Here is a 57671-nt window from a genome sequence, read left to right as displayed (position 1 = left end):
ATTTGACGCCGGAGGTCAGTTCCACCATATCCAAAGCGCGCATGTGAAGCTGGCGCGCTTCAGGATTCTTGGTAATTCGGGCCGTCATGGCATTGGTCCACAGATGTGTGCTGTAGCCGATCCATACCTCCTTGGCGGTGTCGGGGCTGGTGTCTGCCCACACCCATCCCATGCGCGCGCCTGTTTTGTACTTGTTCTTCTTGTCGTAGTCCTCCAGACCCGTGTATGTCAGCTCCTGATAATGGCCCTCACCATCGTGTTCATGGATGACGAGCGATTCGCCCTTGGGGCCTTTCATGAACACGTAGACGTATCCCGGGCGAAGCGCGCGCAAGGTATAGGAGGAAAGCTGCAGCCGCTGGAAGCTTGCCTCCAGCTTGAAGCCGGACTCGGCATACCGATATAGCGGTGCCCCATCCGCATTCGGAACAATCGCATATCGGATCGGAAGGATTGGGATGCGTGGGCAGCAGGCCGGCGCCGACGTCGCGCCGCCGGCCGTTGACTTTGACATGGATGGATTCCTCTGCGCGCTGTTTCAAGGCCGCCAATAGGAACGCGTCCATCGCGAACAGGAACAGCGACGGACGCGCATGAAATGCGCCTCCATTACTCCACACGTCCCTGCCGCTGGATATCAGACAAAAACTATTCTTCGGGGTGAACGATCTGATTGTTCAAAGGTTTGGGGGCTGCCATCGATGGCACTTGTCCGATCAGACGCGGGATAATGCCGGCTTTGGCTCGTTCGATGTATGGATGCAGCCCGGTCTTTGCCCGCTTTCTGCGTGGCATTCAGTCTGTCACCCCGGAGTAACATCCACGCGCATGACAAGGCGACGAGTTCTAGAGTCGATGGTGATGGCAGACGCTGCGCGCATGTGTGCGCTGGAGGCAGTGCGTGATCTTGATTTGACCGATTGCTGGATCGGCGCCGGGTTCGTGCGCAATCTGGTGTGGGATTCGTTGGCCGGGTTTGCGTCGCCGACACCGCTAAACGACATTGACGTCGTATGGTTTGGCGACGGTGCCGAAAGCTACGCTGATGATAGTCAGCTTGAAAGGCGACTGGGAAGTATTGCGCCGGGTTATCCGTGGTCCGTAAAGAACCAGGCGCATATGCACCGCCGCAATCACGACCGTCCCTACCTTTCGACAATCGACGCGCTGACGCAGTGGCCGGAAACTGCAACGGCCGTGGCAGTTCGCCTTGACCGCGACGGGCGTATCCAGGTCCTGGCGCCATACGGCCTGGATGATCTGTTTGCGGGAGTGATTCGGATGACGCCGCGCTTCAAGACTGAAAAGCGGTCAATACTGGACGAGCGTTGGCAAGCGAAGCAATGGCATCTGCGGTGGCCTTTCCTGCGCTACGCGTAAGGATGCACAAATCGGCCGTGGCGTGAGGCTGGATTGTTCGACACGCCGCTTCGGAGAACGCTACGCTGCGTGAGCCAGGCATTCCTGGCCCGCGCCGCCCAAGCGGCTGAGCGACGCCGGCATTGCGCCAGTGTTCGAACGATGGCGCGGCTGCGGCTGGGATTTCTGGGTCAGGCGGCGAACGGCCTTCAGTACTTCCTCCGGGCTGGCCGGTTTGCGCATCAACACGGCGCGGCCCGCGCACGCTTCCAGGATCTCGTGTTCCGGCCGGCCGCTCAGCACCAGCACCGGCGTTTCATGCAGATAGGCGTTGTCCCGCATGGCGGTCAGGAGGGCGGCGCCGTCCATGCCGGGCATGGACAGATCGGTGATGACCAGGTCGGGGCGCAGGGCGATCATCTGCTGCAGCGCGGTCAGGCCGTCGGTATGCGTCGTGACGTCATAGCCTTCGCTGGTCAGGAACTCGCTCATCAGGGCGACCAACGTGGGTTGGTCGTCCACCAAAAGAATCTTCGTCATTTTTTTCGGTGCCACGGGGGGCAGGAATTCGGTTGTCTGCGCGGCCGGCTGTCCCCGGGTTCAGGCGGGGTGGGCCGAGGGCGTGCCAGCCAAGGCGGCAGGCGCGCGAAAAGGCGGCCGGCAGATCGGGAAGCCGAATCCTAGGGCATGGCAGGGCCGCGTTGGTGTAGTAGTTGTATCCATACGCAACCCACCTGCGCACATACCTGTATAGTTCGCCAGTGCGCAAGAGTCTGCGGGCTTCTCCGTCCCTATAATTCTTCGCACTCTGCCCTAGCGCAATCCGCGCGCTTTCCCTGAATTGGTAAATCGATCTCATGCTGAAATCGCCGCAGCCGGCCAGTCGCCTGGCCTTTCCCCGCACTTTGATGGCCGGTTTCATCCTGGCCGCACTGGCCACGCTGGTCATCGCCTTCGTCAACGTACGCTCGGCGGACACCCGCGCGCGTGCCGTCCAGTCGATGGACCGCGCGACCGAGTCGCTGCGTCAGCTCAGCCTGTTCAATTCGGCCCTGAAAGACGCCGAGATCGGCCAAAGGGGTTACCTGCTGACGGGCGACCCGGCCTACCTGGAACCGTATGTGCGCTCCGTGCCGCTCATCGAGCAGCGCCTGGCCGTCGTGCAGGAGTTCTCGCAACAGGACGCCACGCAGCGCCGGATTGCCAATGACATCGCGGGCATCACGAAGCAAAAGCTTACCGAGTTGAACAACACCGTCGAGATGCGCCGAGCGGGCGACGTCGAAGGCGCGCTGGCGGTGGTGCGGACCGATTCGGGCAAGGAGGCGATGGACCGGCTGCGCGATCTTGTCGGCGACCTCTATACGTCACAGATGCGCCGGGTCGAGCAGGAGCGCGACGCCTGGAGCGATGCGGCCACGATTTCCACCTACTATTCCTGGGGCGGCGCCCTGGTGCTGCTGGTCCTGATCTTTGCCTCGGCGCTCATGACCATCCGCGAGTATCGCGTCAAGGCGCGCCAGGCCTGGGTGACAACGGGCCTGTCGGGCCTGAGCATGCGGCTGCGGGGCGACCAGCGGCTGGACGAGATCGGCCGGCGCGCCCTGGACTATCTGGCCGAATACCTGAACGCCAGCGTCGGCGCGGGTTATGTGGTCAACGGTGACGACCTCGAGCTGTTCGGCGGCTATGCGGTGCCGCCGGAAAGACTGCCCCAGAAGATTTCCACGGCGCAGGGCCTGGTCGGTCAGGCGGCCGTGTCGCGCAAGCTGCTGCACGTGCGCAACGTGCCCGCCGGCCACCTCGAAGTCTCGTCCGCCACGGGCCGCTCGAATCCGGTCGAACTGGTGATCGCACCCGCCATGCAATACGAGCGCGTGTACGCCGTGATCGAGCTGGGTTTCAACCATCCGGTCAGCGAGGGCGAACGCAGCCTGCTGGAAGGCGCGTCGGAAATGCTGGCGTCGGCTATCCGGGCCGGCATGGATCGGTCGCGGCTGGAATCGCTGCTGGCGGAAACGCAGCGCCAGTCCGAAGAGCTGCAGACCCAGCAGGAAGAACTGCGTGTCAGCAACGAGGAACTGGAGCAGCAGAGCCGCATCCTGCAGGAATCGCAGGCGCGCATGGAACTGCAGCAGACCGAGCTGGAGCAGACCAACCTGAATCTGGAATCGCAGACCGAGCAGTTGCTGCGGGTGCAGAGCGCGCTGACCGACAAGGCCCGTCTCTTGACGCAGGCCAGCCAATACAAGAGCGAGTTCCTGGCCAACATGAGCCACGAGCTGCGCACGCCGCTCAATTCGACGCTGATCCTGGCCAAGCTGCTGTCCGACAACAAGACGGGCAACCTGTCGGCCGAGCAGGTCAAGTACGCGCATACCATCCACGCTGCCGGTCGCGATCTGCTGGCGTTGATCAACGACATCCTGGACTTGGCCAAGATCGAGGCGGGCCAGGCGACGGTCGAGATCGAAGACGTCGCCGTCACCCCGGCGCTGCAGCGGCTGCTGGAACCGCTGCGGCCGCTGGCCCAGGAAAAGGGCCTGGCGCTGGAGCTGGACATTGCGCGCGACGTGCCGGACACCCTGCGGACCGATCCGCAGCGGCTGGGCCAGGTGCTCAAGAACCTGCTGTCCAACGCCATCAAGTTCACCGAGCAGGGGTTCGTCGCGCTGCGCGTCACGCGGGCGCCGGGCCGGATGCTGTCGTTTGCGGTGCACGACACCGGTATTGGCGTGGCTCCCGACCAGCACGAACTGATTTTCGAGGCCTTCCGCCAAGCCGATGGCAGCACGCACCGCAAGCATGGCGGCACGGGGCTGGGTCTGTCGATTTCGCGGGATCTGGCCAAGCTGCTGGGCGGCTCGCTGTCGCTGGTCAGCACACCGGGGCAGGGCAGCGTGTTCACGCTGCTGCTGCCGATGAACATGCTGGTCGTGTCGACCGCCCCGGCGCCGCGCGAGGGCGCGGAGGCGCCTACCACGCTGGCAGGCCCGGCTGGCGCCATCGCGGCCCCGCCCGCCGCGCGCACCGAGCCTGCCCAACCGGCGGCGCTGGCCCAGTCAGCCGAGCCAATTGAGCAGGAGCCGGGCGAGACCTTTGCCCGAACCATCCTCGTCATCGAGGACGACGAACGCTTTGCGGGCATCCTCGCCGATCTGGCGCACGAGATGGGATTTGGCTGCCTGGCCGCGCACACCGCGACGGAAGGCCTGGCGCTGGCGTCGCAGCGGCGCCCCGATGCCATCGTGCTGGACGTCAACCTGCCCGACTTTTCCGGTCTGGGCGTGCTGGATCAGCTCAAGCGCAATCCGAACACCCGCCACATTCCGGTGCACATCGTGTCGGTGGCCGATTACGCGCAAGAGGCGCTGGTGCGGGGGGCGGTGGGTTATGCGCTCAAGCCGGTCAAGCGCGAGGAACTGGTTCACGCGCTGCACCGCCTGGAAGCCAAGTTCACGCAGAACGTGCGGCGCGTGCTGGTCGTCGAGGACGATGACCGCCAACGCGACAGCGTGCGCGAACTGCTGGCGCGCGACGACGTCGAGATCGTGCTGGCGGCCAATGCCGGCGACGCGCTGGCGCTGCTGCGCGACACCACCTATGACTGCGTGGTGATGGACCTGAATCTGCCCGACATGAGCGGCTACGAACTCCTGCGCGAAATGGCAGAGCAGGAAAGCGTGTCGTTCCCGCCCGTGATCGTGTACACCGGCCGCGCGCTGTCGCGCGACGAAGAGCAGCAGCTGCGCCGCTTCTCCAAGTCGATCATCATCAAGGACGCGCGTTCGCCCGAGCGCCTGCTGGACGAAGTGACGCTGTTCCTGCACCAGGTGGAAGCCGAGTTGCCGCCGCAGCAGCGCCAGATGCTGGAGCTGGCGCGCAGCCGCGACACGACGCTGGAAGGCCGCACGGTGCTGGTGGTGGAAGACGACGTGCGCAACGTGTTTGCGCTGTCCAGCATCCTGGAACCCACCGGCCTGCACGTCGAGATCGCGCGTAACGGTCGCGAGGCGCTGGATGCGCTGGGCCGCGCCGGCGTCAACGGCCACCGTGCGGTGGACCTGGTGCTGATGGACATCATGATGCCGGAGATGGACGGCTATACGGCCATGCGCGAGATCCGCGCGCGGCCCGAGTGGCGCCGTCTGCCCATCATTGCCCTGACGGCCAAGGCCATGAAAGACGACCAGGAAAAATGCCTGGCCGCCGGCGCCAACGACTACATCGCCAAGCCGCTGGACGTCGAGCGCCTGCTGTCGCTGGTGCGCGTCTGGATGCGCAAGTAAGCCCGACCCGGCCACGACACAGCGATCACGCCCATGCCTAATCAAAACAAGGCGAACATCGAAGACATCGAGCAGCGATTGCTGCTCGATGCGATCTATCACCGCTACCACTACGACTTCCGGGAGTATGCGCAGGCCTCGCTGAAACGCCGCCTGCGCACCGCGCTGGGCGAGTTCGACTGCAAGACGCTGTCGCAGCTTCAGGACCGCGTGTTGCACGAGCCCGCCGTGTTCACCGGCTTGTTGCAGTACCTGACGGTGCAGGTCAGCGACATGTTCCGTGACCCCAGCTATTTCCTGGCGCTGCGCAACGAGGTGGTGCCGATCCTGCGCACCTATCCCTCGATCAAGGTGTGGGTGGCCGGGTGCAGCACGGGCGAGGAAGTCTATTCGCTGGCGATCCTGCTGCACGAGGAAGGGCTGCTGGACCGCGCGCTGATCTACGCCACCGACATCAATCCGCACGCACTGCGCGCGGCCGAGCAGGGCGTGTTCGACCTGGAGCGCGCAGCGGCGTTCACGGCCAACCATGCGCAGGCTGGCGGGCGCAACTCGCTGTCGCACTACTACACCGCGCGGTACGGCCGCGTGGTGTTCGACAAGACGCTGCGCGAGCACATGGTGTTCTCCGATCACAGCCTGTCGACCGACAGTGTGTTTGCAGAAGTGCATCTGGTGTCGTGCCGCAACGTGCTCATCTACTTCGAGCGCGATCTGCAGGACCGGGCGCTGGGCCTGTTTCACGATGCACTGGTTCATCGCGGATTCCTGGGCCTGGGGTCCAAGGAGTCGGTGCGATTCACGGCGCAGGCCGACGGCTTTGACGAATTCGTGATGGCCGACCGCATCTACCGTAAAAGGGCCGAGCTGTGACCACGCGCGGGCCGGATCTGTCCGTGGACGCTTCGGACGCCTGGGACGCAATCGTCATCGGCGGCTCGTCGGGCGCTATCGACGCCCTCAGCGTTCTGCTGCCGGCGCTACCCGCAGGCCTTCAGGCGAGCGTGATCGTGGTCCTGCATCTGCCGTCCGACCGCCGAAGCCTGTTGAGCGACATCTTCAGCTATCGCTGCGCCTTGCCCGTGCAGGAAGCGCAGGACCAGCAACCGATACAACCTGGGCACGTGTATTTCGGGCCGCCCGGCTACCACCTGCTGGTGGACCGGGGGCCGCGCCTGGCGCTGTCGATCGACCCGCCGGTGCATTTTTCACGGCCGTCCATCGATGTGCTGTTCCAGTCCGCCGCCGATTGCTATGGCGAGCGGCTGCTTGGCGTGCTGCTGTCCGGCGCGAATGAGGATGGGGCCGAAGGCCTGGCCGCCATCCATGCCGCCGGCGGCCACGCGCTGGTGCAGGCGCCGGCGTCGGCAGCGGTACCTACGATGCCCGACGCCGCCCTGACGCTGGTTCCGGCGGCAAGGGCGCTGACGCCCGACGAGATTGCCGCCGTGATCGCGCAGTTGCCCACAAGGCGGCTGCCCTGAAACCCAAACGCATTGACACCATGATCCCGACATCAGCCCCATCCCGCGACGACCGCATCAAGTGCCTGCTGGTCGACGACGTTCCGGAGAATCTGATTGCGCTCGAGGCGCTGCTGGCCAGCGACCGTGTCGAGGTGCTGAAGGCCCAGTCCGGCCCGCAGGCGCTGGAACTGCTGCTGCGCCACGGCGACGTTGCACTGGCCCTGCTGGACGTGCAGATGCCCGACATGAACGGCTTTGAACTGGCCGAGCTGATCCGCGGCAGCGAGCGCACGCGCCACATTCCGCTGATCTTCATCACCGCGGGCTCGCGCGAACAGAACTGGCAGTTTCGCGGCTACGAGAGCGGCGCGGTGGACTTTCTGTACAAGCCCGTCGACCCGTACATGCTGCGCACGAAGGCCAACGTGTTCTTCGAATTGCACGAGCGCAAGCGTGCACTGGCGCAGCAACTCGAAGAGCGCACCGAAGCGCTGCGGGTCAACGAAATGTTCATGGCCGTGCTGAGCCACGATCTGCGCACGCCCTTGCAGGCCATCATCATGGGCGCCACCGTGCTGCAGCGCCAGGGCGACGATGAACGTGTGTCGAGCCTGGCGCGGCGCATGCTGCAAAGCAGTGAGCGCATGTCGTGCCTGATCGAAGACCTGCTGGATGTGACGCGCATTCGCCAGGCGGGCGGGCTGACGCTGGCGCCCTCGGAACTGAACATGGGGGCGCTGGTCGAGCGCACGCTGGACGAGGTGCGTACGGGCTTTCCCGATCGCCAGGTGGCGTCGCACAGCCGTGGCGACGCGGCCGGCGCGTGGGACGGCCAGCGCATTTCGCAGGTGATCGCCAACCTGGTGGGCAACGCTTTGCACCATGGCAGCAAGACCGCACCGGTGCGGGTCGAGGTCAATGGCGAGGACGCCAACGAGGTTGTCGTCACCGTTTCCAATGGCGGCACCATTCCGCCGGAGCTGCTGCCCCATCTCTTCAACCCATTCCGAAGCGGCGCGCGGCGGCCCGGCGGTCACCACGGACTGGGTTTGGGCCTTTTCATTGCGCAGCAGATCGTGGTGTCGCATGGCGGCTGCATCAGCGCGGACTCGCGTGACGACGTGACGAGTTTCCGCGTGGCCCTGCCGCGGCGGGCGGCGTCGGCAGGCGCGGCGGTGATCGCGCGGCCGCGCGGCGACGCGACGCCCGCCTAAGGCGGCGCAGACTGTCCACCGCAGTCAGCGGTGGACAGGTCATCCGGTGTATCCACATCGGCGCATACGCCCGCATCATCGACCGCCAGCTCGGTCACACCATGACGGGCCAATACGGAACGTGCGCCCACATCTCCCGCCAGCGCCGCAAGCGCTGGCCAGATCGATCGCTGAAACGCGACCGGGTGGCCGCGCTGGCCCTGCCATGCCGGCGCGACGATGGGATGCTCCTTTGCCGCTTCTGCAACGCGCAGGAAGGTATCCGCGCGGATCCAGGGCATGTCGCCAAGCGCGACAAGGCAGGATTGCACGTCCGGGCTTGCGGTGCGCATGACGTGCCGAGCGGCGGCGGCCAGACTGTCGCCCATGCCACCGTTCGTGCCATCGGCGTAAGGGCCGATCGTGACCACCTCGCATCCGGCTTGCGCCAGGAGTGCCGCGACGCGGTCGTTGCCCGCGCGGACGACCGCCACGACGCTGGCCGCCACGGCCAGCAGGGACGACGCGGCCGCCATGACTACAGGTGTGCCGTCTGCAAGGGGCGCGAGCAGCTTGTCCTGGCCCGCGGCCGCGCTGGCAAAGCGCCGGCCGTGTCCGGCAGCTAGCAGGATGCCCACGCAGCGGATGCGCGCGGCGCTGTCCGGATTGGTTTCGAGATCGAACATTTTCTTGTCAAACGGGCGTGGCGGCCGGGCGGTTCCCGTCGCTATCATCGATTGACGACGATCTTATCGGGAAATTCACCCCGTTTTCACGCGAGACGCAGCGCGGCACCCGGTGTGCCGTTGACGGTGCCGCCAGGAACACGGTTTGCTGATAGCGCGCGCTGAAGGCGAGCTGCGGCCCGCCGAATGCTCAAAGGAGTTCCAGCCTTGGAAAATTCCATCGATATCAAGATTTCGCGGCGCAATCTGCTCAAGGCGGGCGCCGCTTCAGCCACCGCACTCGGGACAACAACCATGTCCGCAGCCCAAAGCGCCGCGCCGGCGCACAACCTGACCACCACGGTCACGCTGCAGGTGAACGGCCGCACGCATGAATTGGCGCTGGATGTGCGCACCAGCCTGCTGGACGCGCTGCGCGAGCACCTGCACATGACCGGCACCAAGAAGGGCTGCGATCATGGCCAGTGTGGCGCCTGTACGGTGCTGCTGGATGGCAGGCGGATCAATGCCTGTTTGACGCTGGCCGTCATGCACGACGGCCAGCAGATCACGACCATCGAAGGGCTGGGCACGCCGGGCGCGCTGCATCCGCTGCAGTCCGCGTTCGTCAAGCATGACGGTTACCAGTGCGGTTACTGCACGCCGGGGCAGATCTGCTCTGCGGTCGGCATGCTGGACGAGGCCGCAAGCGGGATGCCCAGCCATGTCACCGCCTCGTTGACCGAGCGCCCGTTGCTGACGCCCGAGGAGATCCGCGAACGCATGAGCGGCAACATCTGCCGTTGCGGGGCGTATTCCAACATTCTGGACGCCATCGAAGACGTCGCGGAGGGCAAGGCATGAGATCGTTCACGTACGAGCGTCCCGGCACCGATGCCGAAGCTGCTGCCAGCGCGGCACGCGAGCCGCGGGCGCGGTTCATTGCAGGCGGCACCAATCTGCTTGACCTGATGAAAATTGAAGTCGAAACGCCCGTCCACCTGGTCGATGTCAACGGCCTGGGTCTGGACCGCATCGAACCCACGGGCGACGGCGGGTTGCGCATCGGCGCCGTGGTGCGCAATGCGGACCTTGCCGCCCACGACGTGGTGCGGCGCGATTACGCGGTGCTGGCGCGCGCGCTGCTGGCTGGCGCGTCGGGGCAGATCCGCAACCGCGCCACGACCGCCGGCAATCTGCTGCAACGCACGCGCTGCCCGTATTTCTACGACACCAACCAACCCTGCAACAAGCGCGTGCCCGGCAGCGGCTGTTCCGCAATCGGCGGCGTGTCGCGCCAGTTGGCGGTGATCGGCGCCAGCGACGCCTGCATCGCCACGCATCCCAGCGACATGGCTGTGGCCATGCGCCTCCTGGACGCGAAGATCGAGACGGTGCGTCCCGACGCCACGCGGCGGGTGATTCCCATCGCCGATTTCTATCGCCCGCCGGACGGCACGCCGCATATCGAGACCCATCTGGCGGCCGGGGAACTGATCACCGCGGTGGTGCTGCCCAAACCGTTGGGCGGCAAACACCTCTACCGCAAGGTGCGTGATCGCGCGTCGTTCGCCTTCGCGCTGGTGGCGGTGGCCGCCGTCGTGCAAGACGATGGCACCGGCAGGGTGGCGCTGGGCGGCGTGGCGCCGCAGCCCTGGCGCAGCGAAGCGGCAGAAGCGCATTTGCCGGACGGCGCGGCGCGCGTGACCGATGCGCTGCTGTCCGGCGCCAAGCCGACGCCGGATAACGGTTTCAAGCTGACGCTGGCGCGCCGCGCGCTCGGTTCGGTCTTGATGGAAGCGAGGGCGTGAACTCATGAAATTCGATACTCCCGCGACACAGAACCCGATCGATCAGCTCAAGGTCGTGGGCCAGCCCGTCGATCGCATCGATGGACCGCTCAAGACCAGCGGCCAGGCCCCTTACGCGTACGAGCACCACGACATCGCGCCGAATCCCGCGGTCGGCTACGTGGTGGGCGCGGGGATTGCCAAGGGCGCCATCACGGCCATCGATACCGAGCTTGCGAGCCGGGCGCCGGGTGTACTGGCCATCGTGACCGCGCAGAATGCCGGCAAGCTGGGCAAGGGCAAGATGAACACGGCCACGCTGCTGGGCGGTCCGGACATTCAGCACTATCACCAGGCGATTGCGTTGGTGGTGGCCAACACGTTCGAGCAGGCCCGCGCGGCCGCCAAACTGGTTCGTGTGCAATACGCGCGGGGGCAAGGCGCGTTCGATCTGGCAGCGCAGAAGCGGGACCACGGCGCATCCGGCAAGCACATCCCGAAAACGGACGCGGGCGACTTCGACGCTGCGTTCGCCGCGGCGCCGGTCACGGTCGATCACACCTACACCACGCCCGACCAATCGCACGCGATGATGGAGCCGCACGCCTCGCTTGCAGTCTGGAAGGGCGACAAGCTCACGATATGGACGTCCAACCAGATGATCGCCTGGGGGCGGTCCGATGTGGCCCGGACGCTGGGCATTCCGAAGGAGAATGTGCGCCTGATCTCGCCCTACATCGGCGGCGGCTTCGGCGGCAAGCTGTTCGTGCGGGCGGACGCCTTGCTGGCTGCGCTGGGCGCCCGAGCGGCCGGCAGGCCGGTCAAGGTGGCGTTGCCGCGTCCGCTGATCATCAACAACACGACGCACCGGCCCGCCACGATCCAGCGCATTCGGCTGGGCGCTGGGCGCGACGGCAAGCTGACGGCGATCTCGCACGAGAGCTGGTCCGGCGACCTGCCGGACGGCCAGCCCGAAGAGGCCGTGCAGCAGACCAAGCTGCTGTACGCCGGCGCCAACCAGCGCACCGCGCTGAACCTGATGACGCTGGATCTGCCTGAAGGCAATGCGATGCGCGCACCCGGCGAGGCGCCCGGCATGATGGCGCTGGAAATTGCCATCGACGAGATGGCGCAGGCGCTGGACATGGACCCCGTGCAATTTCGCGTGCTCAACGACACGCAGGTGGATCCCACCGATCCGTCGCGGCCGTTCTCCCAGCGGCGTTTCGTCGAATGCCTGCAGACCGGCGCCCGGCATTTCGGCTGGGATAAACGCGACCCCAAGCCCGGCGCGCGGCGCGAAGGGCGTTGGCTCATCGGGCTGGGCGTGGCCAGCGCCTTTCGCAACAACCTGGTGACCAAGTCGGCCGCGCGCGTGCGGCTGGACGCGGCGGGGCGCGTCATCGTCGAAACCGACATGACCGACATCGGAACGGGCAGCTACACCATCATTGCGCAGACCGCCGCCGAGATGCTGGGCGTGCCGCTGTCCCGCGTGGTGGTGCGGCTAGGCGATTCGGCCTTTCCCGTATCCGCGGGCTCGGGCGGGCAGTGGGGCGCGAACAGTTCCACGGCGGGCGTGTATGCCGCCTGCGAAAAACTGCGGACGCTGATCGTGGAGCGATTGGGATTCGACGCGCAGGGCGCGGTATTCGCCAACGGCGCGGTCACGGATGCCAGCGGACGCAGCGCGCCCCTGACGCGCGCGGTGTCGGGCGGCGAGCTCATCGGTGAAGACGCCATCGAGTTCGGCGACCTGGACAAGAAATTCCAGCAGTCCACGTTCGGCGCGCACTTCGTGGAAGTGGCCGTGGACGCCGCCACCGGCGAGACCCGCGTGCGCCGCATGCTGGCGGTCTGCGCCGCAGGCCGCATACTCAATCCCAAAACGGCGCGCAGCCAGGTCATTGGCGCGATGACCATGGGCATGGGCGCGGCGTTGATGGAGGAGCTGGCGGTTGACCATCGCGCGGGATTCTTCGTGAATCACGACCTGGCAAGCTACGAGGTCCCCGTCCATGCCGACATTCCGCGTCAGGAGGTCATCTTTCTGGACGAAGACGATCCGGTGTCATCGCCCATGAAGGCCAAGGGCGTCGGAGAACTGGGCCTGTGCGGCGTGGCGGCGGCGATTGCCAATGCGGTGTACAACGCGACCGGCGTGCGCGTGCGGGATTATCCCGTGACACTGGACAAGCTGTTGGCGCAGATGCCGTCTGATGCGTGATGCGTTGCCGCCGTGCGCTATGCTGGCGCGATGACAAAACACGACTATCAAGACGCGCTGCGCCGCATCCTGGACGCGCACACGGCGGCCGCCTTGCGCACGCTGGCCGGCATGTTTGCGCGATTGCCCGAGAAGGCGCGCGAAATCCAGTTCGGCATCTTTCCCGACCAGGGCGGCGAGGGGACTTTTTCGGTGGTGATCGGCCTGGAAGGGCCGGATCTGTATGTGCTGAACAAGGCCATCGAAGGGTTCCGCGATCTCTTTGACGTCGTGCACGGCGAAAAGGGGTTGGAGCCGCCGGTGCCCATGTTCTCCAGCGAGCCGGCGTTCTGCGTGCAAGACGCGATCGCCGACGTGGCGGCCGATTGGGTTGAATCGTTGTGGGAGCAGGGCAGCCGTCTCGTATCGCCAGTGCCGGCGATGGTGTATGCCCAAGACGATTACGGTACGGATCTGCCGCGCGCATTGCCGGGGACATAAGCGGCTTTCGTTCAACCCAGATCAAACAGTCCGGCCGTTTTTCGCCGGCGTGACATCAAGCCTATTTAGAATGCCGGCGGGCGCAGACCGCCCGGCGCGCGGCCATGCCGCGCGTCTCGAATCATTAAAAGGCTTGATCACTCATGTACCGTCATTCCCGCTTGCGCAGCCGCATCGCGCAATCGCTCCATCGTCTTTGCGCGGTGTTGCCTGTTCTTCTGCTGGCGGCGCTGCTTGCGCCGGCCGCGCACGCGCAGTCTTCCGCGCCGCTTCAGTGCGGACTGTACGAGTACGACGGCGGAAGGGGCCAGATGCGGGTGCTGAGTTCCAACCTCATCCGCAAGAGTGCGCTGAACGGTCCCGAGCTGCTTTACTACAAAATCGAAAACGGCAAGCTGGGCTTCTATAACCTGGACCTCGGCCTGGACGATGAATACAAGCTTGCCCCGGACGGCAAGTCGATCGACGTGGGCTTTGAACAGGTCTACGTGCTGAAGACGCCCGCGCCGTGCGCCGCGCCCACGGAACTGCCGCAGACCAAGGTCTGGCCGCTGTGCTGGAAGGCGGGCATGATGGAATGCCTGGACGCGTACAACGAGACGTCCGTCAAGGAACTGGAAAGCATGTGCGCAAGCGGCCTGCCGTTCGTGTGCAAGAAACTGCCGGACGCCTGGCGCGAAGCCGGCGGGCTGGAACCCGGCGAAGGCGGCCAGCCCGCGCCGCTGGGCGAGGCGGCGCACAAGACGCTGCAGGCCGCGTGCCTGAAGGGCATCTCCGCCAGCACGTGCACGCTGGCGGCCGAAGAAGCCTGGACCGCGGGCCGATACCTGGATGCCCGGCCCATGCTGGAACATGCGTGCGCGGCGCCGATCGCCAGTCCCGATGCGTGCACGCTGGCCGACAGCCTGGCGCCGCTGACCACCGAGGCGTTGGCGCAGGCCGCGCCGGCACAACTGCCGCAGGGCACCTTCAAGCGTCCGATCGGCACGTTGCGCAAACTGGTCTTCGGGGCGGATGGCGTGGTCAAGGACGACGGATCGCTGACCATGAAGGCGCGCCGGGAAGGCGGCCTGATCAAGATGCAGCACAACCAGCGCGGGGACTTCGTCCTCAAGCCGCTGGGTGACCGCTTGCTGCTCGGGGTTGATTACTGGAATCGCCTGGCGCTATTCGTGCGCGCTGACAACTAAAGCCTGTCGTCATCCCGCCGGCAGGCGGCGTAGCTGCAGCTTGCCGGTGGCGAAGGCGAATTCGTACGCGTACACGGCGTCGATGGCGTAGGCATCGGGGCCGTGCGGTGCATCTTCCGCGACGATGCCGCGCAGCACAGTGCGCCCGTCGACGCGGTCCAGCACGGCGTAGGCCGTGTGGCCTTGGCGCAGACCGGCGTCGCGCAACCGGTCTGCGATGCGATACGTCTGCAACACGTTCATGCGCGGCTGCACATAGATGCCGTGGCGCGCCTTGAAGTGATTGTCGGCGCGCAGCGTGGCGATGGCCGTATAGCAGGCCTCGCGCAGGCTCGGTTGCCGCTCAGTCACGATATGCGGCGCGGGCAGGGCGGCGGCATCGACCATCCACCATGCGTCGGCCCCGTCTTCCAGGCTTTGCAGGACGGTTGCCGGCTCGCCGCCGATGAACTCGATCCGCCCGTGATAGCCCTTGTCGAGCACTGCCCGATACTCGGCGCGTTGCGCTGCGGGGAGCAGGCTGATCGTCGGTTCCGGGGCAAGACCGGCGTGCGCAATGCGGCCCAGCGCCCGCCACGCCGCGTCGTCCAGCATGGCGCCGTCCTGGCGCAACGCATCCATATCCGCAAAGACCGCCACCCTCCAGCGTGCGCTGCCGTAGATGGACGTCGCCTGCAACGAGAACGCGTCGCCCTGCAGACCCAGCGCCTGCAATTGCGCCAACGCCGCCTTTTGCCGCGCCATGTGCCGGTCTTTTTCCTGGCGCGCGGCGTCGATGCGGCCGGTCAGCGTGGCCAGCTCCTCGTCCGGTCCCAGCCGCACCATGAATTGCTCGGTGTCGATGCGGTCCTGCAGGTAGATGCCGTATATGCCGTTCCAGGGGGCCAGCGGCGCGGACGGTCGCAGCGGACGCATGCTGACGATGTGCAGGTCGGCGCCGTAGTGGTCCGTGATCGTGCGTTCGACGTCGCGTATCGGGCCTTTGCCGGTGCAGGCGCCCAGCAATGCGGTGAACAGGCACGCAATTGCCGTCAGCCGCTTTCTTGTGTTTGTCATCGGGACTTTGGTGGCCGGCGCCCGGGCGGGCGCCGCTCGGCTGCAAAGAGCGCGAGTGTAACGAACCGGGCCACGGTGGCACGGCTTTCGCTGCAGTGCGCGTTGATGGCGTACAAGCCGGTGGGATATCCAGTCCCCGCCCAGGGAAGCGAAACATTCGCAACAACGTTTTACGACGGGCCGGGCACCGCGCGCCCCGTAGTCTCGCCAAGACGCATCGTTCTGGCCTGCCACCATGTGTTTCAGCTGGCAAACCGGATGTTGCGATCCGGATGCAACCCGGTAGGATGCGCGCACATTGCTCCAGTCCATTTCCACCGAGGATCGATCCCATGTCCCTGCCGCGCCCGCGACTTGCTCTTTGTGCCCTGATGCTCGCCCTGACCCTGTCGGGCTGCGTCACGATCCCGGATTCGAACGGCGCGGGCACCGCAGACGACAAGCGTTATGGGCAACTGGTCGATCTGATCGGCGAGGCGATGAAGGACGGCATGGCGGTGGTGTTGGTTGCGGACCTGATGCCGCACGCCACGTTGAAGGACGCCATGAAGATGACGACGTGGACCGGCAATACCGTCTGGATGTTCGAGCCCGATCCGCGCATCACGTTCGGGCGCAAGTTCCAGAACAACTCGCTGCAACGCGACAAGGACACGACGTACCTGTTCAAGGCCTTCGAGGTCCACATCCTGCCGCCTGGCAAGTACCTGCTGACGGGCGGGGACGACTACAAACTCAATGCCAAGCTGGACGACATCGGCGCGCGCGCCGGCGCGGTGGGCTCGGGCCGTGGCGCCAACGGCACCACCTATCTGTCGCCGGAGCTGTATCGCGAGTTCTACAAAGAGACCAACTGGCACGAAGGCACGACGGGCAGCCAGACGCGAACCGAAAAGGTCTGCACGGCCGTGCACCGCGCATCCGGCGCCTGCGTGGCCTGGGGCGAACAGCAGGTCACCGAGACCACGCCCGGATCGCGTGCCGGCTACTACGAAGACACCACTTCGCGCGACATCCCCGCCATCAAGGTGCAGTCGCGCGTGGTGCCCAAGCTGGCGCTGGCCAGCTTCACGCTCAAGGGCGGCGACCTGGTGCTGAGCCAGCGCATGCACATGAGGACGCCCAGCTACAAGTTCAAGCAGTCCGCGTGCCGCGCAGTCGATCCGAAGATGATCGAATGCCCGCTGGAGGACTTCACGGTGTACACGTGGCCGGCGCCGATGGACTTCGCGCAGAAGTACTTCGCGCAGCGCACGAACCTGACCGACGCGCAGCGTGAGCTGCTGGCCAAGCTCAAGCCGATGCAGATCACGCCGTTGGGCAAGCAGGGCATGCAGGATCCGGTGTGGGGCGTGCCGCTGTCGCTGGGCAACCGGAAGTAGGCCGGATCGGTCCACAAGCTGCGGGCCGCTGGCCAAGTGCCGTGGCACCGCAGGGCATCCGTTTTCGCGCATAAGCGAATCGCGAAAATTTCATATTGAATGAGTTTGATTCTTAGTTATACTCGGACACATCTGTGCGGGCGGTCACGCCGTTCGTGCGGATCTCCGGTCTACGTACCAATGCAGCGGGCGTTTCGGCTTCGGCGGAATGTTTCGGTACGCCGGCGGGCCGGCGCATAAAGACAATAAAAACCAGCGTTGACAGCATCACCCAAGCGCATTCCTCGAGCGACGACGCATCGACAGGTCGACCCGACGAACGTCCGCCGCGCCCGCCGTCCTTCGTACAGAACCTGGAGCACTGCATGCCTGTCCCCACCCGTCGCCGCAAGCTTGCGATCGCCTTGTCCGCCGCCCTGGGCGCGCCCACCGCTTTCGGCCCCTCCGCCTTCGCGCAGTCGTCCGGCGCCAATCCGCCGGTGCCCCAATTGCCCGCCGTCACCGTGACGGGCGCCAGCGAGAACAAGCCGGATGAAATGCCGCCGGTCTACGCGGGCGGCCAGATCGCGCGCGGCGCGCGGTTGGGCATGCTGGGCAATGTGGACATGATGAGCACGCCATTCAACGTGACGGCGTACACGTCGGAACTGGTGTTGAACCAGCAGGCGCGCAGCCTGGCGGACGTGATGGCGAACGATCCCGGCGTCGTCAGTGCGGGGCCATGGTTCTTCGACAACTTCAATATCCGCGGCTTTGTCGTCAACCGCGCGGAGATCGGTTTCAACGGCCTGTACGGCATCGCCAATTCCGAAGGCGTGCAGCTTGAAGGCTTGGAGCGCATCGAAGTTCTCAAGGGGCCGAGCACGCTGCTCAACGGCAGCGCGCCGCGCGGCACGGCGGGCGGCGCGATCAACCTGGTGCCCAAGCGGGCGGACGACACGCCGCTGACGCGTTTTACGACCAGCTATGTGGGCGACGCCAACCTGGGCGCCAACGTGGACATCGGCCGGCGCTTCGGCCAGGACAACAAGTTTGGCGTGCGGCTGAACGCGGCCTATCGCGACGGAGTAGGGTCGGTCGACAACGAGAAGCCGCGCGCCTCGAACGTGACGCTGGGGCTGGACTACCGTGGTGACCGGCTGCGCGCCAGCGCGGATCTGGGCGCCAGCAACCAGAAGGTCAGCGGCGCGCGGAACAATTATTTCGTCACGACCGCGTTTCCGCCGTCGGCGCCGCGCGGCGACATCAATCCGTATCCGTCGTGGTCGTACCAGGACAAGGATTATGCGTTCGCCATGGTGCGCGCCGAGTACGACCTGACCCGCAACTGGAGCATCGGCGGCGCGTTCGGTCTGGCCGAGACGACGCGCAAGGCCAATTCGCCGTGGGGCGTCATCATCAACGACGCCGGCGACCTGGATTTCACGGCGTTCGGGCTGAAGGAACGCAACAAGACGCGCAGCGGCGAGTTGAACACGCGCATCCAGTTCGACACCGGCCCCATCAAGCACAGCGCCGTGCTGGCCGTGACCGACTACGACTCGAAGGTCAGCGGCTATCAGCCGCAGTCGTCGTGGAACGAGTTCAGCAACATCTATCACCCGACCAGCCTGTCGGAGCCCGACAACTTCAGCCTGAACGGCACGATGGTGCCGCAGAACGACATGACGTTGCGCAGCTACGCCATCACCGACACGCTGTCGATGCTGGACGAGCGCGTGCTGCTGACGCTGGGCATGCGCCATCAGAAGATCGACGTGAATTCCTATGTCTGGAATACCGGCGTGTGGCAGTCCAACTACACCCGCAGCGCCAACACGCCGGCGGTAGGCCTGGTCGTCAAGCCGACCGACAAGCTTTCCCTCTACACCAACTACGTCGAGGCGCTGGCGCAGGGCGCCGTGGCGCCGGCCACCGCGGTGAACGCGGGAGAGGTGTTCGAACCGTTCGTATCCAAGCAGTTTGAAGTGGGCGCCAAGATGGACTGGGGCACGTTCTTCACGTCGCTGAGCGCCTTCCAGATCAAGCGGCCCAGCGGGTTCCTGGGCGCGGACAACGTGTATCGCCTGGCGGGCGAGCAGCGCAATCGCGGGCTGGAATTGTCCGTCGCTGGCGAGGCTGCGCGCGGCCTGCGGCTGCTGGGCGGCGTGGCGTGGACGCGTGCCATTCTGACCGAAACCCCGGGCGGTGAATTCAACGGCGCCAAGGCGTCGGGCGTGCCGACGTGGTCGGTCAAGCTGGGCGCGGAATACGACATCGCGCAGGTCCCCGGGCTGACCGCGACAGCGCGCATGATCTACACCTCTTCCATCCCGTGGGATGCGGACAACAACGCAACCGTGCCGGCCTGGACGCGTTTCGACGTGGGCGCACGCTATGCAACCCGCATCGCCGACCGCAACGTGGTGTTCCGGGCGGCTGTGGAGAACGTGTTCAACCGCCGCTACTGGGATTCGTCGCCCGCGTACCAGATGGTCACGTCCGCCGCACCGCGCACGTACATGCTGTCGGCCAGCGTCGACTTCTGATGGCCGCAGGCCGGCATTGGCTGGGAGAGCGCCAGACCTGGGTCTGGCTGCACCGCTACGCCGGTCTGCTGACCGCGCTGTTCCTGACGGTGGCGGGGCTGACCGGCAGCATCCTGGCGTTTGGCCACGACATCGACGCGTGGCTCAATCCCGGTTTTCACCAGGCGCGTTCCACTGCGCCGCCGCTGGGCTTTGATGCGCTGGCGGCGCGCATCGAGGCATCGGATCCCGCGCTGCGTGTCGACTACGTGACGCACGATGGCACGCCCGGCCGCACGGCGCTGGCGTTCGTGTCGGCGCGGGCCGGACGTCCGCCGCTGAGCTATGACGAGGTGTACGTCGACCCGGGCACCGGTGAGATCCAGGGCAAGCGTTCGCGCCGGGCCTGTTGCCTGCAGGCCGAAAGCTTCGTCCCGTTCATGCTGCAGATCCATCACAGCCTGTATGTGCCGGGCTTGTGGGGGTGGTGGTTCATGGGCGGCATCGCGCTGATCTGGCTGGTGGACAGCTTTGTGGGCGTTTACCTGACGTTGCCGCGCGGCGGGCTGCGCATGGCGAAATGGAAGCCCGCATGGCTTATCAAGCGCGGCGCGGGAGCGTACCGGCTGAACCTGGACCTGCATCGCGCCTTTGGATTGTGGCTATGGCTGGCGCTGGTGCTGCTGGCGCTGAGCAGCGCCTACCTGAACCTGCGCGAAGAATTGTTCCGGCCGGCCTTGTCGGCCGTGTCGACGCTGACGCCGATTCCCACGGCCAGCACGCCGGCCGCGGGGTGCGATGCGCTGTCCGTAGTGGGCTTTGACGCCGTTCGCGCCCGCGCCAACGCGTATGCTGAGGCGCAGGGGTGGCCGCAGCGCGTAAGCGGCGTCAGCCACTTCAGCGAACTGGGCTTGTACCTGGCGCTGCTGTGGCCGTCGCATCACGACCGGGGGCAAGGCCTGGGATCGCCCATGCTGTACTACGACGCGCACACCGGCGCGCGGGTGGGGGTGACGCAACCCGGCCACGGCACCGCGGCCGACGTCTTCACGCAGATGCAGTTTCCGCTGCACAGCGGCCAGATCGGCGGGCTTGCCGGCCGGATCGTGGTCTGCGCGCTGGGGCTGGTCGTTGCGATGCTGAGCGTAACCGGCGTGGTGATCTGGTGGAAGAAGCGGCGGTCGCGGGAAGTCTCGGACCAGCGTGCGGGGCGCGGCTGACCAGGGCGACGCCCCAGCTGGCCGGATTGCTACCAATGTCGGATGGTCGTAGTCATTCCGGCTACTTGAGTGGCTGAAAAACTGCGCATAGATTGACCAAGGCCGATTTGCCGTTGTGCGAGTCGGCCGTATGGATGGTCCGCAGCAGAAAGTGTTCAGTGGTGCGTTTTCTCTGTCTTTGTCAGGGAGCCCATTCTTGGACGTCCACCTCCTTCGTGCAGGCCGGTGCGCCTCACGCACACGCCGTCTATCCCCGTTCGCGCCGCTCCATACCGCCGCCTCGTTTTGCGGCGGCGCACTGTCGTCCCTTTCCCCTCGTTTCCACTGACCTTGATCCACGGAGCGTGCCCGCCACATCGACACCGAACGCGCATTAGCTAGAAAAAACATCGTCGTGCATGTTGGAAGTCCCCTCAGTGAACTTCGCCAAACACATCCATTAGGAGCGACAACAATGAAGCTAACTCGCCGCAAACTGAACGCAGGGGGATTGGCCCTGCTGGCTGCAGGATCGCTGGGGCCGGCCTTCCGGGCCTCGGCCGCCGCCTCGGAAGGGCTGGTCGCCAATCTGCCTGAAGCCGATGACCGTTTCGTCCTGGCCACCGACGCCTACATCTACGCCTACCCGCTGGTGACCATGGAGATGACCCGCCGGGTGATCACCAACGTCGCCGAACCCAAGGGCACGCGCGCGCCGATGGGCCAACTCATCAAGTTGCGTCAGTACCCGGACGCCAAGTTCCGCGACGTGACGGCGCCAAACGCCGACACGCTGTACACCACGGCGTTTTTTGATGTGGGCGACGAACCCTGGGTCGTCAGCCTGCCCGACCTGAACGGCCGCTACGCGCTGTTTCCGCTGCTGGACGGCTGGACGACCGTGTTCGACGTGCCCGGCAAGCGCACGACTGGCACGGGCGCGCAGACCTTCATCGTGACGGGGCCGGGCTGGGAAGGAACGGTGCCGCAGGGCATGAAGCAGTACAAGTCGCCGACTAGCATCGTCTGGCTGCTGGGCCGCATCTATTGCACGGGCACGCCCGAAGACTACGCTGAAGTGCACAAGCTGCAGGACCAGGTGAAGATCGCGCCGCTGAGCGGCTGGGGCAAGGACTGGAAGGCGCCGCAGGGCAAGGTCGATTCGGCCATCGACATGAAAACGCCGGTGCGCGACCAGGTCAACAACATGGATGCGGCCGAGTATTTCTCGCTGTTCGCGCAACTGCTCAAGCGCAATCCGCCGACGGTGGCCGACGCGCCCATGGTCGAGAAACTGGCGACGATCGGCATCGTGCCGGGCCAGGATTTCGACAAGTCCAAATTGCCCGCCGATTTTGCCAAGCGTGTGCCGGAAACCGGCTTCGCACGCATCATGGCGCACTTCCGGTCCAACGATGGCGACATCCAGCACATCGATGGATGGGGCTTCACGACCAAGACCGGCATCTACGGCACCAACTATCTGCAGCGTGCGCTTATCACCGCGATCGGGCTGGGCGCGAACCGCCCGCAGGACGCGGTCTATCCGACCTCGTTGCGCTCGGCCAATGGCGCCATCCAGCGCGAATACAACGGCTCGGAAAAGTACGTGCTGACCTTCCGCAAGGGGCTGACGCCGCCGGTGTCGGGGTTCTGGTCGCTGACCATGTATGACCAGAATTACTTCTTCGTCGATAACCCGCTGAACCGCTATTCCATCAGCGAGCGCCAGCCGCTCAAGCGCAAGCCCGATGGGTCGATTGATCTGCTGATCCAGAACGAATCGCCGGGTCCGGAGATGGAGTCGAACTGGCTGCCGGCTCCCAAGGGCCGGTTCATTCTGATGATGCGTCTGTATTGGCCGAACGAAAGCGATCCTTCCATCATCAATGGCTCGTGGACGGTGCCGCCGGTGCGGCGCGTGAGCTGACGCGGTCATGGCGGCAGGGCGCGCCCAGGACCTTCCGGGGTGCGGCCCGCCTGTCTGCATACGCCTTCGGGCCGGAGGACACGCGATGAAAATGTACGTCTTTGCCTGTGCGGCATGCACCGCGCTGCATGCCGGAACCGCGTTCGCGGCCGAGCCGCAGACGGCACCCGCCGTCGACGCAGCAGTTTCCGACGAATGGAAGTTTTCGGTGTCGCCGTATTTATGGGCGCCGGCGCTATCCGGGAAGATCACGCATCGGCGGCTACCGCCCGTCGACGTCGATGCGAGCTTCGACAAGATCTTCGACAACCTGGATTTCGCGGCCATGCTGATGGGCGATGCGCGCAAAGGCCGGTACAGCATCTTTGGCGACCTGCTGTACGTGAAGGTCGGCGCGCAAGGCGACACGCCGCGGGGAATTCTGGCCGACAGCGCGGACGTGAAGAACGAGTCGTTCACGGGCATGATCGGCGCGGGCTATTCCGTGCTGGACAGGTCAGAGCACAGCCTGGACGTGGTAGGCGGCCTGCGGGTCTGGTCGGTGGACAACAGCATCAGGTTCAATGGTCCGCTGACACGGGGCACAAAGCACAGCGACAGCGCGACGTGGGTGGACGCCATGGTGGGCGTTCGCGGCACCTACAACTTTCATTCCAGGGCCTATCTGACGGGCTGGGGCATGATCGGGGCAGGGGGCGCGCAGGCGGACTGGGACCTGGGGCTTGGCGTGGGCTACAACTTCAACAAGTCGGTGTCGGCCACAGTGGGATACCGCGCGATGGGCGTGGACTACGAACGCAACGGCTTCAAGTACGACGTGGTGTTGCAGGGGCCGATCGCGGGGGTGACGATCCGTTTTTGAACGACGTGTTCCGCAGTGGGTTCAGCGCAGGTCGGCCACGTTGACGGTGGTGGCGCCGCAGGCCTGCACCAGTTCAGGGTCGTGGCTGGCAAACAGCACGACGCGGTCTTGCGCCCAGCGCTTGAACACCTCAGCCAGCACGCCGCGCGCCTGGGCGTCCAGCCCGTTGCTGGGGCCGTCGGCCACGACGACCGCCGGATTGCCCAGCGCGGCGGCGGTCAGGTAGATCTTGCGACGCGTGCCGGTGGACATCTGCTCGAAACGCTTGTCCAGATGCGGCTCAAGACCAAGCTGGCGGGCCAGTTCCCATATCGAGTCGTCCAGCGTCACGCCTTTGGCTTGGGCCGCCTGTTCCAGCAGGCCGCGTCCCGTCTGCTCGGGAAACGCCATGCAATTGTCCGGCACCCAGGCCAGGCGGGACTGCGCAACTTGCGGCGCGTCGCGCAGCGAGTGGCCGTCGATGTGCACGTCGCCGCCGTCCGGCGCGAGGGCGCCGGCGATGATGTTCAGCAGGCTGGACTTGCCGGTGCTGTCTTCTTCGCACAGCGCCACGCAGCCTGGCGCAAAGGTATGCGTCAGTCCCTGGAACACGATGTAGTCGCCGTAGCGCTTGCTGAGATTGTCGATGCGTAGCATGCGGCAAGTGTACGAGAGGAACGCGTTCCGCGGCCACTGGAAGGCGAGGCCGTATTCGATCGGGTCGAGCAGGCCATGGGTTGTCGTGTCCGGACCCGGCCGTTAGCATCGGCGGCTACCCGCCAAAAAACCGGAGACTTCATGACTGCGCCCATTCCTGAATTCACCCATGCCGTCGTAACGCGCGACGCACGCGGCGTCTATACCCTGCAGATCCACGATGCCAAGAGCCTGAACATCCTGGCGTCGGCCGTCACACTGAGCCTGACCGAGGCGGCGCGCTGGATCGCGGCGCAGGATGACGCGCGCGCCGTGGTGATCCGCGGGACGGGCGAGAAGGCCTTCGTGGGTGGGGCAAATATTCATGAAATGGCCGAGCTGGACCCGCCCGGCGCACGTGCCTTCATCACGCGGCTGCGCGACCTCTGCGATGCGGTGGCGGACATTCCCGTGCCGACCATTGCCCGGTTGCCGGGCTTTTGCCTGGGCGCCGGTATGGAGCTGGCGGCTGCCTGCGACATCCGGCTGGGATCGGCGGACGGCGTGTTTGGCATGCCGGAGGTGCGCGTCGGGATTCCCTCGGTGATCCATGCGCTGTTGTTGCCTGCGCTGATCGGCCAGGGCCGGACCAATTGGCTGCTGCTTACCGGCGAGACGGTGGATGCGGTGCAGGCGCGAGATTGGGGGTTTCTGGAGTTCCTATGCGAGCCCGGAGGGCTGGACGCGCTGGTTGAACGGACCGTGGCGCCGATTGCCGCCAGCGGCCCGCGCGCCGTGCGGTCGCAGAAGGCCTTGCTGCGTTACTGGGCGGAATCGTCGATCCAGGCCGGTTTGGACCGTAGCGTCGAGGCCTTTGGTGAAGCCTTCACCACCGACGAGCCGCGCCGGTGCATGGCGCCGTTTCTGGCGCGCAAACGGCATCGCTAGGCAAGAAGACGGTGCGCTGCAACCGGCCCCGCAGGACGCGCGCCGCGGTGCGTGCGCAAGAGGGTTTCGCGCATTCAGACAGGAACGCCATGTGCTGACGTTCAAGGATGTCACGGCACAAGGAGCCGACATGATTGCCGAAACGAACGAAATGGAATGCTGTATCGATAGCTGTCTGACCTGCTATCGCACGTGCGTAAAGACCGCAATGACTCATTGCCTGGAGGTGGGGGGCGAGCACGTTGAAATGGCGTCTTCAGCGATCGGGAAGACGGGTACGCAATGACAAGCCCCGCAAACGGGGCCTGCCTCAGATCACTTCCGGAGATGCTCGCGCACGGCCGTGGCGGATGGCCCGACCGCTTTCACGGCGTCGCGCAATTGGGCTTCGCTGACGCCGAGCGCCTGGGTCCAGTAGCGCAGTTCATGCGTTTCGTTGACATTGATTCGGGAACGGTCCTGGGGACCGCGTTTGCTCAGGTCGTCTGACATGTTTCTATCCTCCGGGTTGAGACGCCCCGGAGGTCAGCAAGCGTCATGCCCGCGCCCAGCGGGCTTTTTTGTCATTGCACGCGGGTCGGCGTCGCCACGCGCGAGGTCTGGGCGGGCATGCGCTCGACCGTCAGCGCAGCCGGTTCAGCCGTGGATGGCCGGACCACGACGGCCTTGTTTGCGCTGGCGGCGCCCAGATTGGGCAGGTCGGCCGGCCGCGCGGCCACGGCCGTGAACGGACCGCCGCCGCTGGCCGGAACGCCGTCCAGCGTCAGGTTGGCAGCCCAGACGCCACGTTGGCGCGACAGCACCTGATAGCGCTGCGGTGCGCCGGCGGCGCGTGCAACCAGATACAGCGTGCCGTCGACCAGGCTGATGGCGGGTGGCGATGCGGCTTCGGCGTCCAGCTTGCCGAGCTTGCCGTGTTCAAGCAGCCAGAGCTGTCCGCCCGCGCGCTCCAGTATCGCGAGCACGACGTTGCCGGCGTTGTCGGCGTGGATGGCGGGGCGGCCGATGTAGGGCACGCCCAAGTCGGCCGGCGCGCTCCAGTCCATGTTCAGGTCGGTGGTGTCGCCGGCTTCGACCAGCTTGGTCAGGTGGTTGTTGGCGCGCTGGCGGAAGTAAAGCTCGACGCGGTCTTCGTGGTTGCGGATGGCGGCCAGTCCGCCGGCCGCTTCCGGCGCGGCGACGCGGCGCCAGCCTTGCCATTCCGACCGTTGGCCCTTGGCGGCCGGGAGCTGGCGGGTATAGAAGAGTTCGCCTTTGGCGGCGATCGCAAACACGACGTAACGTCCATCCGAACCGCGCGCCGCGGCCGGTGAGCCCGATGCGCCTTCCAGCGGCGGCAGCGCCTGCCAGGTGCTCCAGCTGCCATCGATGCCGGACGGCGTGATCCAGTGCAGCACGCCGTCATAACCCAGCGCGACGGCGGCGGCCTCGCCGCGCGGCGCGACGGCGGGGATCTGCGTGACGCGCAGGCCGCCGAGCGCCTGCCACCCCTGCCAGGTGCCGTCATGGCGCTGTTTGTTGGCCCAGACGCCGCCCAGCGGGTCGCGCGCCATCAGGCCGGCCGTGCCGTCGGCGTGGGCAAACGACACCACGGGGCCGGTGGTCCGGCCGCCCAGGCTGTGCCAGCGCTTTTCGCCGGAATCCCAGCTGTTCACGGCGGCGTTGGTCTCGCCCGCGGCAAACACGACGAGTCCGCCGCGTCCGTCGGGGTAAACCTGCGGGGCAACGTCGTGCCGGGATACGTAGTAGGCGCGCTGCACCCACGCGGCTGCAGGCCCGGCGGGTTCCTGGCAGCCCTTGGGGCCGGCGCAATAGTGGTAGTCGTTCCAGGCGTAGTGCTGGAAGATCACCGACTTGCTGGCGATTTCCGACTCGGCCAGATTGGTGGCGCGTTCCTGGCTGGGGTAATCGATATAGCCGGTCTCGGCATAGTTGCCGGGCGCCCGCAGCATGGCTTCGCGCGCCAGCCGGGCGCTGGCGATGTGGTCGGGGTGGCCGTGGCCCGCGCAGCGCCAGCACAGCTGGGTGTACGGCACGCTGATCGTGTCGTCCAGGTGCCGTACGGTGGTGGGGCCGTACTGGCGGATCATTTCGGCCAGCGTGTCCACAAGCTGCTCGCGCGTGTAGACCTCGGCGTGCGGGCCCAGCGTGTCCACGCTTTGGTTGGGTTCGGACTCCGTGCGGCTCAGCGGCGTCAGGCTGCCCCAGCCTTTGCCCAGCCAGGGATCCTTCAGGCGCATGTGCCACAGCTGCACGCGCGGGTTGCCGGTCAGCGTGAAGCGCGCAATCTGGCGGCCCGCGACGATGCCGGTGTCTTCCTTCCATGCGTCGGGCTGATGCGCCATGTAGGCGTAAGCGGCGCGCACGCCCCGCTCGCGACCCAGCATGTAACCTTCGCCTTCGCCAGCGTCGCTGGCGGTCAGGTAGACCAGGCGCACGCAGCCGCCGGCCTCGATGTTCGAGGCGACGTCCGGATTCATGAAGAGCAGGTCATCATCCAGATGGGCAACGAAGGCCAGATCCTTGATGCCGTGGCATTCGGCCAGCGTCGGTGGCGCGGCCAAGGCGTGGGTGGAGAAGAGGGCCGCGGCCAGGCAGCAAAGCGCCTGGCACAGCGGGCGCAGCAGGGCAGTAAAAACGGGCATAAAAAAAGCGCTGCATGTTGGAGGTGCAGCGCGTCTTGTGGGTGGTAAAGAGTGCGGAAAGTATAGCTGCGGCGCGGCTGCGGGCTGCAATAGGCGCTTGCCCGGTGTGGCGTGGGGCCGACGTTTTGCAATGCGATAAATGGGGACGTCCGAATGGCGTCCCCCATTCATTCAACGCGCCGATTCGGTGCTGACCACCAGCTTGTCCGCCCGCGCCGAGCGCGTCCGGCGTTCCAGCATCACCGCCCACAGCCACAACGGCATGCTGGCGATGGCGAGCAGGCTGCCGACCCAGCCGGTCGACGTCCATCCGAACCCGGCGGCAATCGCGAGTCCGCCCAGGAACGGCCCGAGCGCGTTGGCGGTGTTGAACGCGGAATGGTTGAGTGCCGCGGCCAGCCCCTGCGCGTCGCCCGACACGTCCATCAGGCGCGTCTGCAACACGGTGCCCAGCGCGCCGCCCACGCCCACGAGAAACACGTTCAGCGTGATCAGCCACACGTTGTGCGCCATGAACGGAAACAGGGCCAGCACCACGGCAGACCACAGCAGCAACAGGCCGGCCGTGCGCATGACGGCGCGATCGGCAAACACGGGCACGACCATGTTGCCCACCGTCAGGCCGACGCCGAAGGCGCTCAGCACCAGCGGCACCGTGGCGGGAGAGACCTGCGTGACGGCGGTCAGCGTGTCCGCCAGGTAGGTGTAAATGGAGAACAGCCCGCCGAACCCGACCGCGCCGATGGCCAGTGTGATCCACACCTGGCCGCGGCCCAGCGCGCTCATTTCGCGCAGCGGGCTGGCGTGCGGATCGGCGGCCGTGTCCGGGGCATAGGCGCGCACGCTCAGCATGGTCAGCACCGCCAGCAGCGACACCAGGCCGAAGCTCCAGCGCCAGCCGATGACCTGACCCAGCCAGTTGGCCAGCGGCACGCCGACGATGGTGGCGACGGTCAGGCCCAGGAACACGCGGCCCACGGCCACGGTCCGCCGGTTGGCGGGCACCATGGAACTGGCCACCAGCGAGGCGATGCCGAAGTAGGCGCCATGCGGCAAGCCGCTCAGGAAGCGGAAGAACAGCATCCAGTGGTAGTTGGGGGCGATGGCGCTCAGACCATTGCCGATGGCGAACAGGCCCATCAGTGCGATCAGCAGCCGGCGGCGCGGCATGCGGGCGCCCAGCACAGCAAGGATGGGCGCGCCCACCACCACACCCAGCGCGTACGCGCTGATCACATGGCCGGCGGTGGGGGCGTCAATGCCCAGCGACTGCGAGAAGTAGGGAAGCAGGCTCATCGTCGCGAATTCGGTGGTGCCGATCGCGAAGCTGCCGATGGCTAGCGCCAGCAGCACCAGGGCGGGCCGGTGCTGCGCGGAAATGGGATGGGACATGAAGACTGGAAGGAGAGGATTGCGGAATGCTGCGATGCAACAGGGGCATTGTAGAGGGCCGAACCTGTCATTTGCATGTCGGGTTGTCTTGCCGTCGTCACTGGATGTGAGCCGCGGCAGGGCGCAACGTGCCGTGGCGCCCGCGCGATGACCTTCGCGCTTCTTGATATTTGTTCGTTTGCAGGCCCCAACAATAAAAAAGCTTCGATGGTTACGTGGTCGGACGGTCGGTAGTTTGAGAGAGAAAACCTCTCCCTCAATCAATCAGGTGAATTGCTTGAACGGACCTTTTTCGACAACGAACGCGCATCGGCGCGGGGTGGACACGCTATGGACCTCATCATTTCAACCGTTCGCAACGTAAAGGCAACCGTCTGCAAGGCAGAAAGAAACGCAAGCAACGCAACCTTGAATAGGTGCACGGCAACGGCACCTGCCGAGTCCGCAGTTGGCCGAATTCTCCGCAAGCCGCGAAAGGAGCGCCTGGCCGCATCCGCCGCGGCTTTTCTACTAGGCGGCGTGGGCAATCTCGGTCTGGTCTCGGTTGCCCACGCGCTAGGCGGAGAGCTACAGCTGTGCAACGTAACCACTTCGACGGGGTATGAATACGACTTCAACGCCGGACCCGCGACGTGGGTATCCTGTGCCTCCCAGGAGGCATTCTCGCTGAACAACGACCAGAGCAATAACGGGGGGACGGGACTTGCCGGTTCGACGGCCCGAATCACTGGCTACGGCGATGGCACGCTGGAACTGAAGGGCGAAAACGGCATCTCGATGCTGAACGGCGTCAACATGAACGGCAACCGGATCACCCAGGTCGGCGTGGGTGTACTGTCGTCCACCAGTCAGGAGGCGGTGAATGGATCGCAGCTTTACGCCACCAACCAGCAAGTGCAGTCCAACAGCGCGGCCATCACAACCTTGGGCGGGTCGGTGGCGCAGAACACGGCAACCCTGAACACGCTGACCACCAACCTCAACAACGGCGCCGTCGGCCTGGTCCGGCAGGATGCGGTCACGGGCGCCATTACCGTGGCTGCCTCCTCGGGCGGCAATGTCATCGACATGACGGGCACTGACGGCACGCGCACCGTCACCGGCGTCGCCAACGGCGTCATCTCGGCAACCAGTACGGACGCCGTCAATGGCAGCCAGCTCTACGCCCTTACGCAACAGGTCGGCCAACTGAATGCCGCCAATGCGTACGTCAGCGTCGACGGCGCGGGCGATGGCAGCGACAACGCGGCAGCGGGCGCAGGCACGATGGGCGCGGCGGTCGGGGCCAACGCGACGGTCACCGCGTCCAACGGCGTGGCCGTCGGCGCCAATGCATCGGCGGCAGCGGCCAACAGTGTGGCGCTGGGCGCGGGTTCGGTGGCCGACCGCGCCAACACCGTGTCTGTCGGCGCGCAAGGCGCCGAACGCCAGGTCACCAATGTGGCGGCCGGCACGCAAAGCACCGATGCCGTGAATGTGGGTCAACTGAACCCCGTGGTGGCCGGCCTGGGCGGCGGTGCGCACATCGACACGGCCACGGGCGCCGTCACCGGCCCGGCGTATCTGCTTAATGGCCAGACGTACTACAACGTCGGCGACGCGCTCGGTTCGCTGGACACCACCGTGCAACGCAACCGCGAAGGCCTGGCCCGTCTGGACAACCGCATCGACCAGACCAACCGCGCCATCGACGACGTTGCGCGCAACGCCTATTCGGGCATCGCGGCCACCACGGCGCTGACCATGGTGCCGGAAGTCGATCCGGGCAAGCGGTTTGCGCTGGGCGTCGGTGCGGCCACGTATCGCGGCTACCAGGCCGTTGCAGTGGGCGCGTCGGCACGTGTGAACGACCGCGTCAAGCTCAAGGCCGGCGTGGGCATGGCCTCCGGCGGGCCCACGGCCGGGATCGGCGCGTCGATGCAGTGGTGATGGCCGCGGGATCACACCGTCACGACATTCAACCCGCCGTTCGCCAGCACTTCCGGATTCGCGCCTGACACAAACAACCGGAAATCGTTGTGCGCGAAGTTGCCGATCACCTTGGCCTGCGTGGCGATGAGGGCGCCCGCGTCGCCGTTGGTCAAGAGGTTGTTGCCGGTGACGGCGGCGTCGAATGCCGGGAAGTGGCTGTAGGCCTCCAGCGCGTTGTCGGCGGCGCGCAGGCAGCGCCACGCGGCGAATTCGCCGCCCGTCTGGATGATGGTCAGCATGGCGCGCGCCGCTTCAGCGCCGAGCCGCAGGCTGGAAAGGTGGTTGCTTTGCAGCGTCAGCGTGCCGTCGCCTTCGGGCACCATCTTGCCCGTGCGGATGCCGCCGCCCAACAGCTTCAACTGATCCGTCGTCAGTTCCGGAAAATCTCCTGATTCCGCAAAGAGCGCGATGCCGCCGCGCAGTCGGTTGTCGCGCACAGTGGTGTCGGCGTCGTTGTCCAGCAGCGCCAGCGCGCAGGACATCGGATCGGCCAGCAGCGCGGCGGCAAGCGCGGCGATGGCGGGGCGCAGGCGCTTGGCCGCTGGCGTTTCGCGGCCCAGCTGCGTGGCCAGCGTCGTCAGGGCCGACTGGATGCGCGGCGTCATCGTCAACGCGTTTCCTGCGGCGCCGGCGCGCAGCAGCGCGGCGATCTCGGTGGTCATCGCCTTGCGCGCGTCCAGGGGTTGGCGCGATAGTGCCGAGGCGGCGCGATCGTCGTCATCGTCCAGCACTGCCTCGGAGGAAAGCGCGCGCTTTAACGCGGCCAGCGTCGGGGCGCGCGTGAAGAGCTGGTCGAGGCGTTCGGCGTTGCCGCGGCCGGCGGCATAAAGACGGCAGGTCTCGATGTGCACGCGCCGGCTGCCGTCGACCCGCACCAGGCTGTTGCCGGGCCCGGCCGGCCCCGCGCAGTCGACGCGCGACAGCCGCAGGTCGGCGCATTGGTTGAAAGCGATCGCCGCCGGTTGGCCGCGCCGCGTGATCACCAGGTCGGCGATGGACACGCTGGCAAAGCCGTCCAGGCTGAACATGCGTTCATCCAGCATCAGCCGGCTGGCCGGGCCGCACCCATGGAGCATCAGGCGCACGCGCGGCCCCTTGATGATGAGGTCATCGTCCAGCTTGTGTTCGCCGGGCGTCAGGCACAGGGAGATGTCCATGCGGTCCTGTCCGATGAGCGTGCGCAGCGCGTTGTCCAGCGTCGGGAAATCGCCCGCCGGGCCGACGGTAAGGCAGCAGCCGCCGCCGTGCGTGCGCCGGCACAGCGCATCCAGGGCTTTTTGCACCGAATAGGCTTGTTCCGCGAGCAGGTCCGCGCAGTTGCGCGGGTCGTAGGCCACCTCGGACGCCAGCGCCAGGGTTGCCGTGTAGCGCAGCGGCAGGTAGCGATCAGGCGCGGGCTGGCCCGCGCGCAGCAGTTGCGCCGTGGCGCGTTGCACGGGGCGGGCGGCATCGCAGGCAAGGGACCAGGCGACGGACGCCACGCCGTCGGCGCCGGTCCCCACGTCCTGCGTGGCCGTGCCATTGGGCAGGCGGCCGGCGTCCACCGTAAAGCGCACGACGGCGCCCGCCACCGGCAGGCTGCCGTTGGCCACACCCGCGCGCAACTCGGAAGGCAGCGGCACGACATCCGGCGTCATGGCGGGATTGGGCTTGACGCTCTGCCCGTCGCCGCCCGCGTAGTAAAGCTGGGTCAGTTCCGTCAACGCGGGAAAGAGCGGGCGGCAGTCGCTGATGGCGGTCCACGCGCCGCCCTGCCAGCGCAGCAAGGCCAGCCGCGCAAACGCCCGCAGGATCCCGGCGGGCGCGTTGAAGGCGGGCTTGCCGTCGGGCATCTGCGGCCATTCAATGGAGGCGGTGGCGGTGCGCGCGGGAATCAGCCAATAGTCGCCCACGCGCAGGCGGCCTGGGGAAAACTTGATTTCGACGCCGTCCTGCTCCAGCTCCACCCAGCCGGCGTTGGCGCTGTTGATGGGCGCGGGCGTGATTTCCGCGACGCCGTCCCAACGGCGCACGCGCGGATTGGACGGAAAGCGCGCCGCATCCAGCGCGTGGCCGATCAGGCTGGCCGGATCGATGGTGACCGTGTTGCCGTCGGTGCGCACCACCTGCGCCAGCGGGCCCGGCTGTCCCAGCAGTTCGTGCGTGTCATCCAGAAATTCGACCCAGCAGCCCGCGGTGATGGCCAGCACGTCGTCGCGGCCGATGCTGGCAACTTCAAATTCGTTGGCCACGGGGTCGTCCAGCCAGCGCACCACACGCGACAGGATGCTGCCGTTTTCGCGCGACCACTTGTAGCGCGCCTTGCCCGCGCCCGCGCCGTCCTGGTGGATCTCGATGCGGTAGAGATGGTTTTCCAGCAGACGGTAGCCGGCGTCGGGCGGCAACTGGCACGGCGTCTTGGGCGGCACGCTGGCTTCGGCGCGCGCGGCCATGCGCGCATCGGGCGGGGCGATCAGCGCATCCCACGCCGGCAGCGCCGACAGGCAGGTGAGGGCGGCGTCGGGCGCGCCGACCTGCATCAGCTTGACCTGCCACACCGTCTTTTCGCGGGTGGCGGTGTCGGGGCCGCCCAGCGCGACCTCGCGCATGCTGGTGTCGCCGGCCGGCAGGTCGAGCGTGCACAGGTGGCGCTGCCACGCTTCCAGATAGGCCAGGTACATGCCCTCGGGCGGCGGCGCGGCTTGCCCGCTCGATCCGAAGACAACCACGCCATCGATGTCGGCCGGCGTGAGGGCGGGCGGCGGCAGCGGCAGGACGGACGCGCCAGCCGGCAGCACGGGCGATGCCGTCGGCGGCATGTCGGGCTGCTTGGCCACGGTGGCGGGCTGCGGGTTTTCGCACAACAGGCCGTCCAGATACAGGCGGCCTGCCGACAGCGACAGGTCTTTGCCGGCAGGCGCCAACGCAAAGCCCGGCGCGGCCAGCGGCACGCCCACCCGGCCGACCGTGTCTGCCGTCTCGGTTTCGATGCGGCGGTTCAGGATGTCCTGCTGCTCGTTCCAGTCCGAATCCATCTGCACGCGGCCCTGCTGCATGCGGACAGCCCGGTAGCGCCGGGCGGGGTCGAATGTGAGGCGGCTGAGATCGGCTTTCATGGTGTTGTTCCCGAAGACAGGGGGCTCAGTTCACGGGGATCAATCCCGCTTCGAGTCCGAAGCGCAGATACTCGTCCAGCGCCTGCCGCAGGTTGGCTTCGCGCTGGGCTTGCAGCAGGAAATTCCAGGCGCCCATTTCGGCGCCGTTGTCCGCGCCTTCGCGGATCTCGAGCGCGCAGCCGCGCGCCAGTTGGCCGTAGGACGGCGATCCGAACTGCGTGGAGGTAAACGAGGGGACCACGCGCGCCGCCGCGCGCTTGGCGGCTGCGGCGCCCAGGTCCTGCATGGCCAGGTCCGGCTGGCAGCGGTAGCGCCGGGGCGTGACTGACGGCATGGGCACGTGGCAATAGCGCACGCAGCCTTCCTGGCGGCGGTTGATGGCGAGCGGGCCGCCGAACAGCGTGTTGGACGCGTCGAGCCGCCCGACCGCCACGCGCCCGAACAGCGTGCTGGCCAGCACGCGCAGGGCGCTGTCATCCACGTCGACCGCGGCAGCCGCGCTGCCTTGCGCATCGATCAGGCACGCGTCGATCTCGACGGCGGCAAGCGGCGTCGCGCAGCGCACCGGCCCGCTGATGCAGCGCGTAAGGCTCAATTCAAGTTCCGGCGCCGCGCCGCTGTGGCGCACGCCGCCGCGCGCGGGCGCCAGCGTGCAGTGGCGCAGCGCCACGGCACGCAACGTGCCTTCCAGCCGCAGGCGGCCATCGACCAGCAGCCCGTCGAGCCGCACGCGCGTGCTGGCGTTGCCGCGCAGCCGCCAGTCGCCCCGCAGCACCGGCCGTCGCAGCGGGGCCGCCTCGATCAAAAGATGCGTGTCGGGCAGCACCAGATCGGGTGCGATGGCTTCGGTGCCGTCGTGGTCCAGAACGATGCGCACCCGCTGGCCTGCCTGCACCGCGGCCAGCGCCGCCGCCAGCGTGGGCGTAGCCGCCGAGGGCACGCGCAGTTCGATGTCGAAGTTGTCTTCGGACGCCGCGTCCGCGTCATCGCCAACCGGGGCGCTGCGGTCGTACGGACCCGCGCCAATGTCGCCGGGAAAGCCATACGCAAAACGCACCTGTACCGATTGCGCGGTGATGCCGGGCGGCAGCGCAAGGCGTCCGCGGTGCGGGTCCAGGCCCACCAGCACGCCGCCCGCAACAGGGAAGCTGCGGTCCGGCCGCCCGGGCTTGCGCGCCTTGACCAGCAGCGACGCGTCGGGCCGGCGCCAGTCCTCGGGGGAAACGCCGGGGATGGGCGCCAGGTTGCAGATGACCAGATGCTCGGGCGGCACGGCCTGTCCGTCCAGCCACACCTGCACGACCGGGCCGCCGCCGCTCTCGGCAAACCCCCCTTGCGGCGGCGCGTCGCCGTCGGTCAGCGCCTGGCGGCGCGCTTCCAGTTCGGCGTGCAGATCGCGCCAGGACAGCGGTTCGGGCACGTTGACCGGCTCGGCCAGGTGGTCGATGTCGGTCTCCGTGCGGGGCCGGTTGAACAGCGGCTGGTCGCGGCCCAGCGGATCGATGGTGTAGAAGCCATCGCGGGTCGTGGCGGGGGCGGCGTCGCCGCGCTGCACGGTGTAAGACTGCAGCCGCCACAGGAACAGCGCGACGTTGGGCAGGTTGTAGCGCCCGGCTGGCAGCGCGCGCACATCGGCCGTGTGCAGCTCGGCGCCAAAAGGACCGTCAACGCGTTCCATTGCGCGGGAATCGCGCAGATCCGGTGTGCGCAGCGCGTGCGGGCGCGGATGGTTGACGTGCTGGGTGGTGGCGACGCGTTCAAAGCACTCGGACACGCGGCTGCGCCAGCCCGTGGCGTCGGCGGCCAATTCTTCCAGCACGAGTGCGGTGCCCTTGCGCCGGCGCAGCCGCAGCGTGTTGGCGACCAGCGCGCGGGGCGAGAACGCGGCGCCGACGGGGTACAGCGCGCGCACGCCCAGCAGATCGCCCAGGTACGGCACCACCCAGTCGTCGCAGGTCTCGATGAACCAGTTGTCGTAGAGCCGGTTCACGTCGGCGTCCACCAGCGCGCCCTGGCGCGCCAGCACGTCCAGCAGCGCGCGCAGCGGGCCGCCGGCCGCGACGTCGCGTTCACGGTAGAAGGCCGGCAGCAGGGCCATCAGCGCATCGGCATCCAGGCGGGTGTTCATGTGCGCTCCGTGAGCAAGATGCTTGCCGGGTCAGGGCGCAGCAGTTCGGCCGGTTGCAGGCTGCCTTGCTGCCACCGCGCGGTGCGCGCCGGCAGCGTGGCGCCGGGCCCGTTGCTGCGCCGCGTGGTGACGGGGGACAACCCCGCGCTCAGTCCCGCACCCAGTCCAGAGCCCAGCCCCGGGTTCAGTCCAGTATTCAGCCCCCCATCCAGCACCAGCGAATCCAGATCCACCCACTGCACGCCCGGCACGCCTTGCAGCACGGTCAAGACTTCCGCGCCGTGCACCGGCTGACCGAATGCGCGCGCGGCAAAGCCAAAGGCCTCCAGCACGCGGGCGCGGGCCGCCTGCAATACCTTGGGCGTCTCGTAGCGGGGATCGATGCCCAGACCGGCCCGCAGGCCGAAATCCAAATAGCGGCACGGCGCCACGCGCAGCGGCTGGTAGGGCGGCCGCGCCCCATCGATTGCCGCGAGCAGATTGCGATACAGCGCGCCGGCAGGATCCAGCGCGGCGCCATCCTCGCCGGCGACGGTCAGATGCACGAGCCGTTGTTCCCCATCCCACAGCCACACCGCCTGCGACTTGCCGATGCCGGTGAACGCGGCGGAAAAATCCTCGAAGTCGCGCAGCGAGACGATGCGGTCCAACGTGCGCACGCGCAGCGGCGCATTGCGGCGGGCGGCGTCGCCGGCTTCGGGATCCACGCCGCCGGTGGCGGCTGCCGGATTGACGACCGCCTTGACGCCCGGCGCGCGCGTAAGCAGCACGTTCAGTTGACCACGCGCGACGTTGCCTTCGCGGCCCAGGCCGACGCGATAGCGCGCCTCTACATTGCCCGACCCCGACGGCAGCCGCGCGCCGTGCAGGCCGTCGCCGAACTGCACCGTGGCGCCGCCGCTGTCGTCCAGCCGCAGCAGATAGGCGCGATCGTCCGGCGCCAGCTCCGTGATGCGCGGCGCTTCGGTCCACAGCAGGCCGTCCACGCGGACCTCCAGACTGCTCGCCGCGCCGCTTGCCGTGGGCGCGGGCACGAAGGTCAGCGGCTTTTGCTGCAGCGTGAAGCGCTGGAACGCCCGGTTGCCGGCGCCGCTGCCCAGCACCTCGGGCTGGATGCGCATCTGCCGGCTGTCGCCGTGGCTGGCCGGCGCGACGTTGGCGTTGATGCGCACCGTGGCGGGCAGATAGGCGTGCGCCAGATCGGCGTCCAAGTGCAGCGACGTGCGGCCGCCAGCGCTGTCGTTGCGCTGGATGCGGACGATGTCGCTGGCTTCAGCCAACGTGACCGTGGCGCGCGCGCCGTCCTCGAATTCCAGATCCGCGCTGGCGCGGTCGCGCGCCACGCGCACGTTGGCCAGCGCGTCGCCGCGCAACAGCCGGTCGCGTGGCGCGATGTTCGCGGCGTCGGCCTCGTCCAGGATCAGCCCCGACACCGCCAGCACGCGGTCTTGGGGCAGGTCGGGTTCGTACGACGCCAGCACCAGCGCGTGACCCTGCGTGAGGCCGGACGCGGGGCGCACGCCCCAATCCAGCGCATCGGATTCGCCGTACGCGGTGGTCTCGCGCACGGCGTCGTTGAACTGTTCGCGCAGGCGTTCGCCCCGCAAGGTCAGCCGGGTGGTCGGCCCGGCCAGCGCAAAGCCGGTGCGCGCGTCGGGGCCGGCGTCGGCAATGCGGTAGAGCTCTTCATACCCCGGCATGGACAGCATGGCCCAGCCGCCCGTCACCCATTTCGGATAGACGGCGTCCAGGTGCACGCCGTGCACGTCGGCGGGGAACAGGCTGGCGGCGGGTATCGTCTGGCGCGCCAGGCCCGGTCCGGACCACGCGAGCGCAAGGGTGGCGTCGCCGCTGGCCTCGTAATAGTCGATGCGGATGTCGTGCTTGCGGCCTGCCGTTAGCCGGGCGCTGGCGCTGTACTCGGTAGGCGATTGCTCGCGCCACTGGTCGATGAGCAGGTTGCCGTCCACCCACAGCCGCACGCCGTCGTCGGCCGTGACGTGGAAGGTGTAGCTGCCGCTGCCCGGCGCGCGCACCCAGCCGGTCCAGCGCACGCAGAAGTTGTCCGCGGGCATGCCGTCGCCTGGGCCGCCCGCCGCCCACCGGAAATCCAGTTGCGGATCGGTGCGCGTCATTACCCGTTCGCTGAAGCTGCGGCCGCGGTAATACTCGCCGTACAGGCCGGACCCCGCGCCGCTGGCGCCCGGCGGATCGGAGATGTCGGCCAGCGTGTAGCCCGGCCATTGCGGGAACTGGCTGAAGGACGGCTTGGCGTCGTCGGCCATACCCAGATAGGCCGCGCGCAGTGTGGCGGGCATGGCGCGCCAGTCGGGCGCGTTGTAGCCGAACAGCCGCGCCTGCGCGCGCAGCGCGTAGCAGCGCGGATGGCGGCGCGCAGGCTGCACGTGCGGGGCCGCGCTGCCCAGGCCGCGTTCCAGCGAGATCAGCGTGTAGGCGGGCGCGCCGTCTTCGCCGGGGCCCGGCACATACTCGCGAACCTGCGTCAGGCGGCGGAAGTCCCAGTTTTCGTTGCCGGGGTCGCGCACGCGTTCGTCGCCGACGATCAGCACGGCGTCGCCGGCTTTGAGGCGCGTGGCCGCCCCGGCCAAACACAGCGTGCGCGCGCCAAAGCGTGGCGGCGCCGGTTCCAGCCACGCCAGTTCCAGCGCGTTCCAGGCGGCGCGCGCCTCGACCGCCTGCAAGGTTTCGAACGTCTGCGCGCGTTCATCCTGCGCAGGCACGCTTTGCGCGCGCGTCCACGGCTCGATGCGCGCGCGTAGTCGCGCGCCGGGCGCGGTTTCCATCGAGAACGCCAGCCACGTCGTTGCCGCCACTCCGGGCCGCAGTTCGTAGCCGATGGCCCGTGCAAGCGATTGCACCGACCGGCGCTCGGTCGCCGTCCGCAGATAGCCCTCGTTGCCGATGCGCTCCTGATAGAACGCCAGCACGTCCAGCACCGCAGCCCACGCGTCGAACAAGGCGATGACCGGGTCGTCACGGTCGCGTGTGGTCAGCGCGGCCAGCACCGGCGATCGCGCCAGGTCGGCTGTCAGGCTGGCCAGAAACCGGCCATGCGTGCCGATGCGCAGGCGCAAGGCGGGTTGGCCCGGCGGGTTGTCCAGGTCTGATGGCGTCAGCGCAGGCTGGCCGGCGCAGCAGCCGCAATCGGCGGGGGTTGTCATGATCCGCCCTCCACGATGAAGTCGATACGGCCGTTCTCCGGAAAGTTCGGGTCGCCGTCGGCGCGCAGCACTTCCAGCGGCGCAATCAGCAGGCGGCCGGTGTCCAGTTCGCCGGCGGGGTCGCGGCCCCAGCGCTGGAAGCGTTCGGCCCGCGCAGATGCCACGCCCGGCACCGCCATGACGGCGCGCATCAGCGCCGACAGCGCCAGCGGCGTGCCGAAGGTGTAGCGGTCGGGATGAAAAAAGCCCGGCCGGCCCGCGCGGTCCAGCCCCGCGGTGAAGGCATCGCGCAGCGCCGCCTTGACGTCCGCGGCAAAGTGGCCCGGCGCGGCGCAGACGCGCACCAGGATGTCGAGCGGCACGTGCACGGGATCGGAGAATTCCAGGTCCTGTCCGGCCAGCCGGAAGCGCTCCATGAAGGCGCGCAGCGTGGCGCGAAAGGGCGCGTCCACCTCCCGCCCGCCGCGCCGGTCGACGGTCAGAAAGACCGTGTGCCAACTGCCCGTCCAGCGCAGCCGGGCCGCCGCGCGCTGCACCTGCGGATGGCGTTCGGCGAGGCGCGCGTAGTCGTCGGCCGTGACCGCGCGTTCCTGCACGCGGAAAGCCTCGGGTGCGTTGAGCTTGATGGCGTCGGCCGGTTCCGGCGCCGCGCCGCCCTGCGCGGGCAGCGGATTGCGCACGCGCGCCACGCCCAGCATCAGGTCCGCATCGTCGGTGACGAGCGCGCCGATGGCCTCGGCGCCCACGTTGCCCTCCGCTCCGCCGCCCAGCCGGTAGCGCGCCAGCAGGCGTTCGCCGGCCACGGGAGCGGCGCCGTAGCGGTTGTCGCCAAAGCGCAGCCAGGCCGCGCCATCGGTTTCCGTTTCGACCACGAACTCGCGCGCGTCACGGGCGCTGGCCAGCAGGCTGCGCTGGGGGGACCACGCCGGGCTGGCGGGGGCGGGCACGTCGTCGGGCTGATCGGCGTCGTCCGCCTGCAGCGACATGCCGCTGGGCAGCGCGCGGCGCGGGTCCTGCGCCAGCGCCGCACCGGCGGGCAGCAGGGCGGCCACGGCGAGGTCATGCCGGTAGGGTTCGGCGCAGGCCAGGCCCGCGTCCGGCAGGCGGGGGCGGTAGGGCCGCGACGCGGGCGCGTCGCGCGCGGTGGCCGTGTCCGGCAGTAGCGGCGTCCAGTCGCGCTGCATGCCGTGGTCGGCCAGGACGACGTTGCCGCGCGCCACGGACACGGCCCGCTTGACCAGCGCGCCGCCGTCGTCGAACTCGCGGCTGACGCACAGCGGAAACGGCAGCGCGTCGTCCGGATGCCAGGCGATCAGCAGGAGGTCGGTGCCCGTCAGGTCGTCGCGGCCGGCGCGGATTTCGGTCAGGCGCACGGCCACGCGATGCGTGCGGTCGGCGTCGGCCTTGCGGCCCGTCAACGGGTCGATCGTTTCCTCGAACACCAGCACGTCGCCGGGGGCAAGCGTCAGCGGCGGATCGTTCACCAGCGCCGCCTGCGTCTGGCCGCGCGGCAGGCAGTAGGCGGGATCGGCGAAATCATGCAGAAAGATGCGGCTGTGCGCGGCATGCAGCGTCAGGTCGTGCAGCGTCTCGAACACTTCAATGCCGGCCGCGGGCAGCCCGTCCAGCACGTCACGGCGGCGCACGGGCTCGGCAAGCGCGGCTTCGGGCGTGCTGGTCAATAGCGGCGTGCCCGCCGGGATGAGCTTGCCGTCACCCTGCGCGTTCGCTTCGATCGCGACAAACACGCGCGCGTTGCAGCCGTCATGCAGCGGGTAGTCCAGCAGACGCGCATGCCGCCGCAGCGAGGTCCGGCGGCGCGCGGTGTCCAGATAGGCCTCTGTGGCGGCGGCGTCCTGCGCGTAGGAAAGATGGTCGGCCACGTAGGCCAGCGTTTCCACGAGCGCCACGGTGAAATCCGCGGGATTGCGCTCGGTGAAGTCGGGCATGCTTTGCGACAGGCGGTCCAGCATCAGCCGCCGGAAGCTCTCGTAATCCTTGGCAAGGTAATCGAGCAGCGGCTCGGGCGGTGCCGGCGCATCGCACGCGTGCGTGTCGGCGCAGTCGAACTCCGACGGGCAGCCCGCCTTGAAGTTGATCTCGATGGTGGACAGGCACAGGTCAAAGCCCGGCGCCGGCGCGTCGGGGTCGGCCGGGTTGACGAGCGCGAGCGTGTACCACGAGAAATCGCCGGCCTTGTCCACGGTCAGCCGGATCTCGTTGCCCGACAGCACCGGGTCCGCGGCCAGCGCGATGCCGCGGATGCGCGCGCCGCCCTCGATGCGCACGTGGGCGCGGCCGATGCCGGACACCGGATGCGCGCAGACCACGCGCACCGTGCGCTGGTCGGCCGCGTCAATTTCGACAAAGGCGATGCCGTTGTCGCCGGGCGGCTGCTGGGCGCGCAGCAGTTGCAGCCGGCGCGGGTTGGCGCTGCGGAACTGGCGGTTCATGGCACGTCCCGCGTAAAGCGCGCCAGACGCCGTTGCTGGCCTTGGCGCAGCACGTACTGCACGTCGACCTGCAATGTTGCGTCGCGGTGCGCGACGTTGACGGATTCCACCGCGATGCGCTCGCCCAGCCATTGCTGCAACGCGCCTTGCACGCTCATCTGCACGGCGGCGGCCAGCGTGTCGCTGTTGGGCGCAAACACCAGTTGCAGCAGCCCGCAGCCGAAGTCCGGCCGGTTCACGCGCTCGCCCGGCACGGTGAACAGCACCTGCTCGATCATGTCGCGCACGTGCGTGGCGTCGTCGGCATTACGGCTGCGGCCGCGCGCGTCGGGTTCGAACGGAAAGCGCAGGAGGGCCATGGCAATGCGTCCTTACATGCCCACGACGCGCGCCTGCGCCTGCAACGCAAGCATCGGCGTGCCGGTGGGCATGCAGATCGACGAGCCCGCCTGCAGCGCGGCCGGCATCCCGCCGATCAGCACGCGCGTTGCGCCGGCGAGCCACATGCCGGTGACACACGGGCCGTTGCCCGACGGCGGCGGCGGAAACGCGCAGCCCGCGATGGAATACGTCGACAGGATGGTCACGGCCGGCTGGCCCGACAGCAGCACGCGCGGGTTGGGCGACGTCGGGATGGCCTGGCCGCCGTGCGAACACTGCACGGTGGCGCCGAGATGCAGCAGGGGTCCGGGCATGCTCTGGCCTCCTCAGGTCACCGTCAAGGCGCCCTGGTTGATGTTGACGGCCGGGCCGGCCAGCACCACCGTCGCGCCCTGGCCGTTGGACAGCGTGATGCCCACGTCGCTGATCGAAATCATCGCGCCCGTTTTGGTCTTGAGCAGAATGCCGCCGGTGGGGCCCGGCAGATCGGAAATCATCAATGTGTTCTGCCCGCCGGTCTGCAGCACGATGCTGGGCGACACGGGCAGCCCGGCCAGCGCCAGCGCGGGAACTTCGGCGGCCGATCCCCAGAATCCCCCAACCCAGATCGGGTAGTCGGGCTTGCCCTGTTCAAACTCCACCCATACGCCCGCACTGACCTGCGGCACGACGAACACGCCGCTTTGCTGGCCGGCGAACGGCACGCACGGCATCGCCCAGCTTGAGACGCCCAGGCCCAACACGTCGGGCACCTGCACCTGGATGCGGCCCATCTGCATGGGATCGACGTTGTTGATCACCACACCGCGGAATTTGCCGTAGTGGCGTTGGGGTTCTGTCATGGGGGCACCAGGGGCAGGGTGGAGATAAGACCGTTGCGGGCCAGCGAGAATTGCTGCCGGAATTCGCCCGCCTTGAGCGAGCTGTCGACGCGCTTGACGTAGTACAGGCCATCGAACGCCAGCCCCGCGCCGCGCACGCCCACCAGTTGGCGCGACTTGAGCACATGGCCGTAACGCAACACGTTGAGCGATCCATCGGCGGTCACGGCGTCGGCGGTGGTGCCGGCGGCCATGGCCAGACCTTTGCCCAACGCGGCGGCCGGTGACAGCTTGGCGGTGTCTTTCAGCAGCGTCAGCCCCTTGGCCAGCGGCGGCAGCAGGCCCAGCGGCGGACTGGTCAGGCTGACGTCGGGAACGGGCAGCGGAATCGGAAACTTGGTCAGCGGATTCTGGATAAAGATGACCGGCAGCGCCGCGTCCGACTGGTTCACCGCGAACGACAGCGACTCGACATTGCTGTGCACGTCCATGCCCAGGTTGAGCGCGGGCTGCACCGGTCCCAGCCGGATTTCCGGTCCCCAGTACGCCACGTTGGCGCCGGGCAGCGGGCCGGGCTCGATGTAGAACACGTGGCCCACTTCCCGCGCCAACTGGCGTACATAGGCGAGGTCCGTGCCTTCGTGCAGCGGAATGCGTTCCACCGGAATCGGCACGTCGGTGAAGGGCGACGGCACGACCAGCGGCAGCATCCCGTACAGCGCGTAGCGGCCAATGATGGCGGCAACCCGAGCGGGCGGCGGCATGGCCGGGTAGGGCAGGCCGCTCATGTCCTGCTTGTCCATCGCCACCGTCAGGTCCTCGCCGGTGACGGTCAGCCGCGACTGGCCGGGCGCGTTGCCGTCCGTGATCTCCTGGCGCGTGACCAGCCCGTCCATCAGCACGGTGGGCAGCCCGTTCAGCGTGGCGACCAGGATGACGCGCAGCCACGGCACCTGGCCGCCTGCGATCACCAGCAGCGTATGCAGCGGCGAGCGGTTGCTGACGGAGAACGTGAGCTGGAATCCGCCCGGCCCGTCCGCGGATGACGACACCTCGACGCGCTCCAGGCCGTCCATGATGGGGCGGGGCGCAGGCACCGGCAGGCCAGGGCCGACCAGCAGCGTCAGGTGCACGCCGCTAAGCATCGTTGCCTCCGAAGGGCGCACCACCGAAGGGAGGACCCAACGCGGCGGGCAGCGTTACGCGCAGGCTGCGCCCGGGCACTTCCAGCGCGGCCGGACGCGGCGCGTCGTTGCCGTCCGCCAGGCGCCAGAACTGCAGCGGATCGCCCAGCGCCGCAGCGGCAATCCGGTCCAGCCGGTCGCCTGGGGCGACCGCGACCTCGCCCACCGCGGTCAGCGCCGCCGGGTCCGGCAAAAAGCGGCGGCGCAGGTACACGAGCGGCCGGCCGTCCGGCCCGGGCATTTCCGCCGTGGGCACGTCGTAGTACCGGCTGTTGGCTGGGAAGCGCTGCACGCTCATGGCAGGGACTCCAATCCGACGGAACCCAGGTCGCCCAGACCGGCCAGCGCGGCCAGCCGTTCCTTGCGCTGCTGATACACCAGGTACAGATGGCCGCCCTTGTCGCCAAAGCCCAGATCGCCCACGTGCAGCACGCGCAGGCCCAGCGACACCTTTGCGCGGATGGGATTGAGGCGCGCGTCGAAAGCCTCTTCGGTAATCGAAAAGTCCGTCACGCGCACCGGCACCACGCGCTCGCGGCTCCACACGAACAGGCTCAGCGGCGCGACCGTGGGCGCGATTTCCAGCGTGCCCAGGTTGGCGATCTGGTTGTTGCGGATGAGCGCGGCGCTGTCCGGGTAGACAATGGTCTCCAGCGCGGCCAGCTGCGCATGGATGCCCGTGTCGCGCGCCTGCGGATGATCGTCGGGAAATTCAAGCTGATCGGTGGCGTCCAGCTCGGCGTCCAGCCGGATCGTCTCGGACGGCGGACCTTTCAGGCGCAGCGGTTCGCCTGCCGCGCCGCCGTCGTCCACGCTCTGCGGCTGCAGCGAGCGCGTCAGGGTCTCGGGGTTGTATTGCAGCGATATCACGCGCTGCACCGCCCCGCTGGCCGGATCGATCAGGATGATGCCGCCGCGCAGCAGGCGGGGCGAAAGCGGTCCGCTCATGGATAGGCCTGCGGTTCCGCGGCGTTGCGTACGGCGGTGATGCGCTGCGCGCCCACCAGCGCTTCCGGCCAGTGGCGCGCGGCGCTGAAGAGGTCGGGGCGGTAGTCGAACTCCAGCACGAAGCGCGACACCGGCACCCGCGCCGCGCAGTCCAGTTCGACGGCGCGCAACTTGCCCGGCGGCTCGTCGACCATCGTGACGTCGGCGTAGCGCGTCTGGCACAGTTCCAGCACCTCGCCCACGGTCTTGCCAATCCAGTCTTCCATGGCGGCTCCTAGATCAGGTTCATGTTCTTGGGCACGGCGCTGGCGTCGTCCGGCCGGCAGGCGCGATAAAAGCAGATGCCGCAGCCGTCGACCGAGGCCCGCACGGCGGTCTCGACCTTGGCCTGGAACGTGCCGGTGGCGGCGGCGAACGCGTCGTTCCAGCGGGCCTTGAAATCGACGCCGCGCTTGCGGCAGTCGTACACGGCCTCGTAGTCCTGGATGTTGAGCGCGTAGTTGCAGCTGCCGGCGCCCACGTACTTCACCCACCCCTGATTGCCGGCCATGAAGTTGGCCACGTCGCCGCCCGAAAACGCCACGCCGAGCTTCGACTTCTCCGACTTGCTGTAGGGATGGGTGTGGAAGGTGCCGAGCGTGTAGTCGCCCTTTTTCTCGGCGGGCAGGCTGATGCTGCCGCCGCCGCCCGATCCGGTGCGGATGACGCGCTTGCCGTCCTTGTCGGACACGATGCGCCCGCCATGTTCCTGCACGGTATCGCCGCCGTGGCCGGACTTGGACCAGGCCTCGTTGACCGCGTCATACACGTCGTCCGGCATGGTGTGCGTAGCGGGGCACTTGCGCGCCTCGGCTTCGGCCACGCGCAGGTCGCCCATGCCGGCGCGCTGCACGGTCTGCGCCAGGCCCGGCGCCGCCGTGGGCCGTGACAGGCTGTGCGCGGCGCGGTCGGCTTCCGCTTCCTGCGGCGAGTGCGACGGGCCCAGTTCCAGCGGTAGCCCGGGCCGGTAGCGCCCCTGCTGCTGCACGACGTGCGCCAGTTCGTGCGCCAGCAGGTCGCGGCCCTGGCGTGTGTCCGGCGCGTAGCGGCCCGCACCGAAGGCGACGTGCGGGCCGACGGTCCAGGCCTGCGCATCCAGCGCGCGCGCCGATTCCGCGGCCCGCGCATCGGCGTGGATGCGCACGCGCCCGAAATCGTGGCTGTAGCGCCGCTCGAATTCCATCCGGTCGGCGGTGGCCAGCGGCTGGCCCGCGCTACGCAGCACGTCCTCGACCTGATCGGGCACGGCAGCCCTTGCTCGACCGGCAGACGACGAGGCGGCGCATTTCGACTTGCCGCCGCACCCGCAGGCGCATCGCCGCATCACCAGGCGCGAGCGCGGCGGTGCGGTGTCCGGCCGCGGCGCGAACAAGGACGTTCTCATGGCTCGGCTCAATGCTTCAGATGAAACGTGTCCGCGATGGCGCGGCCCGCCTGCGTGCCCGTCTGCGCCGGTTGCGCGCCGTCCGCCACGGTGCGCACCTCTTCGGCATGGGCATCGGCGGCCGCGCCGCCGTTCTGCGCAGCCCGCCGGACCAGCTCGTGGACCAGCGCAGCAACGAACGCATTGCGTTGGGCCGCGTCATGGCTCGGCAGGCTCAGCGCGCGGATATGCAGGTGAATTGCGGATTTCATGGCCATCCCCTCGTTTCGGCATCGGCCAGCGGCCGTTCCCGTTTGGCGGCTTCGGCGTGCGCGGCTTGCAGCACGTGAGCCATGGTGACTTCGGAGCCGGCGTCGGCGGCCAGAAAGGCCGCGTTCAGCGCGACGTTGCGGATGCTGCCGCCCGTCAGGTTCAGGCGCGCCAGTTGGTGCGGGTCGAGATCGCGGGTCGGCGTGGCGGCCGGGAACACGCCGCGCCAGATCCGCGCGCGCTGCTCCAGGTCAGGAAACGGAAACTGCACGACAAAGCGCAGCCGCCGCAGAAAGGCGCTGTCCAGGTTGGACTTCAGGTTGGTGGTCAGCACCGCGAGGCCCCGGTACGACTCCATGCGTTGCAACAGGTAGCTGATTTCGATGTTGGCGTAGCGGTCGTGGCTGTCCTTGACCTCCGAGCGCTTGCCAAAGAGCGCGTCTGCCTCGTCGAACAGCAGGATCGCGCCGCCGTCTTCCGCGGCTTCGAAGAGGCGCCGCAGATTCTTTTCGGTCTCGCCGATGTACTTGCTGACGACGGCGGACAGGTCGATGCGGTACAGGTCCAGCCCGGTTTCGCGCGCCAGGACCTCCGCGGCCAGCGTCTTGCCCGTGCCGCTTTCGCCGGTGAACAGGGTGGCAAGACCCAGGCCTCGCGACTGCGCGGCCGCGAACCCCCAGTCTTGATGGACCCGATAGCGCTGGCGCAGATGCGCGGCGATCTGGCGCAGCACGGCGCGCTGCGGCTCGGGCAGCACCAGGTCGTCCCAGCCTGCGGCCGGCGTCAGGCGCTGCGCCAAGCCGTCCAGCTTGCGGCGGCTGGCCTGCGCGCAGCCCTGCCACAGCACGGCGGCCGGATCGGCGCCGGGTTCCTGCAAGGCGGGGGCGAGCGCGGCGGCGGTGCGCTGCAGGGTCCGCGAGTCCAGCCCGAACTGGCTGGCCGCCTGGTCCACGGCATCGCCGACGCGCGCGGCGGCTTGCGGCCCCAACGCCTGCCTCCACAGCGTTCTGCGGTCGGCCTCTTGCGGCCGGGAGACGGCGCACGGGCGCGAGGCCGCGCGCAGCGTGACGGGTTCGCGCACGCCCACGAGGCACAGCCCGCCAGCCTGTTCCACCAGATGCCGCGCCGCCGGCGTCAGGCCCTCCGAGGCGTCGATGAACAGGGCGGCGCCCAGCAGCACGGCCTCGCGCTGCCAGAGCGTCAGCATGACGTTGCGATCGGCGGCGTCCGCCGGCACGTCTTCTGCCTGCAACGCCAGGCACGCGAGGCCCGCAGCATGCGCGGCGCGCGCCGCCACGTCTTCCTGCGCGCCGGCGTCATCGCCTTCCAGCACAAATACCGGCAGCGGCGTGCCTTGCGCGGCGGTGACCTGCGCGGCGATCTGTTTCGCCGCCGCTTCGTGCGCGGTCGCCGTGTGGGGCAGGGGCAGCGCCGGCCGCAATAGCGGGCGCAGTCGCGCGTCCGGCTCGTTCAGGCCGGCCAGGTAGTGCAGCACGCGTTCGTCGATGCGCAGGCGCGCGGTGCTCAGGTCGGCCGTGTCGTCCACGTCCAGCAGGCGCCAGCGGCGCAGCGGACGCTGCGGCGACAGGGCGCTCCAATGCGCGCCTTCCAGCTCGGCCAGCGCCAGCGCGAAGCTGGCATGACGCTGGCAGCCGGTCCGGCCGTTCGCGTGGGCGCACAGATCGGCCAGCACCGCATCCATCTCGATGCCGGCGCACAGCAGCAGCAGGTCGCGCTCGAACGCCGACAGGCCGAAGGTGGCGGTCAACTGGTCGATGGCCGAGTCGCCGTGGAGCGCGGCGCGCGCCTGCGCAAGCTGCTGCGCGCCGTGGCGCGGCGGCCGGCTGCCCGGCTTGCGCAGCCTTGTGCGCAGCCGCGTGAACTCGGCGGCCAGCAGTTGCTGGTTGGCTTCGATCCAGTCGGTGGGCGCGCGCGCGTTCATGGCAGCTCGATCTGGCGGTCAAGATAGCGGACGGGGACCGCCTCGCGGTCCACCAGCGGGCTTTCAATGCCGTCCACCCGCAGCCGCACCAGAAAGCGCGCGCCGGCGGGTGGCGCGTCGCGCCATTCGAAGATGAGCGCGCTGGCGGGTGCGGTGGCGGGTTCAGCGGGCAGCTCGCGGTCGCCCAGCAGCAGGCTGGCCGCCTGGCCGGGCAATAGCGGCGGCGCGATGCCCAACGTGATGCGCACCGTGCCCGCGTTGCGCGTGGCGGCGGCCGGCGGCAGCACGGGCTCGGGCGCCAGCACCAGCGCCAATTGATTGCTGTCGCGGCGCAAGCCGGTATCGCTGGCCTGCACCGTGGCATGCATGCGATAGACGCCGACCGGCAGGTCCGACGGCATCGTCAGCCGCAGCCACGCGTCCGTGCCTGCCTCGACGGGCACATTGCGTTCGGCATCCAGCGTCGAATGGCGCAGCGTCACCGTGCGCGCCAGGCCATCCAGATGATGGCCCTGCAACGTCACGGCGCCGCCGGGCACGGCAACCGGCTGCCTGCCCGCAGGTTGCACCGATAGCAGCGTGGGCAGCGGCGGCGTCAGGCCGGGGAACACCAGCACACCCCGGTCGCGCGGCGTGCCGGGAATGGCTTCCCCGCGTGTCAGCACGGGCAGGGCGCCGCGTGCGGGCCGCCGGGATTCGATCAACACCACCGACACCTGAAACGCGGCGGTCGGGCGGTAGTGCGCCTGCAGTGCGGACCACAGGCGCGACATCTCTTCCGCGCCCAGCGCTGCCGGGGTGATCTTCAACAGTTCGATCTGACTGGCCAGGTCCGCGCTGCGCAGGCTTTGGTAAACCGTCGGCAGAATGGCGCCATCGACCACGTCCGGATCCAGTGCGCGGCGCACGGCCTCGCGCGGCAGCACGGCCGATTCGTGCAGCAATTGCAGCGCGTAGCCCAGCAGCACTTCCGCCTGCAGCTCGGCGCGCCCATACGCGGTCAGCAGATAGTGCAGGTCCAGAGCCAGCGGCGGATTCGCGATGCGATCGCCTGCCGGATCGCGCGACGGCAGCGCGGCATTGCGCCACGCGGCGTTGGGCGTGACCTGATGCAGGAAGAGGTTCAGTTGCGGGTCTTCCTGGTTGTCCAGCGACACCGCGTCGGGCGCCAGCGCGGACACCTTCACGCCCGCGCCCAGCGCGTCCGTGACCGCGTGGTCGATCATGCCCGAGTCGAGCAGGTCCTTGATGACGGCGGTGACCGCCGCGATCGCCAGCGCGTTGCTCATGGCAGCCCCGCGCGTCGGGCGGTCAGGTAGGCGCGCAGCGACAGCGCGGACGATCGCGGGGCGGCGGGAGCCGCGCGTTGGGGCGGGGGGGCGACTTCCAGGCGGTCAATGGTGATGTGGACGTCGGGCGGAGAGGGCGGCTGCGCGGGAAGGCGGGAGGCGGACGCCGCATCGGCGGCGTGGCTTCTTGCGTTGCGTGCGTTGGGGCCGGCAAGTTCTCGTGCCTCGGCGGACAAGGCCGCGTCGCGTGGGGCAGCAGGGCGGGTACTGTCAGTGACGTCGTGCGCGCCTGACTTTTCCGCCGGTAAGGGCGATGTGATTGGCGATACGGCCGCGGAGCGGGTCTGCCGGTCGTCGGCGACGTGTTTGTCTGCCTCGATGGGCCGAAGCGCGCGCGATTGGCGAACTGGCGATGGCGCATCTTGATCACCGCGCGCCAGGTTGCGCGGGGGCACGTCCGCGTCGGCGATCGGCGCTGTCACGCTGAAATGCGTGCGATGCCGGCGTGTGTCATGCGCCGCGTCAGTCCCGTTCGCGCCGGCCGTATCAACGTTCCTTTCTGTCTGGCCAATCTTCCCGGCATCCGCAGCGTGCAACGGCGTCTGCGCGAAGCTGGCCACGCTGGATCGCGCGTCGTCTCTGGCCGCCTGGACGCGCACGTCCGGCGCCGCCTGCGCAGCCCCCAGCCCCTGCGTCTCACCCCGCCAATCATCACGCGGCACGGTCCCGGCAAGCGCCACGGCCCGCGGCGACGGCGCGCTGCGCAGGCGCGGTGCGGACCCCACGCTGCGGCTCGCAAGCTGGCGCAGGAAGCCGCTCATGGCAGCGCCTCGCTGTCGGCCAGTTCCAGATACGCGGCGCGCCGGGCAGGTCCCAGCGCCAGCACCTGCGGTTCGGTCCAGCCGTAGGCGCGCGCCAGACGATGTACATCCCGCAGCAGTCCCCGCGCGCAAAGACTGATGTCGTCCCACACGCAGGCGTCGGCGTCCAGCGCCACGGTCCACGCGTGCGCGCAGTCCGCGCAGCGCAACGACAGCTCGATGTTGGCGGCGGGATCCAGCGCTTCCATGCGCGCTTCGATGTCGTCCAGCGCCGCACCCTGCGGCAGGTCGGCGTCGGGCGGTGCGTCAACCCGGCACGCACGCAGCAGCAGCGCAAGCGCCGCGTTGCTGTCGGCGGCCACCGCGGCCTGCGTCTGGTCGCGGCTGCTGGGCAGACGCCATGCCGCTCCATGCGCGTCGAACATGGGCTCGGCCGACGCACGCTCCGGCGGCGCGGACACCGATTCCAGCAGCGTGGCCACGTCTAGGTCGAACGCCATCGCCGCGCCGCATGCCGGACAATCGGCGCAAGCGGCCAGCTGCGGCCCGAACGTGGCTTGCCGCAGGCGCAGCAGCGCCAGGTTCCGCCATCCGACCGGCCGTGACGCGACATCCACGCCAGGCATTGCCTCGGCAAGCGCGAGCAGGCCGCGGTCTATCGGATGACAGTCACGGCCCGCCTCCCACAGCGCAAGAATCTGCGATTCGATCAGGGCGTTCATCGCGGCGCTCCATCAGGCCGGCTCGACGAAACTCGGTTCGGATGGCTCGGCGACTTCGTAGTCGCGTTCCCATCCTTCGTTTTCCAGCTTGATGGTCTGAATGGCGACCGCGTTGGCGTTCGCATCCAGATCGGGAATCGCCTGGTACTCCGACACCCAGCAGCGGAACACCTTGTAGGCCAGGACGAGCTGCCCGGCTTCGTTGTAGACCTCGATGATGAGGTCTTTACGGAAGTTCTTCAGCGATACCTCGCTGCCCAGGCCCGATCCAAAGTTCCACACCTTGTTGGCCCACTGCTCAAATTCGCGGTCGTGCGTGACGCCGCGTTCCAGCGTCACCGCCTCGAATTTGCTGCGGCCTGGCGATTTGCGTCCGCTGGACGGGTCGCCGCCTTCGCGGTGCTCGACCACTTCGGTGCTGCGCTTGAGCGCCGACACCTTGCTGACGCCCGCCACGTAGCGGCCATCCCACTTCACCCGGAATTTGAAGTTCTTGTAAGGGTCGAAGCGCTGCGGATTGACGGTGAACTGCGCCATGGCAATCTCCTGGTAACCGTGGTCGGCAAACGCGCCAGGCCGCATGCGGCGCCGGCGCGTGCCGGGCTCAGGCCTGTATCTGGCCGGCCAGTTGCTGGATGCTGATGACGACGAACTCGGCGGGCTTGAGCGGCGCAAACCCCACCAGGATGTTGACCACGCCGCGATTGATGTCGTCCTGCGTGGTGGTTTCCCGGTCGCACTTGACCAGATAGGCCTCGCGCGGCGAACTGCCCTGGAAGGCGCCTTGCCGGAACAGCGTGTTCATGAACGCGCCGATGTTCAGGCGGATCTGCGCCCACAGCGGCTCGTCGTTGGGCTCGAACACCACCCACTGCGTGCCGCGATACAGGGACTCTTCCAGGTAGAGGGCCAGGCGCCGCACCGGCACGTACTTGTATTCCGAGGTGAGTTGGTCCGCCCCGCGCAGCGTGCGCGCGCCCCAGCACACCGCGCCATACACCGGAAATGTGCGCAGGCAGTTGACCCCCAGCGGATTCAGGCTGCCGTTCTCGCCGTCCGTCAGCGTCGCGGCCAGCGAGATGACGCCGGTCAGGTTGGCGTCGGTGCCCGCGGGCGCCTTCCATACGCCGCGGTTGCCATCGGTGCGCGCGTACAGGCCGGCGACGGTGCCGCACGGTGGCGCGAGACGCGGCTTGCCGTTCTTGAGCGGATCGGACACGTACGTCCACGGGTAGTAGACGGCGGCGTGATCGGACTTGGGCAGCGCCGTGCCGTTGGCCACCGCCACCATCGCCGCCGGATCGGTGGCGGTGGGCGGGGCATCCACGATCATGAAGGCGCGCCGCTCTTCGCAGTACGACGCGGCATCGGCCAGCACGCCGCTGTGCGTGATGGCCGGCAGGCAGAGCAGATTGAAGATGTCGGCGTCTTCCAGGGCGTACAGCCCTTGCCGCAGCGCGCGGCTGCCGATAAACGCAGCATAGACGTCGTCCGGCCCGTACGGCGTTTCGGTGCCGCCTTCCAGTAGCGCATCGACCGGGGGCGGCGAGGCGACGGCGCCGGTTAGCAAATGCAGCGAGGCGGCCAGGTCGTTGGCCGGCGCGGCCGCCACCGCGATGGTGGAGCCCAAGCCGCGCGAGCCGCTGGCCAGCACCAGCGTGCTGCCCTGCACCCGCGCCGTGAAGTCGCGGAAGGCCGGCGTGCCCGGCCGCAGCGCGCGCACGGCGGCCTGCAGGCGCGCCGCCACGTCTTCCATTTTGGCGGCCAGCGAACCGCCCGCGGCGGTGGCGTCACCCAGGCTCACGAGTTCGGGCCCCAAGCCATCCAGCGTGATGCGCAGGCTGGTGTGCGTGGCGTCGGGCAGCGCGTCCAGGTCGGTCGCGCCGAAGGCATCGCTGGTCAGCGTTGCCGCATCAGGCGTGGGCGCGGGGCGGATGATGGCCGCGCCGTCGGTTTCGACGCCGCCGGCCAGCGACCCCAGCATCAGCACGCCCGCGGCGTTGTTGCGCGCGCCCGGCAGCACGCGGACGCTGGCGTTTTCGCCGCCCGCACCGGACGTCATCACCAGCGTGTTGCCGTTGCGCGCGGCGGTGAAGTTTGCCAGCGCCGGGCGGCCCTGCGCCTGCGCCCGCACCTTGGTCTGGATTGCCGCTGCCAGCGCGGTCAGACGCTGCGTCGCGGTGCCGCCGGCAATGTCGCCAGGCAACGCGATGCTGACGCCCACGGGTTCCAGCCCGTTCACGGCCACGCGGAAATCCGTGTGCGTCGCATCCAGCAGCGTCTGCACGTCGCCCAGCGTGCCGCTGACGCTGGTGCCCGCCGGCAGCGCATCCAGCGCGCCCTGCGACAGCATCCGCTCCAGGCGAACGAGCTGCGATACGCCCTGCACCAGATCCAGCAGATAGCGCGGATCCTTGGCGTTCAACGAGACGTTGGCGTAGCTTTCCGCCCGCCCGTCGCTGCCGCGGATGAACTGGATGTTGAACGTGCTGGAGGGCACCGCAGTGGCGTGGTCCACGCGGACCTGGATGCTGTTGCCGGATACGCCGGGGTCCAGCGCGCGCACCCTCAGCACGTCCACCGCGGTTGCGCTGCGCAAGGTGCGCTGGGCGGGCGACGCTTCCTTGACCACGCGCACGACCCAGGCGTCCGTGCCGCCGTTCACGAAGAACTGGCGCACGGCATAGCCCAGCTCGGAATCGTCGGCCAGTCCGCCGAAGGCGCGTTCATAGTCGGAGAAACTGAATATCCGGACCGCCTTGTTGACGGGACCGCGCGGGGCCGCGCCCAGAAAGGCGGCGACCGAGGTCGCGACCCCGGCAATCGTGCGAACGCCGCTGGGAATTTCCTGGATATAAACCCCGGGATGGGACAGGGTAAGGGCCATGAGCTGCTCCTTCACACGGCTGTCGGGATCAGTGTCCTAGCCGCAGGAGAGGCTTAGAGAGCCGCCAGCGCGCCACGGGAGACGGGCAGGAGAAGGCTGGCGATTCGCGCGAGGCTTGCGCGGGGTGGCGGGCGTTGCGCCGCTCTAGTTGGATTGCAGCGGAAAGGCAATCGGGCAAAAGCAGCAAGCCCTGGTAGGAACGAGTTATAGAAGTTCTGATTGATGCGATCAATAGCTTTTTAACGGCGTTAACCATCTGTTTCTTATTCAGGGGGCGGTCAGCTCCGGTCTTGCCGCAATTGAACCCCGGGGCGCGCTGGCGTATAACCCGAAGCGGCGCCGCCCGCGATCATCCGGGCGGCGGAACGCCCAGCCGGTTTGGCAGGCGGCCAGAACCTCAAGGAGCGTGAGATGAATTGCGTGTCCCGAATGCTGCATTTGCATGACTGGTTTTCCCGCTTGCCTGCCACCTCCGGCGATGCCGCCCGACGCCTGCGCATGACGCGCGTTGTCCTGGGCGTGGCGGCTGGAACGTCGCTGGCGTTTGGTGCCGCGGCGCAGCCGCAGAATGCCGGCCAGCCTGCGTCAGTCCCCGCGACCCAGACTGCTGCCGCGCAACCGGGCGCCGGCCAACAAGACTCGTCCGCCGCGCGCGCGCTGCAATGGCCGCGTAGCTTCACCGCACCCGACGGCAAGCGGGTCGAGCTCTACCAACCGCAGATCGACACCTGGACCGCCGACCGCCTCACCGGCCGCATGGCGGTGGCGGTGGGACCGGCCAAGGGCAGCCCGACCTACGGCGTCGCCGAGTTTTCCGCCCGCGCCGACGTGAACAAGCCGGCCGGACTGGTGCGCCTGTCAGACATCCGCGTCGAACGCGTGCAGGTGCCCACCGCGCCGCAGGAGGCCGCGCGCCTGCGCAGCGAACTCGAAGCCCGCATCCCCGCCAACGGCGTGGTCACGCCATTGGATGCGCTGCAACTGAGCTATGCGCTGTCGCAGAACAACCCGCCCGCCAAGACCGTGCCGGTGAACAACACGCCGCCGCGCATCATCTACCGCACGGTGCCGGCGATCCTGGTGCTGGTGGATGGCGCACCCGCGTGGACCCAGCTGCCCGAGACGCAGGGATGGCGCCGCGTCATCAACACCCGCGCGCTGATCCTGGGCGACAACGCCGGCCGGTTGTACCTGCAGGCCGCGGGCCACTGGTACGAAGCCGGCGACATCAACGGGCCGTGGCGCACCGTGGCGCAACCGTCGCCCGCGCTGCTTGCGGCGGCAGACGCCGCGCGACGCGGTCTGGCGGCGGACCCGTTGATGCCGCACGACGGCAAGGCGCCGCACCGCGCGCCCGATATCGAAGTGTCGACCGTGCCCGCTGAACTGCTGATCACGATTGGCCAGGCCGAGCTGCGGCCGGTGCCGGGGACTTCGCTGCTGTCGGTCACCAACGCCGACCACGCCGTGTTCATGAACCCGGGCGACAACCGCTACTACCTGCTGGTGTCCGGCCGCTGGTTCCGCGGCGCGCGGCTGGAAGGGCCATGGTCGTATGTGCCGGGCAAGGACCTGCCGCGCGATTTCGCGCGCATTCCGCCGCAGGATCCGCAAGGCGGGGTGCTGGTGTCGGTGCCCGGCACGCCGCAGGCGCGGGAAGCCGTCATTGCGTCGACCATTCCGCAGACCGCCACGGTGTCGCGCAGCGCCGCCAAGCTGCAGGTCGAATACGCCGGCGGCGCGCCGGTGCTGCGGCCCATCGACGGCACGACCCTGCACTACGCGACGAACTCGCCGGTGCCAGTCATCCAGGCGGAAGGCCGCTATTACGCGCTGTCGAACGCGGTGTGGTTCGTGTCGGACTCGCCAACCGGACCTTGGCGCGTGGCCGACCATGTGCCGCCGGCCATCTACGCCATTCCCGCCAGCTCGCCGCTGCATTACGTGACCTATGTGCAGGTCTACGGCGCCACGCCGCAAAGCGTGGTGTTCGGCTATTCACCCGGCTACATGGGCGTGGTGGTGGCGCCAGACGGCACCGTCGTCTACGGCACGGGCTATTCCTATCCGCCCACGATCGTGCAGAACACCTGGGTCGGCTATCCGCCCAGTTACGGCTACAACGCCGCCTTCGATTCGGCCGCGGGCTTTGCCTTCGGGTTTGCCGCCGCCGAGGCCTGGGGCGGCGCCGCGCCGTACTGGGGACCGTACTATGGCGCGCCCTATTGGGGCGGCGTGGACGTCAACAAGGTCGACGTCTACGGCGCCTGGGGCGGTTCCGGCACGGTCACGCACGCGGCCGGCTGGAACGGCTGGACGGGCACCGAGTGGCAGGGCGCCCACGCCGAAGGCTACAACCCGCAAACCGGCTCCGCGTTCGAAGGCACGCGCGGCGCGGCCTACAACGAGTACACGGGCAACGCCGCCGCCGGACGCCGCGGCGCCTACACCGATCCGGTCACGGGCGCATCGGGCGCGGGCCGCGCGGGCGCAGTCGAGAACGACGACGGCCAGTGGGCCGCGGGCCGGCAGAACGTGCGCACCAATGCCGACACCGGCCGCACCACTTACTCTGCCGCCAGCGCGACCGGCACGGCGGGCCAAGGCGCCGACAGCGTCGACCGGCGCGGCGCCACCTACAACCGCAACACCGGCAGCGGCGCGGCGTGGAACAACGGCAACGTGTATGCGGACCACAACGGCAACGTCTACGAGCACAACGACAACGGCTGGCAGCAGCACACGTCGTCGGGGTGGCAGCCGGTTCAGCCGAACACGCAGTCCAATTACCTGAACGCACAGCGCCAGGCGCGCGATTATTCGACGCAACCGGGGAGCATGGATGGCGGAGGCTGGCAGAACCGCATGAACGAGTCCGCGGGGGGCTGGCAAGGCCGCAGCGACGGCGGCTGGCAGGGGCGCGCGGAGGGCGGCTGGCAAGGGCGCGGGGAGGGCGGCTGGCAGGGCCGCGGGATGGAGG

At 68.1% G+C, this 57671-nt stretch carries 44 protein-coding genes and 2 pseudogenes (1 of these 46 running past the window's edge); 19 read left to right on the top strand and 27 right to left on the bottom strand.

Annotated features, from left to right (window positions below):
* Window positions 1-514: the 5' portion of a T6SS effector BTH_I2691 family protein gene (locus MHZ91_RS17020; RefSeq protein WP_239214732.1), read on the bottom strand. The gene continues 2264 nt to the left of window position 1, outside the view; the window shows 514 of its 2778 coding nt (coding positions 1-514); its start codon is at window positions 512-514; its stop codon lies beyond the left edge, outside the window.
* Window positions 515-861: 347 nt separating this feature from the next.
* Between MHZ91_RS17020 and MHZ91_RS17015 the strand changes: the two genes are divergently transcribed.
* On the top strand, window positions 862-1380 hold the full coding sequence (locus tag MHZ91_RS17015) for a nucleotidyltransferase family protein (protein WP_239214731.1): 519 nt from the start codon (window positions 862-864) through the stop codon (window positions 1378-1380).
* A 60-nt stretch (window positions 1381-1440) separates the two neighbouring features.
* Here the strand turns inward: MHZ91_RS17015 and MHZ91_RS17010 are convergent, their stop codons facing one another.
* Window positions 1441-1899 carry a response regulator gene (locus MHZ91_RS17010; protein WP_239214730.1) on the bottom strand — a complete coding sequence of 153 codons (459 nt, stop codon included), beginning with the start codon at window positions 1897-1899 and terminating at the stop codon, window positions 1441-1443.
* 317 nt (window positions 1900-2216) lie between these two features.
* Here MHZ91_RS17010 and MHZ91_RS17005 point away from each other — a divergent pair, with 317 nt between their 5' ends.
* Genes MHZ91_RS17005 through MHZ91_RS16990 form a run of 4 tightly spaced genes read left to right on the top strand, consistent with a single transcriptional unit; the run spans window position 2217 to window position 8328 of the window.
* Complete coding sequence (locus MHZ91_RS17005; RefSeq protein WP_175137604.1) at window positions 2217-5648, top strand: response regulator; 3432 nt, start codon at window positions 2217-2219, stop codon at window positions 5646-5648.
* Between the two features lie 33 nt (window positions 5649-5681).
* Window positions 5682-6521, top strand: coding sequence for a protein-glutamate O-methyltransferase CheR (locus MHZ91_RS17000; RefSeq protein WP_239214727.1), 840 nt, complete (start codon window positions 5682-5684; stop codon window positions 6519-6521).
* 23 nt (window positions 6522-6544) lie between these two features.
* Window positions 6545-7132 (top strand): chemotaxis protein CheB, encoded by a 588-nt coding sequence (locus MHZ91_RS16995; RefSeq protein WP_239214725.1) that lies wholly within the window; start codon window positions 6545-6547, stop codon window positions 7130-7132.
* Window positions 7133-7152: 20 nt separating this feature from the next.
* Window positions 7153-8328, top strand: a complete 1176-nt coding sequence (locus tag MHZ91_RS16990; protein WP_239214723.1) for a hybrid sensor histidine kinase/response regulator — start codon at window positions 7153-7155, stop codon at window positions 8326-8328.
* On the opposite strand, the gene MHZ91_RS16985 is transcribed toward MHZ91_RS16990, so the two are convergent.
* Window positions 8325-8993: an NTP transferase domain-containing protein gene (locus tag MHZ91_RS16985; protein ID WP_239214720.1), complete on the bottom strand. Its 669-nt coding sequence runs from the start codon at window positions 8991-8993 to the stop codon at window positions 8325-8327. The genes MHZ91_RS16990 and MHZ91_RS16985 overlap by 4 nt on opposite strands.
* 207 nt (window positions 8994-9200) lie before the next feature.
* Here MHZ91_RS16985 and paoA point away from each other — a divergent pair, with 207 nt between their 5' ends.
* From paoA to MHZ91_RS16960, 5 genes are all read left to right on the top strand, one after another.
* Window positions 9201-9836 (top strand): aldehyde dehydrogenase iron-sulfur subunit PaoA, encoded by a 636-nt coding sequence (gene paoA, locus MHZ91_RS16980; protein ID WP_239214718.1) that lies wholly within the window; start codon window positions 9201-9203, stop codon window positions 9834-9836.
* Window positions 9833-10783, top strand: coding sequence for a xanthine dehydrogenase family protein subunit M (locus tag MHZ91_RS16975; RefSeq protein WP_239214715.1), 951 nt, complete (start codon window positions 9833-9835; stop codon window positions 10781-10783). The genes paoA and MHZ91_RS16975 overlap by 4 nt, the downstream gene beginning before the upstream one ends.
* A gap of 4 nt (window positions 10784-10787) precedes the next feature.
* Complete coding sequence (paoC, locus tag MHZ91_RS16970; protein WP_239214713.1) at window positions 10788-12989, top strand: aldehyde oxidoreductase molybdenum-binding subunit PaoC; 2202 nt, start codon at window positions 10788-10790, stop codon at window positions 12987-12989.
* 30 nt (window positions 12990-13019) lie between these two features.
* Window positions 13020-13469: a DUF6389 family protein gene (locus tag MHZ91_RS16965; protein WP_239214711.1), complete on the top strand. Its 450-nt coding sequence runs from the start codon at window positions 13020-13022 to the stop codon at window positions 13467-13469.
* 143 nt (window positions 13470-13612) lie between these two features.
* Complete coding sequence (locus MHZ91_RS16960) at window positions 13613-14659, top strand: hypothetical protein (protein ID WP_239214710.1); 1047 nt, start codon at window positions 13613-13615, stop codon at window positions 14657-14659.
* 9 nt (window positions 14660-14668) lie between these two features.
* Here MHZ91_RS16960 and MHZ91_RS16955 read toward each other — a convergent pair whose 3' ends face one another.
* A complete protein-coding gene (locus MHZ91_RS16955) occupies window positions 14669-15715 on the bottom strand; it encodes a hypothetical protein (protein ID WP_239214709.1) in 1047 nt (348 codons plus the stop codon).
* A gap of 371 nt (window positions 15716-16086) precedes the next feature.
* Between MHZ91_RS16955 and MHZ91_RS16950 the strand changes: the two genes are divergently transcribed.
* The 5 genes from MHZ91_RS16950 (at window position 16087) to MHZ91_RS16930 (ending at window position 23595) form a co-directional block, all read left to right on the top strand.
* On the top strand, window positions 16087-17097 hold the full coding sequence (locus MHZ91_RS16950) for a hypothetical protein (protein WP_239214708.1): 1011 nt from the start codon (window positions 16087-16089) through the stop codon (window positions 17095-17097).
* 365 nt (window positions 17098-17462) lie between these two features.
* Window positions 17463-19625, top strand: coding sequence for a TonB-dependent siderophore receptor (locus MHZ91_RS16945; RefSeq protein ID WP_239214706.1), 2163 nt, complete (start codon window positions 17463-17465; stop codon window positions 19623-19625).
* Window positions 19625-20824 (top strand): PepSY domain-containing protein, encoded by a 1200-nt coding sequence (locus MHZ91_RS16940; RefSeq protein ID WP_239214704.1) that lies wholly within the window; start codon window positions 19625-19627, stop codon window positions 20822-20824. The genes MHZ91_RS16945 and MHZ91_RS16940 overlap by 1 nt, the downstream gene beginning before the upstream one ends.
* Window positions 20825-21278: 454 nt before the next feature.
* The gene (locus tag MHZ91_RS16935; RefSeq protein ID WP_239214702.1) at window positions 21279-22733 is read left to right on the top strand and encodes a DUF1254 domain-containing protein; all 1455 of its coding nucleotides are present in this window, start codon (window positions 21279-21281) and stop codon (window positions 22731-22733) included.
* 85 nt (window positions 22734-22818) lie between these two features.
* Window positions 22819-23595 carry a hypothetical protein gene (locus MHZ91_RS16930; protein ID WP_175122697.1) on the top strand — a complete coding sequence of 259 codons (777 nt, stop codon included), beginning with the start codon at window positions 22819-22821 and terminating at the stop codon, window positions 23593-23595.
* A 21-nt stretch (window positions 23596-23616) separates the two neighbouring features.
* Here MHZ91_RS16930 and MHZ91_RS16925 read toward each other — a convergent pair whose 3' ends face one another.
* Complete coding sequence (locus MHZ91_RS16925) at window positions 23617-24231, bottom strand: ATP-binding cassette domain-containing protein (protein ID WP_175122698.1); 615 nt, start codon at window positions 24229-24231, stop codon at window positions 23617-23619.
* Between the two features lie 141 nt (window positions 24232-24372).
* Between MHZ91_RS16925 and MHZ91_RS16920 the strand changes: the two genes are divergently transcribed.
* Window positions 24373-25158 (top strand): enoyl-CoA hydratase, encoded by a 786-nt coding sequence (locus MHZ91_RS16920; protein ID WP_175122699.1) that lies wholly within the window; start codon window positions 24373-24375, stop codon window positions 25156-25158.
* Window positions 25159-25473: 315 nt separating this feature from the next.
* On the opposite strand, the gene MHZ91_RS16915 is transcribed toward MHZ91_RS16920, so the two are convergent.
* From MHZ91_RS16915 to MHZ91_RS16905, 3 genes are all read right to left on the bottom strand, one after another.
* The gene (locus MHZ91_RS16915) at window positions 25474-25650 is read right to left on the bottom strand and encodes a DUF3606 domain-containing protein (protein WP_175122700.1); all 177 of its coding nucleotides are present in this window, start codon (window positions 25648-25650) and stop codon (window positions 25474-25476) included.
* 71 nt (window positions 25651-25721) lie between these two features.
* On the bottom strand, window positions 25722-27803 hold the full coding sequence (locus MHZ91_RS16910; protein WP_175122701.1) for a PIG-L family deacetylase: 2082 nt from the start codon (window positions 27801-27803) through the stop codon (window positions 25722-25724).
* 171 nt (window positions 27804-27974) lie between these two features.
* Window positions 27975-29195, bottom strand: coding sequence for an MFS transporter (locus tag MHZ91_RS16905; protein ID WP_239214700.1), 1221 nt, complete (start codon window positions 29193-29195; stop codon window positions 27975-27977).
* 330 nt (window positions 29196-29525) lie between these two features.
* Here MHZ91_RS16905 and MHZ91_RS28400 point away from each other — a divergent pair.
* Window positions 29526-30707 (top strand): annotated as a pseudogene (locus tag MHZ91_RS28400) (hypothetical protein); the annotation flags it as partial.
* A gap of 177 nt (window positions 30708-30884) precedes the next feature.
* A pseudogene (locus tag MHZ91_RS28395) lies at window positions 30885-31124 on the top strand (YadA C-terminal domain-containing protein); the annotation flags it as partial.
* An 11-nt stretch (window positions 31125-31135) separates the two neighbouring features.
* On the opposite strand, the gene MHZ91_RS16895 reads toward MHZ91_RS28395, so the two are convergent.
* The 19 genes from MHZ91_RS16895 to MHZ91_RS16805 form a co-directional block, all read right to left on the bottom strand.
* Window positions 31136-34261 (bottom strand): DUF6519 domain-containing protein, encoded by a 3126-nt coding sequence (locus MHZ91_RS16895; RefSeq protein WP_239214698.1) that lies wholly within the window; start codon window positions 34259-34261, stop codon window positions 31136-31138.
* 25 nt (window positions 34262-34286) lie between these two features.
* Window positions 34287-36389, bottom strand: coding sequence for a phage tail protein (locus MHZ91_RS16890; protein WP_239214696.1), 2103 nt, complete (start codon window positions 36387-36389; stop codon window positions 34287-34289).
* Window positions 36386-39571, bottom strand: a complete 3186-nt coding sequence (locus MHZ91_RS16885; RefSeq protein WP_239214695.1) for a putative baseplate assembly protein — start codon at window positions 39569-39571, stop codon at window positions 36386-36388. The genes MHZ91_RS16890 and MHZ91_RS16885 overlap by 4 nt, the downstream gene beginning before the upstream one ends.
* Window positions 39568-42024 (bottom strand): putative baseplate assembly protein, encoded by a 2457-nt coding sequence (locus tag MHZ91_RS16880; protein ID WP_239214694.1) that lies wholly within the window; start codon window positions 42022-42024, stop codon window positions 39568-39570. The genes MHZ91_RS16885 and MHZ91_RS16880 overlap by 4 nt, the downstream gene beginning before the upstream one ends.
* On the bottom strand, window positions 42021-42383 hold the full coding sequence (locus tag MHZ91_RS16875) for a GPW/gp25 family protein (RefSeq protein ID WP_175122708.1): 363 nt from the start codon (window positions 42381-42383) through the stop codon (window positions 42021-42023). Before MHZ91_RS16875 ends, MHZ91_RS16880 begins: the two co-directional genes overlap by 4 nt.
* Before the next feature lie 12 nt (window positions 42384-42395).
* Entirely contained in the window at window positions 42396-42719 is a 324-nt protein-coding gene (locus tag MHZ91_RS16870) for a hypothetical protein (RefSeq protein WP_191577784.1), read from the bottom strand.
* A 12-nt stretch (window positions 42720-42731) separates the two neighbouring features.
* The gene (locus MHZ91_RS16865) at window positions 42732-43247 is read right to left on the bottom strand and encodes a phage baseplate assembly protein V (protein WP_239214693.1); all 516 of its coding nucleotides are present in this window, start codon (window positions 43245-43247) and stop codon (window positions 42732-42734) included.
* The gene (locus tag MHZ91_RS16860; RefSeq protein ID WP_239214692.1) at window positions 43244-44371 is read right to left on the bottom strand and encodes a hypothetical protein; all 1128 of its coding nucleotides are present in this window, start codon (window positions 44369-44371) and stop codon (window positions 43244-43246) included. Before MHZ91_RS16860 ends, MHZ91_RS16865 begins: the two co-directional genes overlap by 4 nt.
* On the bottom strand, window positions 44364-44708 hold the full coding sequence (locus tag MHZ91_RS16855) for a LysM domain-containing protein (RefSeq protein ID WP_239214691.1): 345 nt from the start codon (window positions 44706-44708) through the stop codon (window positions 44364-44366). The genes MHZ91_RS16860 and MHZ91_RS16855 overlap by 8 nt, the downstream gene beginning before the upstream one ends.
* Window positions 44705-45358, bottom strand: a complete 654-nt coding sequence (locus MHZ91_RS16850; protein ID WP_175122713.1) for a hypothetical protein — start codon at window positions 45356-45358, stop codon at window positions 44705-44707. The genes MHZ91_RS16855 and MHZ91_RS16850 overlap by 4 nt, the downstream gene beginning before the upstream one ends.
* A complete protein-coding gene (locus MHZ91_RS16845; RefSeq protein ID WP_175122714.1) occupies window positions 45355-45624 on the bottom strand; it encodes a hypothetical protein in 270 nt (89 codons plus the stop codon). Before MHZ91_RS16845 ends, MHZ91_RS16850 begins: the two co-directional genes overlap by 4 nt.
* Window positions 45625-45632: 8 nt before the next feature.
* Entirely contained in the window at window positions 45633-46643 is a 1011-nt protein-coding gene (locus MHZ91_RS16840) for a DUF4157 domain-containing protein (protein WP_239214689.1), read from the bottom strand.
* Between the two features lie 146 nt (window positions 46644-46789).
* Complete coding sequence (locus MHZ91_RS16835) at window positions 46790-47032, bottom strand: hypothetical protein (RefSeq protein WP_239214688.1); 243 nt, start codon at window positions 47030-47032, stop codon at window positions 46790-46792.
* Window positions 47029-48972 carry an ATP-binding protein gene (locus tag MHZ91_RS16830; protein ID WP_239214686.1) on the bottom strand — a complete coding sequence of 648 codons (1944 nt, stop codon included), beginning with the start codon at window positions 48970-48972 and terminating at the stop codon, window positions 47029-47031. Before MHZ91_RS16830 ends, MHZ91_RS16835 begins: the two co-directional genes overlap by 4 nt.
* Window positions 48969-50261, bottom strand: coding sequence for a DUF4255 domain-containing protein (locus MHZ91_RS16825; protein ID WP_239214683.1), 1293 nt, complete (start codon window positions 50259-50261; stop codon window positions 48969-48971). The genes MHZ91_RS16830 and MHZ91_RS16825 overlap by 4 nt, the downstream gene beginning before the upstream one ends.
* A complete protein-coding gene (locus MHZ91_RS16820) occupies window positions 50258-51082 on the bottom strand; it encodes a hypothetical protein (RefSeq protein WP_239214681.1) in 825 nt (274 codons plus the stop codon). The genes MHZ91_RS16825 and MHZ91_RS16820 overlap by 4 nt, the downstream gene beginning before the upstream one ends.
* Window positions 51079-51804, bottom strand: a complete 726-nt coding sequence (locus tag MHZ91_RS16815; RefSeq protein WP_239214679.1) for a hypothetical protein — start codon at window positions 51802-51804, stop codon at window positions 51079-51081. The genes MHZ91_RS16820 and MHZ91_RS16815 overlap by 4 nt, the downstream gene beginning before the upstream one ends.
* A gap of 12 nt (window positions 51805-51816) precedes the next feature.
* Window positions 51817-52341, bottom strand: coding sequence for a phage tail protein (locus MHZ91_RS16810; protein ID WP_056566211.1), 525 nt, complete (start codon window positions 52339-52341; stop codon window positions 51817-51819).
* Between the two features lie 67 nt (window positions 52342-52408).
* Window positions 52409-54691 (bottom strand): phage tail sheath subtilisin-like domain-containing protein, encoded by a 2283-nt coding sequence (locus tag MHZ91_RS16805; protein WP_239214677.1) that lies wholly within the window; start codon window positions 54689-54691, stop codon window positions 52409-52411.
* Between the two features lie 411 nt (window positions 54692-55102).
* Between MHZ91_RS16805 and MHZ91_RS16800 the strand changes: the two genes are divergently transcribed.
* Window positions 55103-57671: carbohydrate-binding family V/XII (locus MHZ91_RS16800; RefSeq protein WP_239214675.1), on the top strand; the 2569-nt coding region annotated here is incomplete at its 3' end.

Origin of the sequence: Achromobacter sp. ACRQX, assembly GCF_022346505.1 — a bacterium.
In the GTDB taxonomy this organism is placed as follows: domain Bacteria; phylum Pseudomonadota; class Gammaproteobacteria; order Burkholderiales; family Burkholderiaceae_B; genus Achromobacter; species Achromobacter animicus.
The sequence above is the reverse complement of the archived record's forward strand: the minus strand, read 5'-3'. Positions and strand labels throughout refer to the sequence as shown.

Coding starts and splice junctions, on each gene's coding strand:
- MHZ91_RS17015 (WP_239214731.1), top strand. CDS start 862: ATGGCAGACGCTGCGCGCATGTGTGCGCTGGAGGCAGTGCGTGATCTT.
- MHZ91_RS17010 (WP_239214730.1), bottom strand. CDS start 1,899: ATGACGAAGATTCTTTTGGTGGACGACCAACCCACGTTGGTCGCCCTG.
- MHZ91_RS17005 (WP_175137604.1), top strand. CDS start 2,217: ATGCTGAAATCGCCGCAGCCGGCCAGTCGCCTGGCCTTTCCCCGCACT.
- MHZ91_RS17000 (WP_239214727.1), top strand. CDS start 5,682: ATGCCTAATCAAAACAAGGCGAACATCGAAGACATCGAGCAGCGATTG.
- MHZ91_RS16990 (WP_239214723.1), top strand. CDS start 7,153: ATGATCCCGACATCAGCCCCATCCCGCGACGACCGCATCAAGTGCCTG.
- MHZ91_RS16985 (WP_239214720.1), bottom strand. CDS start 8,993: ATGTTCGATCTCGAAACCAATCCGGACAGCGCCGCGCGCATCCGCTGC.
- MHZ91_RS16975 (WP_239214715.1), top strand. CDS start 9,833: ATGAGATCGTTCACGTACGAGCGTCCCGGCACCGATGCCGAAGCTGCT.
- paoC (WP_239214713.1), top strand. CDS start 10,788: ATGAAATTCGATACTCCCGCGACACAGAACCCGATCGATCAGCTCAAG.
- MHZ91_RS16965 (WP_239214711.1), top strand. CDS start 13,020: ATGACAAAACACGACTATCAAGACGCGCTGCGCCGCATCCTGGACGCG.
- MHZ91_RS16960 (WP_239214710.1), top strand. CDS start 13,613: ATGTACCGTCATTCCCGCTTGCGCAGCCGCATCGCGCAATCGCTCCAT.
- MHZ91_RS16955 (WP_239214709.1), bottom strand. CDS start 15,715: ATGACAAACACAAGAAAGCGGCTGACGGCAATTGCGTGCCTGTTCACC.
- MHZ91_RS16950 (WP_239214708.1), top strand. CDS start 16,087: ATGCTCGCCCTGACCCTGTCGGGCTGCGTCACGATCCCGGATTCGAAC.
- MHZ91_RS16945 (WP_239214706.1), top strand. CDS start 17,463: ATGCCTGTCCCCACCCGTCGCCGCAAGCTTGCGATCGCCTTGTCCGCC.
- MHZ91_RS16940 (WP_239214704.1), top strand. CDS start 19,625: ATGGCCGCAGGCCGGCATTGGCTGGGAGAGCGCCAGACCTGGGTCTGG.
- MHZ91_RS16935 (WP_239214702.1), top strand. CDS start 21,279: ATGAAGCTAACTCGCCGCAAACTGAACGCAGGGGGATTGGCCCTGCTG.
- MHZ91_RS16930 (WP_175122697.1), top strand. CDS start 22,819: ATGAAAATGTACGTCTTTGCCTGTGCGGCATGCACCGCGCTGCATGCC.
- MHZ91_RS16925 (WP_175122698.1), bottom strand. CDS start 24,231: ATGCTACGCATCGACAATCTCAGCAAGCGCTACGGCGACTACATCGTG.
- MHZ91_RS16920 (WP_175122699.1), top strand. CDS start 24,373: ATGACTGCGCCCATTCCTGAATTCACCCATGCCGTCGTAACGCGCGAC.
- MHZ91_RS16915 (WP_175122700.1), bottom strand. CDS start 25,650: ATGTCAGACGACCTGAGCAAACGCGGTCCCCAGGACCGTTCCCGAATC.
- MHZ91_RS16910 (WP_175122701.1), bottom strand. CDS start 27,803: ATGCCCGTTTTTACTGCCCTGCTGCGCCCGCTGTGCCAGGCGCTTTGC.
- MHZ91_RS16905 (WP_239214700.1), bottom strand. CDS start 29,195: ATGTCCCATCCCATTTCCGCGCAGCACCGGCCCGCCCTGGTGCTGCTG.
- MHZ91_RS16895 (WP_239214698.1), bottom strand. CDS start 34,261: ATGAAAGCCGATCTCAGCCGCCTCACATTCGACCCCGCCCGGCGCTAC.
- MHZ91_RS16890 (WP_239214696.1), bottom strand. CDS start 36,389: ATGAACACCCGCCTGGATGCCGATGCGCTGATGGCCCTGCTGCCGGCC.
- MHZ91_RS16885 (WP_239214695.1), bottom strand. CDS start 39,571: ATGACAACCCCCGCCGATTGCGGCTGCTGCGCCGGCCAGCCTGCGCTG.
- MHZ91_RS16880 (WP_239214694.1), bottom strand. CDS start 42,024: ATGAACCGCCAGTTCCGCAGCGCCAACCCGCGCCGGCTGCAACTGCTG.
- MHZ91_RS16875 (WP_175122708.1), bottom strand. CDS start 42,383: ATGGCCCTCCTGCGCTTTCCGTTCGAACCCGACGCGCGCGGCCGCAGC.
- MHZ91_RS16870 (WP_191577784.1), bottom strand. CDS start 42,719: ATGCCCGGACCCCTGCTGCATCTCGGCGCCACCGTGCAGTGTTCGCAC.
- MHZ91_RS16865 (WP_239214693.1), bottom strand. CDS start 43,247: ATGACAGAACCCCAACGCCACTACGGCAAATTCCGCGGTGTGGTGATC.
- MHZ91_RS16860 (WP_239214692.1), bottom strand. CDS start 44,371: ATGCTTAGCGGCGTGCACCTGACGCTGCTGGTCGGCCCTGGCCTGCCG.
- MHZ91_RS16855 (WP_239214691.1), bottom strand. CDS start 44,708: ATGAGCGTGCAGCGCTTCCCAGCCAACAGCCGGTACTACGACGTGCCC.
- MHZ91_RS16850 (WP_175122713.1), bottom strand. CDS start 45,358: ATGAGCGGACCGCTTTCGCCCCGCCTGCTGCGCGGCGGCATCATCCTG.
- MHZ91_RS16845 (WP_175122714.1), bottom strand. CDS start 45,624: ATGGAAGACTGGATTGGCAAGACCGTGGGCGAGGTGCTGGAACTGTGC.
- MHZ91_RS16835 (WP_239214688.1), bottom strand. CDS start 47,032: ATGAAATCCGCAATTCACCTGCATATCCGCGCGCTGAGCCTGCCGAGC.
- MHZ91_RS16830 (WP_239214686.1), bottom strand. CDS start 48,972: ATGAACGCGCGCGCGCCCACCGACTGGATCGAAGCCAACCAGCAACTG.
- MHZ91_RS16825 (WP_239214683.1), bottom strand. CDS start 50,261: ATGAGCAACGCGCTGGCGATCGCGGCGGTCACCGCCGTCATCAAGGAC.
- MHZ91_RS16820 (WP_239214681.1), bottom strand. CDS start 51,082: ATGAGCGGCTTCCTGCGCCAGCTTGCGAGCCGCAGCGTGGGGTCCGCA.
- MHZ91_RS16815 (WP_239214679.1), bottom strand. CDS start 51,804: ATGAACGCCCTGATCGAATCGCAGATTCTTGCGCTGTGGGAGGCGGGC.
- MHZ91_RS16810 (WP_056566211.1), bottom strand. CDS start 52,341: ATGGCGCAGTTCACCGTCAATCCGCAGCGCTTCGACCCTTACAAGAAC.
- MHZ91_RS16805 (WP_239214677.1), bottom strand. CDS start 54,691: ATGGCCCTTACCCTGTCCCATCCCGGGGTTTATATCCAGGAAATTCCC.